We start from the raw sequence: 57,359 nt of genomic DNA on the forward strand, positions 1-57,359 counted from the left end.
GACGCGGCCGCCTGAGACGCGAACTTCCGATTCTCCCGATCGGCCTCCTCCTGCTGCTCCTTGGCCTTTCTCGCAGCCTGATCACGCGACGCGGCCGCCTGAGACGCGAACTTCCGATTCTCCCGATCGGCCTCCTCCTGCTGCTCCTTGGCCTTTCTCGCAGCCTGATCACGCGACGCGGCTGCTTGGGACGCGAACTTCCGATTCTCCCGATCGGCCTCCTCCTGCTGCTCCTTAAATTTCTTCCGACTTTCTTCTGCTTGCTGCTGTGCCTGTTTCTTCGTCTGCTCGGTCCGACGCTGATTCATCACCCGCTTCTCATCCTGCTGCTGCTTCACGGTGCCGCCACGCTCAGGCATCGGCACCGCTTTCGGCGCAGGCGCGGTCACCACCTTCTCCAGCTGTTTCACGGTCGGTGGCTTCACAAGAGGCGGCGGGCCTGGCGCCGCCTGGGCCGAGGCCGCGCCCAGGACACCGAAGAATGCCGTCAGAACACCGCCGGAAACCGAATAGAGGACTGCCCGTCGCAGATCGACCTTGGTGTCGTTCATGGGTCACCTCCGGCCCACGGATGCCGAGGACGAACCATCAGGGCTCGTCCTCGGGATCGCGCGGGTCTCGCTTGGCTTCGCTTGCGCTGATTCGAGCGAGACACTCACCCGGCCGGAGTCCTGTACCTGCTCCGGCTCCGGCGTGATCAGCTCGCCAAGAAACGGCTTGGGCAGGATGTGCGACTTCCCGGCGCCCGCCGGTGCCGCCGGCACCGCGGCCAAGGTGGGCGGCACCGGGCCCGTCGATTCGTCGTGGCCGAAGGCTGACGCCACCGCCACCCCGTCGCTCGCTGTCATCAGGCCTGCCACGCCGTTCTTCGAAGACCGTTTGAGATCCATGGCTTTCCGCCCTTGTATCCGCTGGCCGCGCCAGTCACGGCCAAACCAGAAGAGCACTATGCCGAGACCCGGTTCACTGGCGATTCATTTTCCAGCAAATCCCCTCGTACAGTTGAGAAAGCAGGCCGCACGGAACCGTGACCTGGAGCGACCAAGTGCAGTTCCACCTTGCACGCCCGTTCGAGCCGCGGCCGACGGTGCCGCCCTGAACCTGAAGCAGGGAACTGCTCGCCGCGCTGTTACTGGGTCTGCCCAGACTTCGGTCGACACCGGAGCCGGCTGTTTCTCAGGCCGCTGTTGCGGTGGTGTAGCTAGTCTCAAACTCGACTGGGTGAGCTTGCCAGCCGTCGTTGTCGGCGTTCGCGGTGGTATCTCGTCTCGATCTTCCTTCGCAGCAAGGAAAAGAACGATTCCATCGCGGCGTTGTCACCGCACGCACCGACCCGTCCCATCGACCCGGCCGGCCCGTGAGCACGCAGCAGACGCCGGTAGGCGACCGAGCGGAACCGGGCGCCGCGGTCGGAGTGGACGACGACACCGCGCGGGCTCCGGAGTGCGACCACGTTGCGCAGCGCGCTGACGGCGAGTGAGGCCCGCATGTGCGGGGCGATGGAGCATCCGACGATCTTGTTGGAGTAGCAGTCCTTGATCGCACACAGGTACAAGAGTTGGAGTCTTTGCCTGGACAGGGTTGGTGCTCGAGCGATTCGGTGACGGTTCTCCCAGACGTGTCGGAGAATCAGCCAGCGCTCTCGCCGATTTCGCCGTGCTCACCCACGCGACCACTTACGCCGCGACGAATACCGCTTTCTCGACGCCTGCGCCGACGGCAGGCTGGTCAACGTCCCGAAGGCCGGGCGTTACCCGCCGATGGCGCGTGGCCGGGAGTTCGTTCAGCCGGTGCTCGACGCGGCCCCGCGGCCTGTCGATCTCCGGCCCCCGGTAAATCAGGGGCGTCCGGCGGCACTTCCGGCTAAGGTGATCGGTATGTGTTCCGTCATCCACACTTGGCAAGCCATTCGCATCCGGTCGGCGTGCTGACCTGATGCCGCCCGTCGTCGGCGTCGAGGTCCACGTCCACTGTTCGCCAAAGGATGACAAGGATCTTGATCATGAGCGCACCTTCGCGCCCCATTTTCGTATTCGTTCACGGTGGTTCCAGTAACGCACGGGCCTGGGGCCCGCTGCAGAACGAACTGGCTCTGCTCGGGTACCGTTCGCACGCCGTCGACCTCCCCGGCCACGGCGACCTCGCGGACAGCCCCGCCGCCTACTACCGGCAACCGCAGGACCTCGCGGCACTGGCGGCCGCTCCCTCCCCGCTGCGCGGAGTCACGTTGCAGGACAACGTGCGGCATGTGGTGGACACCCTGCGGCGGCTCACCGGCCGAGGACCGATCGTCCTGGTCGGAAACAGCCTCGGCGGGCTGACGATCAGTGCCGTCGCCAACGCCGCGCCGGAACTGCTCGACCGCGTCGTCTACCTCTCCGCCCTCTGTCTCAGCGACCCGGCCATGCTCACCGAACCGTGGGACGTGGTCGACGACAACCTGCTGGACGCCCTCGCGGCGCGGATCACCGTGCCGGAGGTGGACGAACCCGGTGTGGCCCGGCTGAATTGGCGCAGTGCCCACGGCGACACGGCATTGTTCGCCGAGTTGAAGACCGCCATCATGGCCGACTCCACCGACCACCAGTTCCGGCTGTTGCTCGACTCCCTGGATCCGGACGAGAACTACGCGGTGCTCGAGCCGGGCGCGCTGGTTCAGGCAGACGGATGGGGGCGTGTTCCTCATACCTACGTCCGTCTCACCGCGGATCGCAGCATCACCCCGGCGGTCCAGGACCACATGATCCGCAAGGCCGACGGGTTGACTCCGCACAACCCCTTCGAGGTGCACACCCTGGACTCGTCGCACGTCGGCTACTTCAGCCGGCCGCGGGTCTTCGCCGAACTGCTGACCGGTCTCGTCTGAGACAGCGCCCCCGCCGCCGGCTTCGGCGGCGGGGGCGCTCTCGGGGTACTCACCAACCCGGTTTTCCATCGCCTACGAACGTTCAAGGGGCCCGGCAGTACAGCGACTGCCGGGCCTCTCGATGTCGCTAGTGTGGGATATCGAGTTGATCCTCAGTGCGGCAGCCAGCAAGAAGTGGTCTCATAAACGCGTTGAAATGGCGATGGGACAGCTCGTCTTTCCAGCTGTGATGGGTCAGACGCAAGGGCGTAAGATCGCCCAGGTCCAGCGGCGACGTCGGCTTCCAGAACACGCCGTACTTGCCTTGCTCTCCGAATGGCCGCGCGCGATGTCGTCCGGTTCAGCGAGTCGGCCGAGCGGCCGCACCCCGGTCAGCGCGTCGCGCGTCGCGCGTCGCCGCGTCCTGCCAGCGATGCGCGTTACGCGGCACCATGACGAACCCGGGCCGCACGCCGTTGCACCGGAGTCCGTGCGGTCCGAGTTCCACGGCGGCCGCGCGGCCAAGAGCCTCCAAGGCGGCCTTGGCCATTGCGTACGGCGCCTGCCCGCCCCAGGTCAAGGCCAAGCTAACGCCCGCCGCACGTCGCCACGTCCACGCGGACGCGCCACATAGATCAGCCGGGCACTATTTCGATCGAAATCGCGGCGCGCACCCTCTTCTCGAGTTCGTCCAGCTCGCCGGGGGTGGCCGCGTCGATGAAGAAGCTGACCGTGCGGTCGTCGGAGCTGGCCAAAGGCATCAGTTCGGTACCCCGCGGCTGGTGCACCAAGACCGCGCGCAGGGTGGGCGCGTCCTCGGGAGTGCCGGGCAGGATGTCCGGCCACACCCCGCTGGACCCGATCCAGACCGGGTACACGTCCGGCCACTCGACGGTGACGTCGGCCAGGATTCCGGTCTCGTGTTCGAGGTAGACCTGCCGCGTGTAACGGACCGGTCGTGGGTACGACGCTCGTTCGCCGAGGGCGATGCGGATGATCTCCGGTTCCAGCGGTGCGCCGGTGGCCAGGTGGTAGAGCACCAGGAGCCCGTCGCCGGGAGTACGGCCTGCGATCTCCATCAGCCTGGGCACGCCGTCCTGACCGACCCGCCATTCGGAATGCGCGATGCCGTCGGCGAATGCCAGAGCGGCGAGCAGCGCGCGGTTCGCGTCGAGCAGGCTGTCGCGAACGCTGTCGTCGGCGGTCGGCACACTGTGCGCGAGTTCGACGAAGGTGCGGGCGTGCGAGTCGGTGGTTTCCTTGCCGGTGACCGAGGCGAAAATGATCTCGCCTTCCTGCACAAGGCTTTCGACCGAGTACTCCGGGCCGTCGATCTTCTGCTCGATCAGGACGACCTCGTGGCCGGGATAGTCGGGGAGACGACGGCGCAGCTCGGCCTCGTCGTGCACGGTCTCCACGCCGGAGCTGGACGAGCGGCCCGCGGGTTTGACCACCGCCGGATAGGTGACGCCGGACAGGTCCGCGGTTTCCCGGTCTCCCGCGGGAATCGTCAGCGACCGCGGGCTCAGATCCGGGGCGTACCAGCGCTGCAGGAACTTACTACGGCAGGCGCGGCTCGCGCGCAGACCGGGCGACGGGACGCCGAGTGCGTCGCAGAGCAGGCCGGTCGGCTCGGCCAGGTAGTCGCCGACGGCGTAGGCGCCCACGATGTCGTACCTGTCCCGCCAGGCGGTGGCTTGCGCGATCGCCCCGGCGAGAAACGCGCCCTGCACGGTGAAATCACCCGAGACATAGCCGATCTCGGTGATCTGCGACGCCGGGTTGCCCGGGTCGCCGATCGCCTCGGCCGCCTGGTCACGATAGGACTCGGCGGTGATCACCAGGACACACAGGCCGCGCCGGGTCAGCTCGCCGAGGTAAAGCGGATTTCTCCTGATCACCGGGAAAGAGCCGGTGAGAATGACGGCTCCGGGCTTGTCTGTCCGCTGGGTCATGCTGCCTCCTCGCTGGTCGGCGGATCGGTTCAAAGGTCGGTACCGGTGACACGGATCGGCAGGCCCCACGCCGCGAGGCGGTCGAGCCAACGCGCGGCGGCCGCCGGGTCGGTCGCGCCCTGGACCAGGCCGGCGGGCAGGGCGCCGTCGAGCAGTTCGCCGATGCCGAGCGCGAGTGGAACGGACACACAGCGGGCCATCGCGCTGGCCCCGGGGTCCCCGGTGAGGTCCAGCGAGTACCGGCCCGACCAAGTACGTCCGTCCACGCGCCGGGCGGACATCTCGACGGCCAGCACCACGCGGTCCCGGTCCTGGGCGCGGGTCGGATGGCGGGCGGCGAGTTCGGCCGCGAGTTCGGTGATCCGGTCGGAGTCGCCTCGGCGCAGTTCGGCGAACACGTCCGCCCAGGCGTCGAGCCAGCCGTCCAGGCGCAGGGTGCCGCGTACGAAGGTGTCCAGCTGCCAGGCTTCCGGCACCCCGTACTGGCGGATGTAGGGCAGGCTGTCCCGGTTCGGATAGACCTCGAACCGTTCGCCGTTGAGGTCCAGCGGCCGCGCCACCTCCCACGGGCGATCGGCGACGTGCTTTTCGCCCGCCTCGACGTAGTGCGCCGGCGTGAGCAGCGCGGTGAGGACTCCCCGCGGGGCCCAGCTGAACCGGTAGCGGAACTCGTTCGGTTCGGCGGGAACCCCGCCGCAGTAGGAGGTGAACTCCGCCGTGACGCCAGTGTCCGGGCCCAGCGCCCGCGCCGCCCGTTCGACCAGGACGTCAGCGAAGAGGTGATCGATGCCCGGGTCCAGCCCGATTTCGGTGAGCACGGTGAGCCCCGCCGCGGCCGCCTTGTCCGCGCCGTCTCGGATCGCGTCCGAGGCGTAGCTGCTGCATGCGAAGTGCGCGCCCTTGTCGAGGCAGATCCGCAGCAGTCCCGGATGTTCGGTACCCGGCAGCATCGAGACGACGATGTCGCCCGCGTCGACCTCCGCGGCGAGCGCCTCGGGCGTGAACGCCCGTGGTTCACCTGTCGCGCCGAGCCGCTTCAGGCAGTCTTCGGCCTTGGTTTCGGTGCGGCCCCAGAGAATGACACGGGTTTGCCCGGCCACGGCCGTGAGGCCGGGACCGGTGGACAGTCCGGTGCCGACCCAGTGCACGGCCGGGGTGTCAGACATGATCTTCCTTCCGGTTGAGGTGGTGGTCCGCGCAGGCGGCGGCGAACGCGGCGAAAGCGCGCCGCCAGACGCCCGAATCGATGAGGTCCGACAGATACGGCGCGAGGTCCGCGGCGAAGTCCACAGTGGACTCGACTGGGAGCAGCGACGGCAGATTGTCGATCGCGATCACGTCCAGATCGCCCGCCTGGCGTACCGGATCCCGCCAGGTGGTGGTCTCGTCGTAGATCGGCAGCGCGTGGCACGGCGACCCGACATCGCAGGTGACGTCGGCGACCACGGTCAGCCGCCGGGGACGGCGTAGCGTGTCCCTGGTCAGGAACGGGGTGATCGGACCGGTGGCGAGGACGGCGTTGACCAGGATGTCGTGGTCGAGCAGGGCAGTCACGTCGAGGTCCCGCGTCTCTTCGAGATCCCACCGGGTCACTTCGGCGCCCGCCGCGGTGAGCGCGTCGGCCGCCCCGCGACCGCAGCGGCCGAGCGCGCCGATCACCAACGCGCGCAGGGGTTTTCGCTCCGCCAGAAGTGCTTCGTCCAGGCTCTCGCGGGCCATGGGTGCGAGTGGTTCGGAGAGCCGGCCGCGGTGGCGAAGCACGGCGAGCGCGGCGCCGACGTAGCCCGCCCAGTAGCCGAAGGCGGCGACGCGACGGCCTTCCTCATCGACGAGGCTCTCCAGATCCAGGAGCGCTCCTCCGCCTTCGGTGAAGCGGCGCAGCAGTGCCCGCGAGCCGGGCTGGTTCTTGTAGGCGTGCCCGAAGTAGATGTGCCGGTGTCTCAGGATGGCGGGATGCTCGGGCAGTTCCTTCAGCCCCAGTACGAACACCTCGTCCGAGGTATCGGACCAGCTGTCGGCCGGGACGAGCTCGCAGCCCGCGGCGACGTAGTCCTCGTCGCGGAATACCCTTCGCGACGAGGATTCCACACTGAGGGCGACGCCCGCGCGGATCACGTCGCGTGCCGAATCCGGGGACAACGGCGCGCGGCGCTCGGTCGGCCGGAACTCCTCGCGCATCAGCAAGCGCACTTCGCTCACAGCAGCAGCTCCGCGCTCTCGTGGTCGGTGGGCTCCGCCGTCGCGACCTCGCGAAGCAGCGGTTGTTCCAGAAAGAACGCGAACGAGGCATAACCGCGCCAGACCCGGTGCCACTCTTCCGCCACTGCCGCGGCACCACTGGTCCGCCGCACCCGGTCCAGATAGGCGACGATGATGTCGGCGGCCTGTTTGGCATGGCCGGCGGAGAAGTTGTCGATGGTCAAGTGCGCCTGCTCGTAGCAGTCGTCGAAACCGTGGTGACGCAGCTTCTGGATCTCGTGCAGTCGCATCTCCCCGGAGCCGAACATCTCGATCGCCAGGTTGTAGCCGAGGATCTCGTTGTAGAACCGGTCCGGGAACAGGCACATCGACAGCTGCTGCAACGCGAAACCGTACATGGCGTCGGGCAGTTCGTCCTGCTCGGTGAACTCCTCGGTCCGGATATGCGGCAGGTCCCGGCCCTGGCTGACCATCGCGCGGCGGGTCAGGGTGAGATGGTTCTTGCGCGGGTCACCATTGCCCATTTCATCGGCGTGAATCCGGAACAGCATCCCGTCGCTTTCCCGTTCCCGGCGGCCCAGCCTGCCGACACGGTGCAACCAGGCGCCGTCGATCAGGTAGGTCAGCTGGTAGGTGCTCTGTTCGAACAGCACTTCGTCGGCGTCCGGGACTTCGTCCAGCGGCTGGTACGGGTCGACCAGCTTCTCCCAGTAGATTTTCTCCGCCCGCGCGTAGAGCGCGTCGGCGTCGTACTCGAAGAAGCTGGCGTCGGTGTAGCGGCCACCCGCGCCGTGTTCGAACAGCACCTGCGCGTCGGTGAAACACCGCTCCGCCCGTTCGGCGGCCATGTGCAGGGTCGCGGCGTGGTTCTCGATGTTCACCAGCCGGTAGAACAGTTCGCGATCGTCGGACGGCGGCGAATCGTCGAACACGACGTCGTCCGGCCGGGCGTCGCGGATCGCGGCGGACCGGCGAGCCGCGAGATCGTCGCCGACGGTGTTCGGCCGCACGGTGATCGTGGGCTTGTCCCCCTTGTGCACGGTGGCGATCCAGTCGGCGAGTACCTTGGCCTCGCGTTCGTCGAAGATGCCGAACATCGCTCCCCCGAAACGGGTCGCGGCCAGAAACAGGCAGTCACCGTCCGGTTGTTCGGCCAGGTACGGGGATTCCCGGAATTCGGCGAGGAATTCGGCGAGCGCGGCGGGTCCGGCACCGGCTGCGGCGCGGCCGAATCCGGCGAACGTCTCCACCAGTGTCCGATCGCCCAGCGTGACCCGGCCGTGCTGTCTGCCTGCCAGCGGCGCGTGCCGGGAGATCACTTCGGCGACCTTCGATTCCAAGGTCTGGGTGCGCCGGAATTCGAGCAGTTCGGTGAGCAGGCCTAGGTGTTCCCTTTCCAGCGACAGCGTCAGTTCGACCGCGGCCAGCACCCGCTCACGGTCTTCCGGGCTCGCCTGGCCGGCGTACTCGGCGAGCAGTGCGTCGAGGTCGCCCGGCGGGATCGGCGGCGGTGTGCCCAGCAGCCGGTCGTCGAGCCCGAGCCGGTGGAACGCGTGGTGGACACCGACGACCTCGGGCAGGAAGTTGGCGGGCAGCACCGCGAGCGCCAGCGGGAAACACGCGAGCAGGATCGTCGCGGGCCGGGCCTCGGCACGGTCGAGGAAGTCGGCGGCGGCGACGTCGGGCAACGCCGCCCCGGCGTCTTCCAGTGCCCGAGCCCGGCGATGCCGCACGGATTCGAGCGGGTCACCGCCTCCGGCGAGGACGACGTGGTGGGCGAACAGGCGGTTCACCACGATGGCGGGCTGGGTGGCGGGCTGCGACACCGCGTCGAGCCAGCAGCCGTCGAGCAGGGCGATCACTCCGCGCTGACGAAGCAGGTCGGCGCGGACCTCCTGGTCGGCCGCGGCGATGGACGCGCGCACCGGAGCGAAATCGGCACGGGCCTGTTCGACCAGCTCACCGACGGCGGCGGGCAGGTCGTCCACGGCCCGCCCCCGGGGTCGCGCGAGGAAAGCGTGCAGGACCCGGCGAGCGAGCAACAGGGTCGCCTCGGACTCGCGGTCCTGCAACAGGGTGCGGAAGATCTCACGCGGGCCGGCGGCGATCACCGCGTCGACGACCTCGCCGGTGCCTGGCGTGAAGTGGAACGGCCTCGGTGGCAAGGAGGTCGTGGTGTCGTCGGGGACGAGGGTCGGCTCAACGGCCATCGGCCGCTCCTTCCGGTTTGCGGACCAGAACCCCGATGCGGGAGCCGGGAACGCTCGCTGCCAGCAGGTAGTGCCCGCCGGGACGGGCTCGGCCCGCGGCCTCGCGATCGGCGAGGTTGATCAGCGGGTCGGCGGCGAAACAATGACCGATCCGGGTGATGTTCGTGGTGTCCAGCTGGCCAGGGGCGAAACCGGCTTGCCGTTCCTTCATCACCAGCAGCGGCAGGTAGATGTTGGCGTGCAGCAAGGCATCCAGTTCCCTGGTGTCGATCCCGCGGGGGCCGAGAAGCTGCTCGTTGACCTGTTTGGCGAGGTCGGAGCTGATCTCGGACGACCAGTCCAGCGAAGCGGTCTCTTGAGCGGACGCGCAGCCGAGGACTTCGTAGCCGCCTTCCTCGGCGCCGACCAGGCACGCGGCGGCGCCGTCGCTGAACAGCGCGTACCCGGTGATCCGGGCGTCCTCGTCGAACACCCGATCCGCCGTGACGACGAGAATCCGCCGGAACCGCCCGCTGCCGACCAGCGCGGTGGCGATGTCCAAACCGGACAGCAGGTTGACGCAACGGCCCAGATTCGTGCCGTAGACGGGAATGTCGCCGAGACCGAGGCGGGTCAGCATTCCCCGGATGAACGTGCCGTGTCCCTCCGGTGGCCCCGGCAGGCAGGTCGAACAGAACACCAGGGCGTCGACCTCGTCCGGATCGCTCCCGCCGGCAAGCAGCGCTTTCGTGCCCGCGTCGACGGCGAGGTCGTCGAGTCCGCGCTCGGTGCGGAACACGCTGCCCCAGCCCCACAGTCCGGGTTCGAAGGCCAGCCCGTAGCGCTCGGCCTTGGCTTCCAGCCCTGGCAGGTCCGCGTGGTCGACCTCCTGCTCGCCGAGCACGTAACACGGATCGCTGAGGTATACACCGGTGGTCATCAGATGACCTCCACGTGGGTGGCGGCCTCGGCGTGCGCGCGCAGCAGGGAGACGACGGGTCCCGGATCGGGGTCGAAGTAGAAGTGCCCGCCGGTGACACGGAAATGCTCCGGAGGTTCGACGCATTCCTTGGCCCAAGGCGCGACCTGGACGTCGCCGACGTGCGGGTCCTCCGTGCCGACGATGACCGACACCCCGATCTCCAGCGGTGGTGTCCGCCGGTATCGGTACCCCACGGCCAGGTCGAAGTCCGCCTTGAGGCCGGGCAGCAGCAGGTTCAGCACGTCCTTGTCCGCGACGACCTCGGGCGGGAACTGCCCGAAGTACACCAGTGCGTCGGCGAAATCGGCGCCGTCGAGGTCGGCGATCCGGCGCACCCGCTCCGAGGGCAGCAGCGAGGGCGCGGAGACCCCGGACGCGGTCAGGTGGCCGACCGCGGGCAGGTCGCGCAGTCTGCGGGCGACCTCGAAGGCCAGCAGCCCGCCGAAGCTGTGGCCGAACAACTGCGCCGGCCGCGGATCCGCGCCGACCTCGTCGGCGATCGCGGCGGCGAGGTCGTCGGCGAGGTCGTCGAACACGGGCAGTGGTTCGTGCGCCCGGTGCGCTTTGCCCGGCGGGCAGACCGCGACGACGTCGATGTGGTCGTCGAGACGCTCCTGCCATTCCAGGTAGACGCGCGGATCGCCGCCCGCGTACGGGAAGCAGAAGACTCTGGCGGGGCGATCACCGCCGCGGGTGAGGAAGCAGTCGGGCACCGGGACGTCTCCTCTCAGAGCGTGAAGGTTTCGGTGGACGAATGGGCCGGGTCGCCGGGGCGAACGTGCAGTTCCCCCCGATCCGGCCGGAGCACGACCGTGGCGACGGTCCTCTCGCGGCGGATGTCGCCGTTCCCGGCGACACGCACGGGGGCACGGGACAGCAGCGCGAAATGGTCCTCTGTGGACGCCTGTTCCGGCAGCCGTTCGATCCCCGCCTGACAGGCTTTGAGCCGCTGGAGCGAGAAATTGCGCGCGAACACGGTCAGTTCGTCGCGGGGGGCGAGGTCCGGATGCAGGAAGTGGTTCGTGTGCACGGATTCCGGCCCCTCGGTCGACCGCAGGTCGTCATCGGCGATCTCCACCCAGGCGGTGGTGGTGAGATCGCACAGGGTCACCGAACGCGAGCTGGCCAGCCGCAGGCCTCGTAGGGTCTCCACGGCCTCGGCGACGCTGTCACAGGTGTCGAGCAGATGCCGGATCGCCAGATACGGCGACGGCCCGTGGCGCCATTTCCCGGCCAGCACCAGATTCAGCCCGACGGCGAGGCCGGCGCCGTTGACCCCCAGATAGCCGAGCAGACCGCCGAAACTGAGCACGAGCGACCGTCGCGGCCCGGATCGGACGTCCAGGACGGCGAGGTGGTCGTCGAGATCGCCGTTGAGGTCGACGGTCTGCGCCAGCACGGGGTCGGAGCCGGTCCGCGCGTAGGTGGTGCAGTCGCCCATCGTCGGCAGTTTCTGGTAGCCGAGCACTTCGCGGCGCATCTGCAGCAGCACCGCCTCCTCGTGGGCGATGCCCGCCCCTTCGGCCAGGCCGCGGATCTCCGTGCCCAGGTCCGGGAGCTGTTCGTCGATCGCGCGGGTGTACTCGGCGAGGTCCGGGCGTAGCGCGTCGAGACTCAGCGGGTCCGGCGACAGCGCGTTGAGCCGGGCGAGACGGTCGCCGAGGAAATGGCGCAATCCCGTCGCCAGCGCCTCACCGTGCGCCCGGCCGCGGGTGAACGCGTCACCGTGGGCACGGACGAAGGGGACGGTCACGAGCCGCTCTCCTTGCCTTTCTTCCCCGCGAGCAGGGTGGCCGCCACGTCGGGCCATTCGGCGCGCAGGACGCTGTAGTAGACGGCGTCCCGGCGGCGGCCACCCGGCATCGGGTTGAAGCTGCGCAAGACGCCCTCCTCCACCGCGCCGATGTTGCGAAGCCCCTGCCGTGCCTGCTTGTTCAGCACGTCGGTCTTGAATTCGACCCGCTCGGCGTCCAGGACGTCGAAGGCTTCACGCAGCATCAGGTACTTGGCCCAGTGGTTGACGCCCTTGCCCTGGAACTTCGTGCCCAGCCAGGACCAGCCGATCTCCAGCCGTCCCGCGTCCTGGTTGATACTGCAGAAGCTCATGCTTCCCGCGATCAACCCGGTTTCCCGGTCGGTGATCACGTATACGACCCGGTCGCCGTTGGCCTGGTCGGCGACGGCGGCGTCGAAGAACGCGTCGAACTGCTCGTCGGTCTCGATGAGCTGCACGAAGTAGCGCCAGATCGCCGGGTCGAGTGCGAGTGTGCGCAGCGGCTCGCGGTCGGTTTCGGCTATCGGCCGGAGCACCACGTGGTCATCGGCCAGTTCGGTGCGGGCGAGATCGGCCCAGCGCTGCCCGGTCATTTCGTCACCGCCCCGGCGAGCGCGTCGGTGACGTCGCGCAGGGTGCGCATGGCCGCCACATCCGGCTCGGTGAACGTCTCCAGGCCGACTCCGGTGTCGTCGCAGGCGGACATCAGGAACATCACCTTCTGCATCGAGGTCAGACCGTAGCCGTCGGCGAGATCGCGGTCCGGGTCGAGTTCGGCGGGTTCGACAGGCTTGCTCAGCACCCGGGACAGGTTGTCCCGCACCGCGTCGTCGATGGTGGACGGTTCAGCAGACATGGACGCTCCCCTGGTCATCGTGGATCTCGTCGTGGTAGCGGTCGGCGATCCGCGACCGCAGCGGTTTGAACTGTGAGCTGAGCAGCCCATTGCCGGCACTGAACGGTTCGGCGGCGACGACCACCTTGCGGATCTGCTCGTCGGTTCCGAAAGCCGCGTTGGTGCGGGCGAGTTGTTCGGCGATCGCCGCCTCGTCGGCGGGCAGCGACGCCGGGGACACCACCGCCACCAGATACGTCTGGGAGGGGCAGAACAGCACGCATTCGGCGATGGCGGGACTGGTGCGCATATGGTCCTCCACCGGGCGCACCACCACCTTCCGCCCGTTCTCGAGCACGATCACGTCGTCGGCCCGCCCCTTGATGTAGAGATAGCCGTCGTCGTCCAGCTCTCCCAGGTCGCCGGTGCGAACCAGACCCGGTTCGGGGAACACCCGCTCCGACGCGCCGGGCGGCGCGAACTCGTAACGGTCGCACACCGGAGGCCGGCTGCGCACGCTCACGACGCCGTCCCCGTCGATCAGGACCTCTTTGTGCGGCAACACCTTTCCGACGCTACCGGGGCGATGCGCGCCGGGGTGGTTCTTCGCCACGACGCAGGTCTCGTTGAGCCCGTAGCCCTCGTAGATGGGCAATCCGGCGTCGGTGAAGAAGCGAAGGACGTCCTCGGCGGCCGGGGCGGAGCCGGTCCACAGGTAGCGGATCCGGTCGCCGAACACCCGGCGGGCGCCCTGGGCCAGTGCCTCCGACGGCGGGGTCTCCGGGCCGGCCCTGGCGACCTGCTGCTCGATGTAGGCCTTGGCGGTGGCGAAGAATCCCGGCACCCCCATCACCACGGTGGGCTTGACCCGACGCAGCGTCGGAAACGCGGCCTCGTAGGTGCTCAAGGTGACGTCGTGACCGTAGCGCAGGGCCGAATAGATCCAGTAACGCTGCTGCAGGACCGCCAACGGCAAGAAGACGAACAGGTTGTCGTCGGCGCCGTGCCGGAAGATCTCCTGCACGGCGGCGATCCCGGCGTCGATGCTGCCCGCCGACGCTGTCATGCCCTTGGGCTCGCCGGTGCTGCCCGACGTGAGCTTGAGGGTCGTGAAGTCATCCGGCCGGTAGCGCACCGGCTCGGGTGGGACGGCGTCCTGGTCGGTGGCCAGCGCGCGGACGTCGGCGAGCGGCTGGACCCGGTCGCCCTCCCCGTCGGCGAAGAGCAGTGTCAGGCCGTATCGGACGGCCAGTGCCGGGTCCGCGTCGAATTTGGCCGGGTCGAAGCCGACGGTGACCGCGCCGACGCGCAGTGCCGCGAGGTCCAGCAGCACCCATTCCAGGCAGTTGGGCGCCAGGATCCCGATCCTGTCACCGCGGCGGAGACCGAGATCGACGAGGGCACGAGCGAGCCGGCCCGCCATCTCGTGCACCTCGGACAGGTCGAGCTGCTCGGTGCGGTCGAGCCGGGCGAGGTGCAGCCGGTGCCCGGGTTCGGGCGGTGTCGTGTTGATCTCGTTCAGCACCCGGACGGTGGTCCCCGGTTCGGTGGTGGTCATCGGCGGTCCCCCTTCGGTGGGGCGGCCGCGATCAACGCGGCCATGCGGCGCACGGTGTCCAGTTCGGGCAGCCGATCCAGCGTGAAGCCGACGCCGAACCGTTTCCGGACGCCCGCGAGGATCCGGGCCGCGGCCAGCGAGTCGCCGCCGAGGTCGTACAGGGTCGAGGTGACGGGCGGGGCGTCGACTTTGAGCACCTTCGCCCACAGCTGCGCGACCTCGTGCTCCAACTCGGTGTCCGGTGGCGCTTCGGCGACGGCGACCGCGTCGGGTTTGTGCTGCTGCAGCCGGGCGCGGTCGACCTTTCCGTTACGGGTCAGCGGAAACGCGTCGTGCCAGTACACCCCGGACGGCACCATGTAATGCGGGAGCACCGCACGCACCTGCTCGCCGATCTCGTGGGCGGTGGGCCGCTCGCCGCCGGCGGGCACGAGATGCGCGATTAGCCGGTCGCCCCGGCCGCCGGACTGGCGGGCCACCACGGCGCGGCGAACCGCGTCCAGTGCGAGAAGCCTGGTCTCGACCTCACCCGCCTCGATGCGGTAGCCGTTGACCTTGATCTGGAAGTCCGACCGGCCGAGGATCTCGATCTCCCCCGTGGGCAGCCACCGGCCCAGGTCCCCGGTGCGGTAGATCCGTTCGCCGCGGACCGGGTCTTCGAAGAACCGCTCCGCGGTCCGCTCCTCGTCGTTCCAGTAGCCGCGCGCCAGGCCGATGCCCGCCGCGCAGATCTCGCCGGTGACCCAGTCCGGCAGGTCGCGGCCCGCCGCGTCGAGCACGTAGGCCCGGTTGTTGGCGTTGGGCCTGCCGTAGGGGATCGTCTCCGAGCCGTCCTCGTCGGTGCCCACCGGATGCGAGATGTTCCAGATCGTCGTCTCGGTCGGCCCGCCCAGCGAGATCACGTCCAGTCCGGGGCGGATCGCCCGCAGCGCGGCCGGGAGCGCCGGGGGCAGCCGGTCGCCGCTCATCATCACCAGCCGCAACGTCCGCAGGGATTCGGCGCCGTCGGCCTCGGCCTGCTCGAGCAGCAGCCCGACGATGGCGGGGACCGAGTTCCACACGGTCACCCCCGCCTGGTCGCACAGCCGCAGCCAGTGCACCGGGTCGGCCGCCTGGTCGGCATCCGGCAGCACGACGGCCGCACCGGCCGAAAGCGCACCGAACACGTCGTAGACCGACAGGTCGAACGAGAACAAGCTGATGCCGAAGAACCGGTCACCGGGACCGACGCCGAACCGGCTGTTGCAGTCGGCGACGACGTTGGCGACCGCGCCGTGGGTGACCATGACGCCCTTCGGCCTGCCGGTGGTGCCGGAGGTGTAAAGCACGTATGCCAGGTCGCCCGGATCGGCGTCGGGCAACGGGCTCACCGGCTCGACTGTCTCCGCGGGGCGCGTCAGGTCGAGGTCGAGAACCTCGCGCTCGTCGTCGCCGTAGCCGGAGTTGGTCAGGACGAACCGGGTTCCGCCGTCGGCCAGCATGAGCGCACGCCGCTCGGCGGGCAGTCCGGCGTCGACCGGCAGATACGCGCCTCCGGCGAGAACGACGGCGAGGATGCCCGCGACCTGCTCGGGGCCGCGGGTCATCACCAGCCCGACCGGCTCGTCGCGGCGCACTCCGCGATCACGCAGCCAGCGCGCCGCGCGCTGGACGTGCGCGTGCAGGTCGCGATAGTTGATCTCGGCCGTGCCGGTGATCACCGCCGGAGCGTCCGGAGTGGACTGAACCTGTGCCAGGAAGCGCTGGGGCAGAACCGGGTCCGGGATCTCGGTCGCGGTGTCGTTGACCTCGGTCCGGCGGCCGCGCTGGTCGTCCGGGCGCAGGTCGAAGGTCCGCCTCGACCAGGCGTCCGGGTCCCGTAGTTCGCCGAGCAGCCGCTGGTATCCACCGACCAGCGCGTCGACGAGTCCTTCGGGGAACAGCTCGTCGACACTGTCGAACTGGACCACGACCCCGCCGTGCTGCTCGTAGGGTGACACGTCCAGCCACACCTGCGGGGTCTGGCTCTCGGTGTACACCTCCGGCCCGAACAGCTCCATCGCCGACCCGTCGGCGCCTTCGTAGCCGATGGCGCTGTTGAAGGTGTAGGGCATCCGGGCGTCCGCGCCGTCCCGGCGGGCCAGCTCGCGCAGCACCTCGATGCCGGAGAAGTGCCGGTTGTCCAGCGACTCGCGCAGCGATGCCTGGATGGCGCGGGCCCGGTCGGCGAACCCGCCGCCTGCCTCCGGCTCGACCTGTACCAGCATGGTCTCGCCGAAGTTGCCCAGCGCGGTGTGGATCCGGGGATGGATCGGCGGCCGGTTGGCCACCGTGGCGTTGAGGGTGAACCGCTCGCCCGCGCCCCAGCAGGCCAGTACTTCGGCATAGACCGCCAGCAGCAGCCCCGACGGTGTCAGCCCGTGCCGGGCGCCCAGCTCTTTCAACGTGGTCCACTGTGGACGATCGAGCCGAGCGAAGCGAGCGGTGAACCGGGCCTCCGCGATCGCCGCCGGGCCGGTGCGCAACGGCAGATCCGGACACGGCGCCAGGTCGTCCAGGCGGGCCAGCCAGTACTCCTTCGACCGTCCGGCCGGGGCCTTGGTCCGGGCACGTTCCCGCGCTGCGACGAAGTCGGCGAACCTCGCTTCCTCCCCCGCGTCCGCCGTCGCACCCGTATACGCGGCGTGCCACTGCTGGAAGAACAGGAAGACGCTGATCGCGTCGAGGACGAGACCGTCGTGGTCGACGTGCAGCAGCATCTCCTCGTCGGAGAGCAGGGTGACCGCGACGGCGAGCAGCGGCGCTTCGTCGGCCGGGAGGCTACGGTGACCGCGGTCGGCGCGCACCGACTCCCGGTGGGCGTGCTGCTCCTCGGCGGATTTGCCGCGCAGGTCGTACCGGACGATCGGGACGTGCGCGGAGCGCTGCTCGATCTGGAATCCGTCCTCGGTGAACCGGGTGCGCAGGATTCCGTGCCGGGCCACCACCGTGTTCAGCGCGCTTTCCAACCCGTCGATGTCCCAGCTGCCGGAGATCTCGTGGTAGATGTGGCTGGCGGAGCCGATCTCCACCTGCCGGTCCCGGCCGATCAGATAGCCGCGTTGCAACGCGGTCAGCGGCGTGCCGGGCGGAGTGTCCAGATATTCGACCAGTTCGGCTTTGTGCGCCTTGACTTTCGCGATCAGTTCGGCGTCCATCCGCTCGCGCGGCCCCTGCAGTTTCAGGTCCGAACCCGAGAGGCTGACGCTGAGTCCTCGCGAGCGGAGTTCGCGAACCACCTGAGCCGCGGTCTCTCGTTCGATCGTGGTCATCGGCTCACCTCCGCGTGTTTGCGCACCACGTCCTCGGGCAGCTCCTTGACCAGGGTGTCGGCGAGCCTGGCGACGTCACCGCCGTTGAGCAGCGTCTCCAGCGAGACGTCGGCGTCCAGCTGGTCGGTCAGCTGGTACTGCAGCGCGACGGCTTGAATCGACTGCATTCCCAGCTCCGCCAGGGAGAGATGCGCCACGGGCTCGTCGGCGGGCAGCCTCAGCACCTCGCGAACCACGTCGGACAGCCAGGGCAGCAGGGGCGACTCGGCGGCGCTTTCCTGCTTCGCCCCGAAGAACGTGCGGCCGGCGAGGGTCACGGTGGTTCCCGCGGGGACCAGTTCCACCGTCCGTGGCCAGCTCCGTTCGGCGGGCAGCCCCAGTGCCTCGGCGAGGGCACCCGCGAACCGGGGCACCACCGGGGTGCCGCAGGTGGCCAGCAACCGGGCCGCCGCCACCTCGAGCGCGAGGGCGGTGCGCGCCTCGTCGGCCCAGTCACCGAGATGCGCGGCGGCCGACTCCCCGGCCGCGAACACGCGGGTGTCTTCGACCAGGCCGAGAAGGTGGGCAGCGGCGGAGTTCAGGGAAAAGCCGTCGGCGCCCAGTGCACGGGTCAGCGCGGTGAGCCGCTCGGTGAGCCTGGCCAAAAAGGCGGTGTGTTCCGGGGTCCAGATACCGGCGTCGGGCACCTTGCCGCCGTGGTCGCGGGCGAGACGCTCGCCCAGACCGGCGAGCCAGCCCTGCCATTGGCCTTCGAGCGTTTCGCGGGTGAAGACGTCGAACTCGTCCGGATCGAAGTTGGTCCGCCTGCCCTCCGGGCGGGTCAGCGCCAGATAGAGCCGGTACGCGTCCGCGGTCTCGGGACCGAGCACGTCGCGCCCCCACACCGCGTGACGGCGGCTGGTGGAGAACTTGCTCTGCTGGAGCAGGTAAAACTCGTTGACGTGGTAGTCGATGTCGGGCTCCCAACCCGGATACGCCGCCCGGTAGAGCGCCGGGTAGGCGATCGGGTGGAAGAAGGTCCCGTCGGCCCCGAGGAAATGCACGATCTTCCAGTCCTGGTCCGGATCGGCGGCTTTCCAGTCATGGCCGATGCGCGCACCCAGCGCGCCGATGCCGTGCAGGAAGCTGTAGGCCAGGTCGACCCACGACCAGATGACCTGTCCGTCCACATCGGACTCGTCAGGGGCCAGTCCCCAGTCGGAGGGATGGGTCAGCGGGAACTCGACGGGACCGTCCGACAGCACCCGGGCGGCCAGTTCCTTGACCGAGGCGGGTACCCGGCCCCGGCGATGGTGGTCACGGACATAGTCGGCGAGTTCGTGCAGGGACAGCTGATAGCGGCGCACGGTGCCACGGCGGGGCGGGGCACCGGACTCGACCGACACCGGGTTTCCGAGATCGGCCACCGAGTTGGGCTCGCGGCAGCCTTCACAGATGTTGCCGCCGGTGGTCTGCCCGCAGGACGGGCAGCTGCCGGTGACACCGGATTCGAAGAGATACTTGCCCGATTCCGGGTCGAACAGCGCGTCGGCCTCGGTCAGCCGGACCGGAGCTGAGCCTGCCAGCGCGCCGAAGAAGGCGCGCAGCCCGTCCGGGTAGGTGTCGTCGACGCTGGTCGCGGTGAACTGATGGACTTCGATGTCCATCGCGGCAAAGGTTTCGCGGATCCGCTCGCTGTAGTGGGCCGCGGTGTCCAGCGCGCTCCGGCCTTCCTTCGCCGCGGCCGCCTCGACGTAGTTCTGGTAGTCGTCGGTACCACAAAGGTGCCAGGCCTGGACGCCGTTCATCCGCTGGAACCGGGTGTAGGCGTCGGCGGCGAAGAACGGCCCCGCGAGGTGTCCCAGATGCAGATCCCCGTTCGGGGTCGGGGCGGAGGAGAACACGAAGACCGGACGCTCACCGAACCGGCGGCGCACCGATTCCCCGGCGGCGGCCGTCGCACGGGTGAGGTCGCGCCAGAAGAACGACACCAGTACCAGGTCGGTCTCTCCGTTGTTGGTGACGTAGTGGGTTTCGAACGGGTCGAACCGGACGACCGTCCCGGCCTCGATCCGGTAGCCGGCACCGTCGACGACCAGGTCGCCGCTTCCGGCGACGAGGACCCATATCTCGGTCTCGTCATGCTGGTGGGTCAGCGACCGCACGCCGGGTGCCACCCGGCCCCAGGACGCCCCCACGCCCAGGTCGTCGTCCGCGCCCGGATCCAAGGCCGCGACATCGATGCCGAACGCCCGGGTCAGTCCTTCGCCGGTGAACGTACTGATCTCCACGATCAACTTCCTCCCATTTCGAGCAGGTCGGCCGCGCGGGCGGCGATGGCGGGCCCGAGCCGGTAGCCCGACCCGTTCGCCGCGCCCGCGAAGACGACCCGGCCATCGCCGAGCACACGCACCGCGGGCTCGCCGGTACCGCTGTAGGCGTCGCAGAAGACTCGTCCGGAGATTCGGTCGGCGGCCATCGCGGGGACGTGACGCCGCAGGATCTCCCGTGCTTCGTCCAGGTTGTGTCCGGTCAGTCCCCTCGACGGGGCATCCGGATCGACGTCCCATTCCGGGCAGGTGTAGCTGAAGAGCCAGTGCCCGCGTTCGGGCAACGGCAACAGGAAAGCGTCTTCGCGCTCGAAGATCACGGCCGCGTCGTGCGGGGCAGGCCGTCCGCCGACGTGCAGTGCGACGACCTTCTTCACCCTCGCCCTCAACGGAGCCACCATCGCCCGCCACGCGGGGGCGGCCAGCCACGGCCCCGGAGCGAGCACCACTTTGCCCGCGGTCAGGTCCTCCCCGGTTCCCAGCCGCAGGGCAACACCATCCCGGTGCTCGGTCACCGCTTCCACCCGCACCGCCTCACGTACCTCGGCATCCGTGCGCAGATCGGCGGTCAAGGCGCGGGTCATCTGAGCCACGTCGGCGTAATGGCCGCCTTGGACCGACCAGGCGACCGAACCCGGCGGCAAAAGCACTCCATCCGGCAGGTCATCGGTGGCGGTGAGATCGGCTTCGGGCAGATAGTCCGTGCGCAGTTTCGGCTCGTCGGCGGAAGTGCCCACGACTCGCATGGCCACCGGGTGAAGAGGTAACCCGGGACGGTCCTGGAGCAACCCGCGGTAGTGCTCCTGGCTGAAGCGGGCCATTTCGCGCACCGCCGCGGTGGCGCCTCGCGGGACGTGCAACCCGGCCGACCGCAGTGAGGCTCCGCCGCCGACCAGCTCGCGGTCGAGCAGCAGCACCGACGCCTCCGGCGCGCGCCGGATGATTTCGCGAGCGGTCAGGCAGCCGATGATGCCCCCGCCCAGCACGGCGATGTCGACTCGACCCCGGACGCCCGCATCCCGGTCGCCGGCGGCTCGATGCGCGGTGCCGGCCGTCGCCGCGCTCACGTCCGGTCCAGCGCGTCGGTGGTGTGCTTGCCCGCCCAGTCGATGAAGGGCTCGAGCTGTTCGTTGGAGTGCACCCCGAGCAACCGGTCCACGATCCGCTGGCTGCGCCACGCGATCAGGCTCAGATTCGGGTCGGCGAGACCACGCTGTTCGCGGACTCCGTTCTGCAGGAACACCGAGCGGTCGCGGGGGCCGTCCCAGCGGATGGCGAAATCCTTGTCCACGATGTATTCCTCGCCCTCCCGGGCGAGTCTGTCCTCCAGCGGCGAAAGAAAGTCCGCCGTCGCGGGGCGATAGCCGGTGGCCCAGACCACGGAATCGGCCTCGACATGCTCGACCAGGCCCGGGTCGTCGTTGCTTTCGACGGTCAGATCCCATGCGTCGCGGTCCGCGGTGACGCCGGTGACAGTCCGGTTGGGCAGGAGGGAGAAAAGGTCATCGGCGCCATCGACGAACCGGCGGGCGTAGCAGCGCTGGTAGATCTCCCGCAGCGTGGACTCGGAGATCCCGTCGCTGGTCAGCACGTTCTGCGCGTTGAGCGCCACCCGGGCGGGACGGTCGAGGCCGAAGAAGTAGTCGGAATAGCTGGGAACGAAGTACTCGTTGGTGAACGGTGTGTCGTCGATCGGGAAGTAGTTGTGCCGACGGGAAACCCAGGTCACCCGGCGCGGTAGTTGGTCCACGGGGCGGGAAAGCAGGTCGAGGAAGACCTCGGCGCCGGATTGCCCGCCGCCGACCACCGAGATCCGTTTTCCCGCGAAATCCCGGCTGTGCGATACGAAATCGGCGACGTGGAACTGTGATCCGCCGAGTTTTCCGCGCGCTGGTTCGGGCACCCAGGGTTTCGTGCCGATCCCCACCACGACGTTGTCCGCCGTGGCCGTTCGTTTGGTGGTGCGGACGACGAACGACGAACCGTCGAAGTCGACCTCACGGACCTCTTCGCCGAAGCGGACGTTCTCGTTGGCCTTACTGGCCCACTCGAGGTAGTTACGGAACTCCTGCCGTGGCACGGCATCGAACTGGGCGTTGATGAAGTGGTAGATCCGGCCCTGTTCGTGCAGGTAGGACAGGAAGGAGAAGCGGCTGGTCGGATCGGACAGCGTGACCAGGTCCTTGAGCAGCGACACCTGCAGGGTCGCGCCCGGTATCTGCTGTCCGTCGTGCCAGCCGAACCGCTCTTCCCGGTCCACGAAGATGTTCGCGACCCCGTCCCGGTCGTGCAGCAAGGACGCCAAACTGAGGTTCGCGGGCCCCACTCCGACTCCGAGGCAGTGGTAGTGCGCCGTCTCCTGGTCCGGACGGCGCGGTGAAGGAGCAGTCACCTCGAGACTCTCCTCTCGCGGGCCGCATCCGGCCGTCGTGTTCCGCTGTTGTGGATCTTTCCGCGCATCGGGACCCCTTTCCGTACTGCCGTCACCTGTACTTTCGTGAACGGTCCTCAGTGCGTCGCGCCATCGAGGATTCGAGTGCTCTCTGGCGCGAGCGATCCGCACTCCAGTTCGAGGAAACGCTGAATTGACCCTGTTCGCTGAACCGGGTTGGCTGTCTTGGCCGCTCGGCGCACCCCAGGCCCCACCGTCGCGAACGAGCTGTCGCGGATAAGGACCACACCATGAACAACTGGCGTTCAAGCCGATTCCGCCGCCATCACTGACGTCAACAGCAACGCTAGCACGTAGATAACCCACAGCACACGACAAGTGGTGATTTTCTGGTGAACCACAACGGAAATCTCCGAATTTTGCCCGATTTTGTGCACCGTCCGCCATGTTCACGCCACCACATGGCCGATATGGACGCAGCCGTTCCGACCATTGTCCGTCCTTAATGGACACTTTCGCGAAATCGCCACTCGACGTTCGGCTTGCGCCGAACGCGTGAAAATACCTTTCCGGCTTGTCAGTTCTCCACGTCCTGCCAAGCTGGAGTCGTGAAAGATCCGGAGGAGATTATCGACAGTCTGACAGAAAACCGGTTGACGACGATCACGGGCGGCTCACCGTCCGCCAGGGCGGAAGCGATCGCCCAGGCCACCGGAGCCGCGGGTAGCGATTATTCCGGTGTCACAATGCTGACGGCCGGCCGTCTCCCGGATACGTTCGCGCAAGCCGCGGCAGCCGCACTAGGGGTTGTGGAGCGACCGGCCGAACCTCTCTTCGAGGCCCTGCGCGCACCGCTGCGCCACGGCCGTCCGCTGCTGGTCGTCCGAGGCTGCGGACACGACTGCGCGGACGTTCCCGAACTGCTCGCCGATCTGCTGGAGCATTGTCCGAACTTGACGATTTTGGCCGAATCGCCCGATCCGCTTCGCATCCACGCGGAACACGTCATTACCTTGTCCGGGCGTTGGAACCCTCGTGATGAAAAGAAAATCGCGCAATTGGCCACCTTCTCCACGCACTGCCGCACTTTCGACGCCAGAATGGCGGCGGCTCTGGCGGGGATCACGCCGGGCGAGGCCGAGGCCACGCTGTCCCGGCTCGCGGCGGACGGCCTGATCCAGCGGGACGAGGACGGCTGGCGCCTGTCGCCGGAGGTTCACGAGATCCTGCCCCGGCCGGGAACCGACGTGATGGAGCGGCGCGTCGGCTGGGCGGCGGAAGAATCCGCGGAGCTTCGAGCCGCCATCGAGACCGGCGGAGACTGGCGTCACCGGTTCGACCTGATCGCCGACGACCTGCGGGCCACCGTGCGCGCGGCGAGCCGACCGGATGCCCGCCACCACGACATCGCCCGCACGTTGGCCGAACTCCTTTACGCACGACAGCTGCTCGCCGAGGCGCGAAGCACCTTCGAGCTGGCCGCCGGGCTGGCACCCGACGACCGCACGGCGGCGCGTGACCTGCGCACCGCCGCCGACGTCGCCATGAGTGAACACCGGGGCGAGCCGGCGTTCACGCTGCTTCAGCGGGCCGCGCAACGCGCCACGGCGGGCGGCGACGGATCGGGGACGGCGATCGCCCTCGCCTACGCGGTCTGCGTCGGGAACCGGTTCCCGGCAACGTTCACCGACCTGGTTCCGCACGAACGGCTGGTCACGTTGCTGGCCGAGGCCGAACGTGCCGCACCGGACGGCGATCCGGTCGCCGAGGCCTATCTCGCGGCCGCGCGGGCGTGGAACGCCACCGGCGAGAAGACCACCCCAGATCCGGACCTGACCATGATCGCGCTGGACGCCGCGCGCGCCACCGACCAGCCGGTGCTGATCTCCGCGGCACTGGACGCGGTCGCCAGCGCGGACGGCGCCGCCGGCCGCTTCGCCCGCGCCCACCTTTCCTGTGGCGAGCGGCTTTCGCTTTTCGAGAAGCTCCCCCGCCACGAACCGAACATCGGTGTCGAGGTCATCGACACGCTGCACGTGGTGCCGCTGGTCGCGCTCGCCGCGGGCAGGCTGCCGGATGCGGTGCGCGCGGCCGAGACGTCCTGGGAGGACCCCTTCCGGGGCCTCTACATGCGGGCGAGCAAATTCGTCGTGCCGCTGTCCCTCAGCGGCCGGTTCGACGAGGCGCTGGAGTACGCGGAAACCACCTGGGACGCCTGGGAACGTCTAGGCCGTCCCGCAGCCCGCTGGATGGCCCCGGCGGCCTTGGCCGCGGGCATGGTGCACGGCCTCCGCGGGAACTCCTCGGGCTACGACACCTGGGCGGACCGGGCGCTGACCTTGTCGGAGCCCGGGGTGCACAGCGGGCTCAGGGAGAGTTTCGCGGCGTTCGTCCTCCCTCGCGTCGCTCTGCACCATGGTGACGTTCAGACCGCGGAATCCGTAGCGCTGGTACCGAAAAACGAGTGGTACGACAGCGCGCACCAGTTCTACGACGCCTACGCCTGGGCGGTCGCCGCCGAAACCGCGGTCGTGGCCGGTACTCCCGGGGCGGAGGCGCTGCTGGCCGCCGCCGAACCCGCCGCGAAGGAAAACCTTTGGGCGGCGGCGTGTCTGGCCCGCGCCCGTGGCAGGGCGCACGGCGACCACGCCGCGCTGAAGGAAGCGATCGCCGGATGGGAAACCATCGGCGCCCGCTTCGAACGAGCCTGCACCCTCTACCTGCTCCCGGAGCGGCAGGCCGAGGGCGTCGCGGAACTGGCCGCGTTGGACTGCCGGCCCCCCGCCCCGCCGTTATGATCGAAAACCGGGCCGTGGACGCGGCCGGACGCGGGCCGTCAGAGCGCGACGTGAAGCGGCGGCCCCCAGTGGGGACGAGGGGATCGAAGCCGATCGTGACCACCACACACCAGAAAACCGACCTGCGCGCGCTCGCCGCCGCAGGCGTCACGATCGTGCTGTGGGCTTCGGCCTTCGTGGTGATCCGGGACGCGGGCGAGCACATCTCCGCAGGCGCGCTCGCTCTGGGCAGGCTCCTGACCGGCGCGCTGGCACTGGGCGCGTTTCTCGTGGTGCGCAAGCAAGGGCTCCCACCGAAACCGGCCTGGCCGGGCATCCTCGTTTCGGGAGTGGCGTGGTTCGGCGTCTACATGGTCGCCTTGAACGCCGGTGAGCAGCGGATCGACGCGGGCACCGCCTCACTGGTGATCAACCTGGCACCGATCCTGATGGCGGCACTGGGCGGCTGGCTGCTCAAGGAAGGGTTCCCCCCGCAGCTGATGGTCGGTTTGGCACTGGGCTTCGCCGGCGCCGTCCTGGTGGGGTTCGCGTCGTCGGACGGCGGGAGCGCGAGCCTCCTCGGTGTGCTGCTGTGCGGCCTCGCCGCGGCGGGCAGCGCGACCGGCGTGGTCGCCCAAAAGCCCGCGCTACGGCACGCCACCGCCTTGCAGGTGACGGCGTACGGCAACGTGGTCGGGGCGGTGGTGTGCCTGCCGTTCGCCGGCTCGCTGGTGCGGGAGGTGTCGGTGGCACCGTCGAGCGCCGTTCTGGAGATCGTGTACCTCGGCCTGTTCCCCACCGCGCTGGCGTTCTCCACGTGGGCGTACGCGCTGTCCCGGACGACGGCCGGGAAACTGGGCGCCACGACATACCTGGTGCCGGTGCTGGTGGTTCTCTTGAGCTGGGTGGCACTCGACGAGGTCCCCGCCGCGCTGTCGTTCGCCGGGGGCGCGCTCTGCCTGATCGGCGTGGCGGTGTCCCGCCGACGATCCCGAAAAACCGTGGAGGACTCTTGACCGTCGAAGAACTCTCCCTGACCGGCTTCGAACGGGTCGTCGTCGACCGGGACTCGGCCGGCGCGGCACGCTCGATCGTCGCGGTGCACGACACGCGCCTCGGCCCGGCGCTCGGCGGCGTGCGCGTCCGCCCCTATGCCAGCGAGGACGACGCCGTCTCCGAATGCCTCGCCCTCGCCCGCGCCATGACAGTCAAAGCCGCCGCGGCCGGGCTGGACTTGGGCGGCGGCTGGAGCATCATCCCCGCGGACGCCTCCGAAAAGACGCCGGAACGGCTATTGGCTCACGGACGGGCGATCGCCACGTTCGGGGGACGGTTCATCCCGGTGAATGACATAGGCACCGATCAAGGCGACCTGCGAACGATCGGCGAAGTGACCTCTCCCGTGTGCGCGCAGGGCGATCCTTCGCCGTGGACCGCGCTGGGCGTAGCGGCCGGGATCAAGGCTTGCGCTCGTTTCTCCGGCCATGCCGACCTGAAAGGCCTGCGGATCGGCGTGCAGGGCGCGGGCAATGTGGGAAGCGCACTGGTCCGATTACTCGTCCAAGACGGCGCGCGAGTCCTGGTAAGCGATGTGGTCGAGGAGCGCGCCACCGCACTCGCCGCGGAGACCGGCGCGACGGTGGCCGATGCCGACACGTTGCCGACCAGAGAGCTGGACGTCTTCGCGCCCTGTGCGCTGGGCGAGGTGATCACCCCGGACACGGTGGCGAACCTGCGGTGCCGGATCGTCGCGGGCGGAGCCAACAATGTGCTGGCGTCCCCAGAGCTGGCTCGCGAACTGGGCGAACGGGGCATTGTCTACGCGCCGGACTTCTGCGTGAACTCGGGCGGCGTGATCTTCCTGCAGGCGCAGATTCTGAATCACACCGAAGAAACGGCACGCAAGCAAGTCATCAAGGTCGGGGAGGTCATCTCGGATCTGCTGGCACGCTCGAAAGACCGAGGTATCACGACCACTCAGGCGGCGAACGACCTCGCGCAAGCGCGACTCGACGCGGTTTGATCTCTCGTCACAGACCCAGCACCGCGGCCAGGCCCCCGACGGACCGGCCGGACAGCGCACTGGATTGAGCGAAGCCCTCTGTCCGCGCCGACTCGGTCCGCACCGAATCGCGAACGGCCGCCCGTCGCCGACCAAGGACAGTGGAAGGGACCGGATCCACACGGCACCATCCGAAACCGCGGGTGTTCCAGGGATGACGATGAGACGCTTTACCACCGCGACCGACCCTTGCCGTCGCCGGCTTGGTTGTAGGCGTCCATTGTTCCCTGCTGTGGCACCGGACAGCCTTTCAGGCGTCGCGTTCTGACTGCAGAATTCCCCGCTGATACGCGGCGGCGACCGCGGAGGCCCGGTCAGGGACCTCGAGTTTGGCGTAGATGTGCAGGAGGTGCGTTTTGACGGTGGCCTCGCTGATGTGCAGCTCGGCCGCGGCCTCCCGGTTGATCTTGCCGCGGGCGATCAGGGCGAGGACTTCGCGTTCCCGTGCGCTCAGTTTGGCTTCGGTCATCGGCTTTCGCGGCCGGACTCGGTTGAGGAGCAGCGCGACCACCGACGGGGAGAGCACGCTTTCGTTGCGAGCCGCGGCACGCACCGCGCGGAACAGCTCCTCGCGTGGCACGTCCTTGAGCAGATAGCCGATCGCCCCGGCCTCGACGGCGGGCAACACGTCGGAGTCGGTGTCGTGCGTGGTCAGCACCAGTACCCGGGTGGCCGGAACGCGTTCCCTGAGCAGCCGGATCAACGCGGCGCCGCTCGGGGCGGGCATACGCAGGTCGGTCAGCACCACGTCCGGGCTGGTGGCGGCCACCACGGTCAGTGCCTCGGTGCCACTCGCGGCCTCGCCGACGATCTCGAGGTCCGGCTGCGTGCCGAGCATGCCCCGCAAGCCGTCCCGCACCACCGGGTGGTCGTCGACGATCACCAGCCGCACGGACGTCATCGGGCCACCTCGATCATCGGGACGCTGACGCTGACCGCCGTCCCCGCCCTCGGTGCCGACTCGATGTCCACCGTGCCGGACAGCAGCCGTACCCGCTCACGCAGGGCGATGAGCCCGAATCCGGCGGATGAAACCTGGGTGTCGAAGCCGGTGCCGTCGTCGCGGACGTCCAGAATGATCACGTCTTCCATGTAGGACAGGGTGATGTCGACCCTGCTTGCCTGTGCGTGCCTGCCGACGTTCGAGAGGGTTTCCTGCGCCGCCCGCAGGATCATCACCTCGATCTCCGAATGTATCGGTCGCGGTGTACCGGTCAGGACGAAAGTCGCGGGGACGCCGTACTGCTCCCGCCATGTCGCGACCGCGGCGGCCACCGCGTCACCGAGCCTGGCGTCGTGCAGGGGGCCCGGCCGCAGTGCCTCGATCGAACGGCGAACCTCCACCAGGCTCGAGCGGGCCAGCCGCCGGGCGGTGCCGATCCGGCCGCGCAGCGGCCCCTCGGCCGACGCCAGTTCCTCGGCGACCTCCAACTGGGTGACGATCCCGGTCAATCCCTGAGCGACGGTGTCGTGGATTTCCCTGGCGATCCGGGCGCGTTCCTCCGCGGTACCGGTGTCTTTGGCCCGCGCCAGCAGTTGCGCGTGCAATTCGGCGTTCTCGGCCGCCATGGCGACGAGCCTGCCGTTGGCCTCCCGGCGCCGGATCGCCTCCCGTTCCATCCCCCGGATCGCCCAGCCGATCAACGCGGCCAGCGGTGTCACCATCGCGAGATCGAGCAACGTCCGCCAGAGTTCGGTACCCGACAGCACCAGCCACGGGATGTTCGCGAGCACTACCCCGGCATAGGCGAGCCAGCCGGGCAGGGCGACGAACGCGAGCACGTAACACATCGGGACGAACAACTGGAAGCTGTCGCCGCGGAGCACGAGAACCACGGTGCCTGCCAGCAACCCGGCGAAGTACACGGTCATCGCCAAGGTCTGACGTTCCCACCACCGCGGATGCGCGACGATGAACCAGCCGTGCCACCCGCTCAGCCCCGCGACGATGGCCAGGGTGACCAGCCGGTCCGGCGAGGTGGTCGTATCGAAGACCAGGGAAAGGATGGTCGCGAGCCCGAGCAGTCCGTACGGAGCGAGCGCCCACGCCCGGTTCCATCGCCGTTCCAGCCGTTCCTCCATCGACGTCACCCGGCCCATCTTGTCAGCGGGAGTTCCGATAGGTCAGCCGCCGGAGCAGAACCTCCGCCGGTCCGCGCTTGCCCACCCGCCGCAGCCCGTCGGCGAGCAGCACCGACACCAGCCAGGTGCCCAAGGCCAGCAAGGCGACTCCGGCCGATCCCAACGTGCCGCCGAGGCCCAAGGTGTAGGGCATCAGCAGCGCGACGAAAACCACCGACTGGAACAGATAGCAGCTGAGCGAGCGCTGCCCGCACGCGGTTATCGCCAGTACCACCGGGCCACGCCGGTCCCGGATCCGCAAGGCGAGCAAGCCGATCAGCGCCGCATAGCCGAGACCGCCCGCCACTCCGGTCACCGAATGCGCGGCCGAGAAGACCCACATGACCAGACCGGATTCCGGGGCCCGGAATCCGCCGACCGCGAGACCCATCGGCAAGCCTCCGGCCACCGCCACGATGAGTCCGCCGATCGCGGTGCGGGCCAGCAGCCTACGGTGCCGTTCCGGCTCGGTGAGCACCCCGCGCCGCGCCGCCCAGACACCGACCAGGACGGCGCTGCCGACGCCGAGCAGTCCCAGCGGTGTCATCGCCCATTCCACCGGATGCAGGGCGAGGGCGGTGGCCGGGTCGCTGACCGCGAAAGACCAGAAGAAGGAGCGTTGTCCGCTGCCCGGCGGGGTCACGTAGGCGATGCCCTGGATCAAGGCGACCACCACCAGCCAGCCCGTGGCGATGGTGAGCAACGTCCGGTCCTTGACCCGCAGCATCGCCAGCAGCGCGAACCCCAGTACCCCGTACAGGCCGAGCACGTCACCGGGAAACAGCAGTACCGCGTGGACGAACCCGAACACGATCAGCCAGCGGAACCGTCGCCGCAGCACCCGGTCGATCGCGTGGTCCGGGATGCCCGTGGCCTGCTGTCGCCGCACCATTTGCACGACGCCATAAGCGAACAACGCGGCGAACATCGGGTAGCCGCGTACCTCCACGAAAACCACGTTGAGCATGCTGACCACCCGGTCGAGCAGGTCGTGCTCGACGATGTGCTGTCGCGCGCCGTACGGGCGGTCATAGAGGTAGAGCACCGAGTTCGCCAGCGCGACCAACGCGAGCATCAACCCACGAGCGAGATCCGGCGCGAACGCCCGCTCGCGAAGGGCGACTGGGCCGGCACCTGCTTCACTTGACGACATGCGCACCAGCGTGCTGGCCAGGCCCATCGCCGAACATCGACGGAACGACTGAAGTCCGGATCAACCGCGAGCCCGGCGGATCAACCGATCGATTGATGCGCTCACGGGCAACGGTTCTAGGCGTTCACCCACGTCGGACTGCACGACGTCGCGACGGTGATCGTCGCCGCAGGCAGCCGCTCCGAGCCGCCCTGCCTCTGCGGTACTTGAGCAGATTGCGCCGTCGTCAAGGCCCCGGATGTGTCCGTGGAACGGATTGGCCCTTGCTCATGCGCAGGATCAAGGCGACCGCGTCCTCCGAGGCGACTGCCGGAGTCAGGACCTCCTGGAGGAGCAGGCCACGGATCGCGGCGATGGTGACGGAGGCCGTGGTCAGCGCTTCCTTGCTGTCGAAGCCTTCGCGTTCCGCGAGCGAGGCCAGCATCTTGGTCAGGTCGTCGAGCGAGTCGATGAACTCACGAAAGTCCTCTGGCCTGTACGCCGCCAGTCCTACGACGTGAAAGAAGCCGCGGACACGGGACAGCTGCTCCGGGCGGGTGTAGGTCCGCCAGATCGCCATGACGAGGTCGTCGAAGGTGCCCTGCCGGGCGACCTCGAAAAGCGCCTCGTTGTCCCGGGATCGCTGTGCCTCGAGCATGGCCGCCAAGACACCCGGAAGCGACCCGAAGTGGTATCGCAGGAGGGCGTGGCTGGTCTCGGTCCTGGCGGCGACCTCGCGCAGCGACACCTCCGGTGCGGGAAGGCCCTCGTCGAAGGCGTCGAGAAGCCGAGCCAGGAGCCGCTCGCGTGCGTCGCCCTTGCGTTCCGTGCTTGACAGGATCACTCCCACAGTTTATCCATTGGAAAAGAAGGCTGACCGCGCCGTGCCGCCTCGCACATGTTCGCAGTCGGCTCGCAACGGTGGAGGGAACGACTCGTGGGAAGTTTTCAGATAGTCGGCGCGGCGGTCGTCGACGGGTCGGGTCGCGACCCCGTCGACCTGGACGTCACCATCGAGGACGGGCGTATCGCCCGGCTCGGTGCATCCGGTGCATCCGGTGCACACGGCGAACGCCTCGATGCCGGGGGATTGACGATGACGCCCGGCCTGATCGACGCTCACGTTCACCTGGGCTTGTCGAGTTTGATCCAGCCGCAGTTCTCGTTCCGGATCAGTGCCGCCGAGATCGCGGCGGACATCTTCGCCACGGCGGGCGCGACACTCGATGCCGGCTTCACGACCGTCCGGGACACCGGCGGGATCGACGGCGGCGTCGTCACCACGATCGCCAAGGGCAAGGTCCGGGGACCACGCGTCCTGTCGTGCGGACCTGTTCAGTGCCAGACCGGTGGGCACGGCTACTACGGAGCCGCCTGGGAACCCACCGAGTTGTGGAGCAGCCATCACGTTCCGGGTCTGTGCGCCCTGTCCATGATGTCGGGCAACGCGGACGAGCTGCGAGCCAATGTGCGCGAGGCCTTCCGCCGCGGGGCTTCCTTCCTGAAGCTCTGTGTGACCGGCGGAGTGGTCGGCGCTCACGACCGGCTGACCGACACCCAGTTCACCGTGGAAGAGATCGCCGTCGCTGTTCAAGAAGCCGCGGCGCGAGGCACCTATGTGACGGTTCACGCCCACAACAGCGAAGGTATTCGGAACGCGGTCGAGGCCGGGGCGCGCTGCGTCGAGCACGGCACGGACCTCGACGAGGCCACGGCCACCCTGATGGCCACTCGCGAGGTCGCCCTGGTGCCCACGTTCGCTGTCGTCGAGCAGCTGCTGCATGACACGGCCGGAGCCGGCCTCGACGAGTCGGCCCGCGATCGGGTGATCGGTGTTCGTGAGCGGATGACCGAGGCGCTTGCGGTCGCCAAGGAGGCCGGAGTGCGGATCGGGCTGGGTTCCGATCTCATCGGTCCGGCTCAGGGCCGTCGAGGCGAAGAGCTCATGTTGCGCGCAGAGCTGGAGACGCCGATGGAAGCTCTCGTGGCGGCCACGAAGACCAACGCCGAGATCCTCGGCCTGTCCGGTCAGGTGGGAGCCATCGCTCCCGGCTCGCAAGCGGACCTCGTGCTCTGGAACGGCGACCCGCTCGAAAATCCGAAACTCTTCGCCGACCCCGCCAACGCCGTACTCGTCGTCCAAGCCGGACGTGTTGTGAAGGACCTCCGATGAGCACCATGTGGCACGGCTGCCTCGCCGACACCGACTACTTCGAGATGCGCTCCGGCGGTGGGCACGACTACGGCGTCTGGGTCACCACGCCACCGGGCTACGACCCCGCCACGGCGCAAGCGCCTGCCGTCTATGTGCTCGACGGCAACTGGGCCGTGGGCCTGACGGCTCCGCTCATCGTCACCCAGCTGGATCCCATGCAGCGGATCCAGCCCTACATCCAGGTCAGCGTCGGCTACGCGGGCGAAGAGGCACAGCATTGGGATCGGCTGCGCAACAGAGACCTCGTGCCGCCTGGCGAGCCCATCGCCAAGGAACTCGTCGATGCCGTGGAACTGGGCTTTCAAGCGGGTGCGAGGACACGCGAAGAATCCGACGCCTACCTCGCCGAATTGCGCGACACCCACGCCGACGCGTTCCTGAGCTTCCTCACCGCGGAACTGCATCCGCGGATCGAACGCGACTACGGCACAGCCACGAGCGGCCACGGCCTTTTCGGCTACTCCTACGGCGGACTTTTCAGTCTCTACACCTGGCTCACCGGCTGCACGCTCTTCGAGAGCATCGGAGCGGGCAGTCCCGGCGTCGCCAGTGAAGACAGTCAGGTCTTCGCCCAGCTCCAAGAGATGGGTGACAGCCGGCATGCCACCAAGCTTCACGTGACCCTCAACGACCGAGAGCTTCTCGGAGACCTGGCCATTTACCAGAGCCTCACGAAGAACACGGCCACCCTCCTTCACCGCCTCACCTCACACGGCGGAGCCGTCACCAGCGCGATCCTGCGCGAAACGCACTTGACCGGCCTGCAGGCCTCGTTCCTCAGCTACCTCAGGACCTGCCGTGCCCGGTAAGCGCGATCACCGGGTGTGCTTCAGGAGAGAGAGCGACGTATGAGTACCGACGTGGTCGTGATCGGGGCAGGGGTGATCGGTTCGTCGATCGCCCTCGAGCTTGCGCGGGCGGGGCACCGGGTGGTCGTGCTCGATCGGGCCCCAGGGGCCGGACAGGGGTCGACCTCGGCATCGACTGCGATCGTTCGCTTCAACTTCTCCACCACCGCCGGGGTGGCGACGGCGTGGGAGGCGCATTTCGGCTGGCTCGACTGGGCCGGCCACCTCGGGCACGAGGTCGGCGACCTCGCGATGTTCCGCAAGAGTGGGCTGGTCATGCTGGACGTCGAGGGGGCTCCGCGTACGTCGTGGCTTCCGTTGTTCGATGAGATCGGTGTTCCCTACGAAGAATGGGACAGCGCGACCTTGACCGAGCGCGTTCCCGGTATCGACGCCGGCCGCTATTGGCCGCCGAAGCGGCTCGACGACGAGGAATTCTGGGAAGACGCGAAACACTCGCTCGGTGGCGTGTACACCCCGGACGCCGGTTACCTCTCGGACCCGAGCCTCGCCGCCGTGAACCTCGCCGCCGCGGCCTCGGCGTGCGGGGCGGAGTTCCGCTTTCGCAGCACGGTGACGGCGGTGGAGAAGGCCGGCGGGCGCGTGACGTCGGTGCGGCTGTCGGACGGCACCCGGATTCCCTGTGCCGTCGTGGTCAACGCGGCCGGTCCGTGGTCGGGCGCGGTGAACCGGTTGGCGGGCGTGGGTTCCGACTTCACGGTCGGTGTGCGCCCGATGAGGCAGGAAGTAGCGCACGTGCCGGTCCCGGAGGGCTATGGAGGGCCGGTGGTGGCGGACATGGATCTGGGCACCTATTTCCGCGGTGAAACAGGAGGGGACCTGCTCGTCGGCGGAACGGAACCGGAGTGTGATCCGATGCGGTGGATCGACGACCCGGACGCCGTCGACATCCACCCGACGGCCGCGGTCTTCGAGGCTCAGGTGACGCGGGCCGCGCGGCGGTTGCCCGACCTGGCGGTGCCCAACCGGGCGCGCGGCGTGGTGGGGGTTTACGACGTCGCCGACGATTGGACTCCGATCTACGACCGCACCGAACTCGAGGGCTTCTACCTCGCGATCGGAACGAGCGGCAACCAGTTCAAGAACGCGCCGGTCGTGGGGCAGCTGATGACGGAGCTGATCAACCAGGTGGAGAACGGCGTCGACCACGACGCGTCGCCCGTCCGGTTCCGGGCCCCGCGCACCGGCCTGGAGATCGACCTGGGTGCGTTCTCTCGTAAGCGCAGCCGAAACACCGCGAACTCGGGCACGGTGATGGGCTGAGCGGGAACTCCGACGAGGCGTTGCCTTCGCCGACGCGGGCTGGGAGGTCCCGCTGGTGAAGTCCCGGACGGAAGCCGAACAGTCCCAACGCACCTTCGACGGGCTCGGCCTCCCCGGACCGTCAAGGGACTCGGCGCGGTCCTGGTGCACACGGACCTTCGCCGAACTCGAACTGATCACCGAGCCGACCTCACCACGGCACGGAGAAGTTGTTGCGGACGGTTCCGTGCACCGATGTGCCGAACATGGTGGCGTCCTCGGCGTGGCTGGCCGTGCCGCTCATCGCCAGGGTGGCGGCGGCGATGGTGGTGGCTGCCGGTGACACTGCTCGTGCTCACCGGCATCGCGGCCGCCTTCCCGCCGTGGCCGACCCTCCGACCGGCCGCCCGTCAGCGAACCCGCGCCTGATCCGCGGCCTCGGCCGACATCGTTGCTTGCAGGTTGTCGAGGATCGTGCCGGCGATGTCGGCGAACTGGTCGAGTTCTTCGGGGGTGAGGCGGTCGATGACCAGGCGCCGAACTTCCTGGGCGTGACCGGGCGCGGCTTCCTTGAGGGCGGCCAGGCCTTTCGCCGTGATCACCGCGTCCATGCCGCGGGAGCCGCACCGTTCCCGGGCGACCAGGTCTCGATTGCCCATCCGGGTGAGCTGATGGTGCAGGCGGCTCTTCTCCCAGCCTGCCACCCGGCTGAGCTCGTAAGCGCGCATCCGCCCTTCCGGCGCCTCAGACAGCAGCGCGAGCACCGTGTAGTCGGCGTTGGACAGGCCGCTGCTCGCCTGGAGCTGCTGCTCGATGCGGGTCCGCAGCAACTCCAACGTCCGGAAGGACACCCGCCAGGCGCGCAGCTCGCGTTCGGTCAACCCCTGTCGTTCCATAAAGTCACCCTACCTCATGAGTTGATAAATCAACTCAAATAGGTAAATTGAGGTGACACGTCTACTCGAATGGGTAGGCATCGCACGGGGAAGGCACACCATGGGCAGACGAACCGGGCGGCGCGACTTTTTGAAGACCACCACGGCGGCCGCGGTTGCCGCTGCCGGAACGGGCCTGTTCACGGCCGGCGATGATGCCGAGGCGCGCACCGGTGACCAGCCCCCGAAGGACAGCGGGCAGCGGGGACGCCGTTACGTCATCCGTGGCGGCGCGGTGATGTCCATGGACCAGAACGTCGGCAACTTCGAGGTGGCCGACGTCCTGGTCGAAGGGAGGAAGATCGTCGAGATCCGGCCCGGCATCCGCGCCGCCGGCGCCGGCGTGATCGACGCGCGGGGGCGCGTCGTCCTGCCGGGCTTCGTCGACACGCACCACCATCTGTTCGAGACGGCGGAGCGTGCGTTTCTCGCCAATGGCCTGCTCCTCGACGACCGCTCGGGCTCGCCGAGCGCGTACCCGAGCTACGCCGAGCACATCCTGGAGGGGTTCGCGCGCGCCTACCGGCCGGGTGACGTCCACATCAACTCGCTGTTCGCAGGGCTTTCGCAGCTCGACGCCGGTGTCACGACGGTGCTGGACGTCTCGCAAATCCATCATTCTCCCGAGCACACCGATGCGGCGATCCAGGCGCTCGTCGACACCGGGCGGCGTTCGGCGTTCGGCTTCTTCGAGGGCGACGGCCGTGCGGAAGCCCGGTACCCGGAGGACGCCTACCGCATCAGCAACCAGTGGTTCTCCTCCGACGACCAGTTGGTGAGCATGGTCATGGGCGGTGAGCTCCACCTCGGCCGGGAGCTGTACACCCGCGCATGGGGGATCGCCCGCGAGCTGGGAGTGAAGATCGCCGCGCACTCGGTCGGGTCGTTCGGGATGCGGCCCGTCTTCGACGCTGTCGCCCAGGGCTCCGGCGGGGTCGAGGTGGGACCGGACAACCTGTTCATCCACATGACCGGCATGTCCGACCCGACCTGGCGGCGGATCCGGGACGCCGGCGCGCAGGTCTCACTGGCCTTTCCGATCGAGATGACCATGCGGCACGGCACCCCGCCCATCCTCAAGATGCAGGAACTGGGCATGGAACCTTCGCTGAGCTCCGACGTCGAGACGACGATGGCCGCGGACCCGTTCACGCAGATGCGCTCCGCCATGACCATGCAGCGCATGGTCGTCAATCAGATGATCTTGGACCAAGGCGGCCTCGTACCGCCGAACAACTGGCCGACGCCGGCCCCGGGCACGCCCGAACTGCTGACCGTCCGCGATGTGCTGCGCTTCGCGACCATCAATGGCGCCAAGCACCTCGGACTCGACGGCAAGACCGGCTCGCTCACGCCCGGCAAGGAGGCCGACATCGTCCTGCTCGACGCCACCGCACTCAACGTGGCCCCGCTCAACAGCGTGCCGGGCGCGGTCGTCTCACTGATGGACCGCACCAACGTCGAGACGGTGATCGTCGCCGGCAAGGTGCGCAAGTGGAAAGGGCGACTGCTCGACGCGAACCTGGACCGGCTGCGCCGGGACCTCGAAACATCGCGCGATCACCTCTTCGCAGCGATGGGCCTACCGCGGGATTTGTTCGCCTGGAGCTGATCCGGGGCGCCTCCGGTTTCGGGGGAAGGGATTGCCAGATCCTCTCTCGACTCCCATAATCGAAAATCTCGATTACCACTTCTCGTCATCGGAGGCAGGCACGGTGTTCGGCACCCACCCTCTCGGACCCGGCCGCGAGGAACTCTCGCTGCGGTCAGGCGATTCCCGGATTCCCGGCGCGGCGTCCGGACTCGGTCTGTCCACGGCGCGGATGACCCCCCGATGACCGGCGAGGACCGCGGCACGGTCATCGATCTGGTGCGGCGCAACGCCGCGCGGCATCCGGACGTCGTCGCGCTCATCGACGGGGACCGGCGGCTGACCTGGGCGGAGTACGAACGGCACGCGTCCGCGGTGGCGCTCGCGCTGCTGGACCTCGGGGTCGGCCACGGGGACGTGGTCGGGCTGCACATGGTCAACCGGGCCGAGCACGCGGTGTGCGACATCGGCGCGCTGCTCGCGGGCGCCATCCCGACGTCGTACTACAACACCCTCTCGCCCGAGCAACTCGCTTACGTGGCACGGGATTCTGCCTGCACGGTATGCGTCGTCGACGCCGCGCGGCTGGATATGTGGCTGGCGATCCGCGACCGGCTGCCGAACCTGCGCACGATCCTCGTGGTCGACGGCGACGGCAACGAGCCCGATGTGCTGTCCTTCGAGGCCGTGACCGAGCGAGCTTCGTCCACAGTGGACGAACGAATCGCCGAGGTCGGCGCGGCCGCCGCCCTCGTCCGGCCGGACGACCCGGTGACCATCGTGTACACCTCGGGCACCACGGGCCACCCCAAGGGCACGATCATCACCCACGACGGTGTGCGCGCCGTGCTCGACGGAGTGCTCACCCGGACGGTCGAAGACCTGGGCGCCGTCCCGGAACCGGGGCACGCGCAGGTGTCATACCTGCCGCTGGCGCACATGGCCGAGCGGATCATCACGCACTACACGAGCTGCGCCCTCGCGTCCACGGTGACCTACGTACGGGACATGCGGGACCTGACGAAGGTGCTGCCGTCGATCCGGCCGCACATCTTCCTCGCGGTGCCGAGGGTGTGGGAGAAATTCCTCGGCGCGGTCACCGAACGGGCGGTCGCCGAGTCCAGCACCGTGCGGCGCGCGCTGATCCGCCGCGCGGTGGTGCTCGCCAAGCAGGTCGGCCGGGCACGGTTCGACGGGAAGCGACTCGGCCCCACGACCCGCGTGCAGCACGCGGTGCTGGAGGCGTTGGTGTACCGCGAGCTTCGCGCCGCACTCGGCCTGGACCGCGTGCTGCTGGCGATCAGCGGCGCGGCCCCGATCTCGACGGACGTTCTGGCGTTCTTCCGCGGCCTGGACGTCACGATCGTCGAAGGCTACGGAATGACCGAGACCTCCGCCGTGCTCACACTCAATTCGATGGTCTCGCCGAGACTGGGCACCGTCGGCCGCGCGCTGCCCGGGGTGGAGTTACGGATCGCCGACGACGGCGAGGTCCTGGCCCGCGGCCGGGTGATCGTCCCCGGCTACCTCAACCGCCCCGACGCGAACGCCGAAACCTTCGTCGACGGCTGGCTGCACACCGGCGACCTCGGCCGCATCGACCCCGACGGACACCTGAGCATCGTCGGCCGCAAGAAGGAGATCATCATCAACGCGGCGGGCAAGAACATCTCCCCCGCCAACGTGGAACAAGCCATCTCGGGCGCATCCGAACTGATCGGCACGGTCTACGTGCACGGCGACGAGAAGCCGTACCTCGTCGCGCTGATCACCCTGGACCCGACCGGATGGCGGCAATGGTGCGCCAACCGCGGTATCACCGCCGCCACACCCGCCCAGGCAGCGGCGCACGAGGCCGTGCGCGCCGAAGTCGAGCGGGCGGTGGACGCGGGCAACGCCCGGCTGTCCCGCGTCGAGCAGGTCAAACGCTGGACCCTGCTCGACCAGCCCTGGGACGGCACCACCGGTGAACTGACCCCCACGCTCAAGCTCAAGCGCGCCGTCATCCGCGACAAACACGCCGACGCGCTCACGCTCCTCCACCGCCCCGCTGGGAAAGAGCCGAGATGACTCGCCGCCCCGCCGCGTGAACAGTGGGTCACCACGGTGACGGGCTACAGCGTCAGCCGGCTTCACACCCCTTCCGGCTTCGGGATCGGAACACACGGGAAACGTCCGGTGTCGACCGTGGTCTGCTTGGTCGGCCCACAGAGCTGGAGGCCGTCGGTGTTCGTACCGTCCTCCAAGCTGAATCCGACCACGCCGATCGCGGTCTCACCCCGGTCGAGGTTCTTGCCCATCAGGGAGTCCGCCGACCAACTGGCGTCGCGCCAAGTCTTGTCCGCGACCTTGGTCTTGAGGTCACTGGCGGGATATGCCTCGATGAAGCAGTACTGGGGGACTTCTTTCGGCTGATACGGGTCGCACATTTTCCCGGCCGTGTTGTGGTAGCGGAGCTGCAGGTACTTGATCTTGGCTCGCTGCACGCCACGATCGGCAAGCTCTCCGGTCACCGCCACATATACCGCGACGTAGTGCTTTCCCGCCTTCGCCGACACACCGGCCAGTTCGGGTGTCCAGACCACGTCGACGGCCTTCACCTGGATCGCCAGGTCCAGACCCGGTTCCGTGGTGACGAGGGCCTGGCCGGGGAAGTCGGCGAACTGCGTGTATTTCGGGCCGGACTGGGCCGTGTCCGAGCTTTCGAACGGTGAATCGCCGGTGGTCGCCGCCGGGCCGGTGCTGCCACCGCCGGAACACGCGGTGACCAGCAGAGCAAGACCCGCGGCGAGCACGGGCAAGAACCGAGTTGACATGTGACGCGCCTCCGTCAGAGTGATGTGACACTGTAGCATCGAGTGTCACTCTGACGCGCGCGAGAGCGTCGTGGTTCCGCTGAATGCGTCGAGGCTGAGGACGCCGAAGCGGCGATCTCGAGGTGCTGCGTCAGGAGAGCTGCGCAGAGGTCGCCCAAAGGTTCGCCGGGAACTGGCGAACTAGTCGAGGCCCCGGTTGCCGGCGGGGCGTTTACCACGCGTTCTCGGTGATGACCACGGTGTGGGTGTCGTCGTCCGCCAGGTCCTGCGGTGCTGGCCTGTCGGTGTTCGACGGAGCCGTGCTGGGTTCGGGGCTCTCCGCGGCATCGAGGAATGCTTCGAGACGGCCGGCCATGGCATGGATGTCGAAGTGTGCCAGTCGTTCGATGCCCGCGCGCAGGACGTCCGCGTAGGCGGGAATTTCTCCGGCCGCGCGCAACCCGATGTTCCCGGCGGCCAGGTCCCGTGCGAGTTCACCGACGACCGGATTCTCGCTGTCCTTCAGGTGCTGGAAGAGCATGCGGCGCCGCTGGCTCTCCTCGCGAAGCTCCGCGCCGATCGGGGTGTTCTCGAGCCGAGCGAGGAGATCGCGGTATCGATTCGTGATCGGCTCGGAGGTGTCACCGGTCATTGATCGTCCGTTCCGTGGTCATCGGGGCAGGGACCTGGGGCCACTCGGATCAAGGCGGGGCATGTTTTCGGGAACGAGCACGATACCGAGCCCGCCGGTTGCCGCGTTGAGGATCTCCATGTACTTGAACCCCAGGTCGACGACTTTAGAAGCCGTGTACACGATCTCGGCGATCTTGACGATTTCGTACATCAGGGTGGCTTCGGCGATGACTACTGCCGCAGGAGCGCCCACAATGGTCCCGGCTGATGCTCCAGCGGCCTGAAGGCCGATCATGAACGCGAGCGCGGCGTCGATCAGGTCGCACATCAGCGTACCCAGCAGTTCGCCCACCTCGTGGGCGCCGTCCGCGGCCTGCTTGTACTGATCGGACAGTTCCTGGAAGGGGGCTTGCGCGGATTTCAGGGACTTCGCGAGCTCGAAGAGGTAGGTCTGCGCGCTGTCGGCCGCGTTGCCCGCCCAGAATCCATCGAGTTGCTGCGCGGACCATTGGACGTTCGTGGCCATGTCGCCGCATGCAAGGCTGATGCTGGTGAATACATCCGCGCAGGCGCGAAGTCCGGCCCAGTCGCCACTTACTACTTTGATGACCGCCTCGAAGGGGTCGAAGGCTCTGTCCAGCACGCCGATCTGTGCCGCTATAGCGGTGACACTCCACACGAGATCCCGGTATAGGGCGGTCGGGCTGATCGCGTCCAGCAGTTCCGGCGTATAGGGATACTCCGAATTGTAGTCCTTCGGCTTCTTAAGACGATCGACCGGTTCGCACAGGTCAGCGAACGGAGCTGACGCGGATTGTAGATCATCGAGGCCTTTTCGTGACGCCGAGGGAGTACTGCGCGGATACATGCCGTCCAGTTTTTCGGCGGCACCTTCCTCGTATCTGTCATAGGCCTTCGCCGCGTCCCTGAATACCTCCTCACCTGGCGCCGCGATCCGTTCCGACAGCGTGTTAAGGAAAGCGGCAAGAAGGCTAGTGACTTCCTGGTGACCGTCAAGGACGGCATTCAACAGTCCCTCACTAGCCGTCAAATTCAGTTCCGGCATGGCGAATTTTCGCACCTGCCTCGCGTCCTCGGCGAGGCGTCCTTGCTGCGCGCCGATCGCGTAGACCGACGCGATATCGACCTTGAACCCTGCCATTCTTCCCCCGTTCAGCCGCACTCTCAGGCCGGCCCGGTCAGCTGGGACGCCCGATCATTCAAGACCTCTCCGCCACTCGCTCCACGCGAGATCCCCAGATCATCGAGTGTGACACGCTATGGCCATCTTGTCACAGCATGTGTCGTCTTGTCCTGGCCTTCGCGACCTGCAACGCCTTGAGCACGGCGGCGTAGCCATACGGCCTCGGTGGTGTCCGACCCTGCCGGGAGGTCGCCGGGTTCACCTGGCGCGGGGACCGAGTTCGCACCCGCCCATCTAGGGTGACCGCATGTCGCTGGTGGGAAGGGACGTCGAGCTGGCGCGGATTCGACGCCTGCTGGCAAACGCGCGCGACACGCGCAGCGGTGTGCTGGCGCTGCGGGGCGCGGCGGGCATCGGGAAATCGGTCCTTCTCGACCACGCCGTGTCGATCGCCGAAGCCGAGGGCATGCGCGTGGTCCGCGGGGCGGGGGTCGAGTCCGACTCCGAGCTGGCGTATGGCGGTCTGCACCAACTCCTGTTCCCACGCTTGGCTCGGTTGGACGCCTTGCCCGTTCCCCAGGCCACGGCACTGCGGTGCGCTTTCGGCCTGGCCGAGGGAGACGAAGCCAATCGGTTCCTGATCTCCGCCGGCACCCTGTCGTTGCTCGCCGATCTGGCCGAGGACGTCCCCCTGCTGTGCGTGGTCGATGACCTGCAATGGCTCGACCAGGGTTCCGTGGAGGCGCTGTTGTTCGCGGCCCGCCGCTTCGTGGCCGACCCGATCGCGATGCTGTTCGCGGTGCGCGAGACGTCGGTGCCGTTCGAAATCGCAGGCGTCGAGGTCGTGGATCTGTCCGGCCTCGCCGCGCCCGATGCCGGCCGGCTGCTGGACGACCACGCGCCGGAACTCAGCGAACCGGTGCGGACCAGGGTCCTCGCGGAATCCGGCGGCAATCCACTGGCGATCATCGAACTCGGGTCGTCGCGGCTCGCGGCGCGCGATGTCGACGAGGCCGACCCGGCCGAGCAGGTCGGCCCGCTACCGGTGACCCGCCGCGTGCAGGAGGCGTTCCGCCGCCAGATCGTCGAGCTTCCCGAACCCACCCAACGCGCGCTTCTGGCGGCGGCGGCGGACACGGCGGCGCCGCTCGCGACGATCCTGCACGTGATCGAAGCCCTCGGTGGCGCCCCCGGCGACCTGGCGCCCGCCGAACGCGACCGGCTGCTCCGGATCGACGGCCGGATCACGTTCCGTCACCCGCTGGTACGGGCGGCCGCCTACCAGGACGCGCCGCTGCACCGGCGGATCGAGGTACATCGCGCGTACGCCGACGCGCTGGGTGCGGAGGCCGACGCGGACCGCCGGGCGTGGCACCTCGCCGCCGCCGCCACCACCCCCGACGAGGCGGTGGCCGCCGAACTCGAAGGCGCGGCGGAGCGGGCCTGGCACCGAGGCGGCGCGATGGCGGTGTCCGCGGCCTACGACCGCGCCGGTCGGCTCAGCGCCGACCGGGAACTGAAGGCCCGGCGTATCGCCCGGGCCAGCCAGGCCGCGTTCGACGCAGGCAAGGCCGACCGCGCCGCCCGGCTGGCGGCCGAAGCGCTCTCGCTCACCACCGACCCCGGCGTCCGGGCCGACGCCATCTACACGCGTGGCGCCGTGGAGTACGAACGCACCTCCCCGCGAGCCGACGCGGAGCTGACGATCGAGGCCGCCGCGTTGGTGCGCGACACCGATCCGGAGCGCGCCGCGCTCACGTTCTTCGAGGCCGCGCACGCCGCCCGGCACGGAGCGGCACACGATCTGCTGCGGCGTGCGGCGGAGCTGATGCGCGGGTTCACCCCGCCGGAGCACTGGGCACCGATCGTCGCCGCCCTTCTCGGGTGGGCGGAGCTCTTCGCCGGACGCCCGGAGCTGGCCGTCGGCCCGATGCGCGATCTCTACACCGCCACACGCGGCGGCGGGAACGATCTGATGCATCGCATCACGGCCGGCTTCGGCGGACTCATGATCGCGGACGACGACGCCGTCATCGCCGGAACCGAGGACATGCTGGCCCGGGTGCGGGCTACCGGGGCGTTGGGGTGGGTCCCGTACACCTTGAACGTGCTCGCCGTGGCGCGGCTGTTCCGCGGTGAGTTCGCGGACGCCCGCGCGTGTGTGGCGGAAGGCGCGTCCATGAGCGCCGAACTCGGGAACACGACCGAGCGCCTGGCACACCGGTCGGTGGAGGTGTGGTTGCACGCCGTGTCGGGTGACGAGCCACGCTGCCGAGCTCTCGCCGAGGAGGTGCTCCCGCGAGCCCGGGCCCGGCACCGGGTCAATGCCGAGATCGCGGACTGGGGTCTCGGCATGCTCGACCTTTCCGCCCGGCGGTTCGGGGAGGCGTTCGACCGGCTCGAAAAAGTGTCCCAGGGACCTGCGAGCCGCGACGTCCTGGTCCGGGCGGTGCCGGATCTGGTGGAGGCTGCCGCGCGCAGCGGCAAGCCGGATCGCGCCCACGGACCACTGACAGCGTTCCGGCACTGGGCCGAGCACGTCGACCGCCCGGTCGCCACCGGGCTCGTACTGCGCTGCCGGGCCTTGCTGGCCGATGACGGCGACGCCGACGCGCTGTACGCCGAGGCGCTGCGGCTCCAGGAGCGGCACGGCGGTCCCTATGAGCATGCCCGTACCCAGCTGGTCTACGGCGAGTGGCTGCGCCGCCAGCGCCGCCGTACCGAGGCCCGCGCCCATCTCGCGGCGGCGGTGTCCGCGTTCGAGGGCCTCGGCGCGAAGCTCTGGGCCGAGCGTGCGCGCGGCGAGCTGTCCGCCTTCGGCGAGCGGGGCGACGAGCCTCGGCGCAGCGGCCCGCTCACCCTGTTGACGCCGCAGGAGTTGCAGGTCGTACGGCTGGCCGCCACCGGTCACACGAACAAGGAGATCGCCGCACAGCTCTTCCTCAGCCCACGCACCGTCGGCCACCACCTCTACAAGGCATACCCGAAGCTCGGCGTCACCGGGCGCGCCGAGCTGGCCAACCTCGTCTAGCGGCCGACGATCGTTATGTCCCTCCGTTGGCGATGCTTGCGAATCTCGTTGCAGGTCAGCGCGGCCGGCAGCACTAATCTTGTCGCATGGACGTGTCACTGCCGCAAGCGCTGGCCTGGCGTCTGGAACGGCACTTTCTCGTCGCGGGGGCGAGGTCGGTCACTGAGGTGGTTCGCCGGCTTGGGGCCGTTCCCGCGTGGTCGGGCGACCCCGGCCTGGCCACCGGGCGGCGGTTGGCCCGGCCGTCGTCCGATGCGCTCGCGGACGCGCTGGGCGACGGCGACCTGATCAAGACCTACGCCTTCCGCGGCGCCACGCATCTGCTCGCCGCCGATGATGCCGGTGTCCATCTGGCGGTTCGCTGTGCGAACCGCCAATGGGAACTGCCGAGTTGGCAGGCCCACTACGACCTGAGTCCGCAGGACTGGCCGGCCCTTCGAGAGGTGGTGCGCGGCGTTGTCGCGCACGGACCTGTTCGCCACTCCGAACTGGTCGAGAAGGTCGCGAGCTACCCTCGATTCCGGCATCTGCGGGCCGCACTTTCTCATCCCGGCCACACGCTGCTCAAGCCGCTGGCATGGCAAGGGGACCTGTGCTTCGGCCCAGTCCAGGATGGACAGCTCACCTTCCAGTCGCCGGCGTCCAGTCCCCGATGGACCGGCCTTCCCGACCTCCCTGAGGCCGGAAGGCGAGCAGTCCTCGCCTATCTGGCCGCTTATGGGCCGGCGACCCGGGACAACTTGCGCTACTGGCTGGTCGCAGGTCTCAGTGCCGGTCGCCGTCGGCTGGACGGTTGGCTCAGTGACCTCCTCCAGGACCATGTCGCCGAGATCCAGGTCGACGGCAGCCCCATGCTGCACCTGCGCGAGCACCTCACCTCCCTGACCGCGGCCGCCCCGAAGCCGGAAGGAGTGATCCTGTTGCCGGGATATGATCAGTGGGTGCTCGGATCGGGCACCGCTGACCACCGCATCGTCCCCGCCGCGCGCCGCCCGGCCGTGACCCGAGGTGCGAACTTGGCATTGCGAGCCGGACAAGTCGCGGCCACCTGGAACATCGACCGAGGGGTACTGGCCGTGTCCTGGTTCGCCGAGGCGGAACGCCCGTCCCGCGCGGAGTTCGAGGATGAGGTCGAGCGTCTCTCCGGTCTTCTCGGCCGTGACCTCACGATGACGATCGCGGTGTCGTGAGGCCCATCGTCAGATCCGCCCCGCTCCCAACCGCGCGGGCACGGCGGCCGCGTGGCCGACGCCGGTCGCCGGTTTCCCGGACATCAGTCACGATGACTGATTCGTCAGCGGTGAGCCCCGCCTAGCGTTTCGGGCATCCAGGCAGCGGCCGCCGGCCGTACGACGAGGAGACGACCATGACGAAGTATTTCCTGAGCCTTCCGCACGACTCCGCCGAGGAGCTGACGATGGAGGGCATGGACCCCGCGGAGCTGCAGGAGATGATGGCCGAGGTCGGCGCGTTCAACACCGCCGTTCAGGAGGCGGGCGCGTTCGTGACCGCCGGCGGTCTGCAACCGCCGTCGAGCGCGACCACGGTGGACTACTCCGGTGACAGCCCCGTGCTCACCCCAGGCCCGTTCGTCGAGGCCGACGAGTACCTCGGCGGCTTCTGGATCATCGAGGCCGAAAACGACGACGTCGCGATCGAATGGGCCAAGCAGGCCTCGCGTGCGCTGCGGAGCAGGGTCGAGGTCCGCGCACTGCAGGAAGCACCGCAGGGCTGATCGGCAGCTCTTCGCGGCCTTATGTGTTGGCGCGGATTCAGAGTATGCACCCGCGCCAACACACCGGCTTTCGGCTTCACCACACGAAACACCGCCCGCCTCGAACTCGCCGGGGGTTTCCGGGTCAGCGGAAGGCCCCAGCATTTTCGGTGGCCCATTGAGAGAAGGTACGTGCCGGACGGCCGGTGACCTCCTCGACGGTCGGCAGGACCGTGTGCACCTCGGGAGGCGGGTTCGTGCCGAATCCGATGAGGGATTCGATGACCTCGTCCGGCTGCCCCGCCGCACGGAGCTGATCGCGCATTTGGTCTTCGGTGAGCTCGATCAACCGGAGATCCCGGCCGATCGCCGCGCCGATCGTGCGGACGGTGTCGGTCACGGTCAGCGCCTCGGGGCCGGTCAAGGGATATCTTTCACCCGCATGTCCGTCCTGGAGCAGCGCGGCCACCACCACGGCGGCGATGTCGGCTTCATGGACCTTGGCGCTCGGCTGGTCCGGGAAGCCTTCCCGGACCACCCCCTCGGTGCGGATGGACTCCGCCCAGCCGAGCGCGTTCGCCATGAACTCCACCGGCTGCACATGGGTCCACTCGAAACCGCCGGCTTCCACAGCCCGCTCCACGGGGCCTTCTTCATACCCGGTCAGCACGGTCACTTTGGCCACACCGGCTTTCGCGGCGAGATCAACGATCTCCGGCGCGGTTTCCAGCGGCGCGTAACCCTCTCCCGCGAACGAGATGAGATGCAGGGCGGTCACGCCGGCCAATGCCGGAGCGACGGTCTCCGGCACGGCGAGGTCGCCCGCCAGCACCTCCACCCCGGCGGGCAAGTTCGCCGCCGCCGGGTTCCTGGTCAGTGCCCGTACCCGCCGGCCTGCCTGGACGAGCTGCCGGACCACCTGACGGCCGACGGTTCCGGTCGCACCGGTCACAAGGATCACGTGATCTCCCCAGAATTTCGCGTATTCCCGGAACCAGCCTATTGACGGCAAAGCAATGGCGGCAAACGTTTTGTTCGAACGGGTCTGCCGACCGCGCGGCATCGTCGGTGACGGCCTTGCCCCGGGCACTTCGGCCCATCGGGCGAGACCCACGTCACCCGACGATTCAGGGTGGTGTGGTGTGTTCGAGTGACAGTGCGTGGGCGCCTCCGCGGATATCTTGTGGCCGACCCCTCACCACATCCTCAGGGAGCGTCATGCTGACCGTCCGGCGTGTTCCCGCCGTTCTGGCCACCGCGGGTCTGGTCAAGGGTCGGCTCGAAGGGACCGCGCGGTGATCGGTGACAATCCGAGCGACGGCTTCGTCGAGGTGATCGCGCGTGAGGTGGCGGCCGACCCCGGTAATTCGGCACTGCGCGAGGATTTCGTCACGCTGCTGCTGGAGCACGATCCGGACCGCGCCGCCACCGAACTGACGGCTTTCGAGGCCCTCGGCGGTGATCCGGTGCGGATCCGGGTGCTGCGCGCCCGGCTGATGGCGGCGCGGTTGCGAGCCTCGAACCCGGTTCCGGCCGACGAGGACCGGCAGGACAGCGGCGCCACTGTTTCAGCGGCACTGTGGGACGCCGAACGCCCGGCGGTGACCCTGGCCGACGTCGCGGGTCTCGCCGAGGTCAAGCGGCACCTGGACACCGCGTTTCTCGCGCCGCTGCGCAATCCCGGGTTGGCGGCGGCGTTCGGGCAGAAGCCGGGCGGGTCACTGCTGATGTACGGCCCACCCGGTTGTGGCAAGACGTTCATCGCCAGGGCGATCGCCGGCGATCTCGGCGCGTCCTTCATCCACGTGACCCTCGCGGACCTGCTCGGCAAGTGGATCGGGGAGAGCGAAAAGGCGATCCAGAGCGTGTTCCGCCACGCCCGCGCGGCAGCGCCGTGTGTGATCTTCTTCGACGAGTTCGACGCGCTCGGCGGACAGCGTACCTCCGGTGGCGGCGGGTCTCACGCGATGCGGATGCTCGTCACTCAACTGCTGGAGGAGCTCGACGGCGTGGCCGGCGCGAACGACGGGGTCTACTTCCTGACCGCGACGAACCGGCCGTGGGACATCGACTCCGCGCTGCGCCGACCGGGGCGGATCGACAAGACGGTGCTGGTGTTGCCACCGGACGCGGTCGCCAGGGCGGCGATCGTCCAGAGCACGCTGGCGGGCAAACCGGCCGACGATGTCGATGTCGCGGCCGTCTCGGCGGCGACCGAGGGGTTCTCCGGCGCCGATCTCAGCCACTTGACGAAAACCGTGCTGCAGCAGGCGATGGTCGAGTCGATGAGCAGGGGCGAGCTGGTGCCGGTCACCACCGACGCGCTGCTGGCCGCGGCCGGCGGCATCACCCCGTCCACGGCCTCCTGGTTCGACCAGGTGGCGCCGGTACTGGAGTACGGCGTCGACGACGGAACCTTCGATCAACTCCGGGCTTACCGGGTCAAGCGAGGACTGCGATGAGTGACTTCGGGCGCAAGGCCTCCGATGACGACGACGCCTTGGAGCGGACCCTGGACCTGGCATGGGAGCTTTTCGCGGCACAGCCGACGCATCCCAAGGTCGCCGAGCTGGCGCTGCGGGTGCTCGCGGCCCAGCCGGAGCGAAGCAGCGTGTCGCTGTTGCTCGGCAATCACCGCGAGTTCTGTGGCGACGCGGACGAGGCGCGGCGCCTTTTCCTCCAGGTGGCCGGTCGCCGCGACCGCCAGTTCATCAACGCGGCTCGCGCTCTCCGCCATCTGGCTTCCGCCGAGCATGATCGTCCCGAGGCGCTGCGATGGGCACACACCGTGCTGGCCGAGGAACAGGAGGACTGGCGCGACTGGATGGAACTGGGGTCCGCCCTGGCACTCGGCGGGGAACACGAGGACGGGTGGCGCCGGCTCGACGAGTCGGTGGCCCTGTGCTCCCGGACGGCGCCGGGCGAGCTCCCCAAGGCACTCGGGAAACGCGCGGTGTATTTGCTGGAGAGCCTCGCCCCACCCGAACGGTTCATCCCCGCGGCGGAGGAGGCCATCCGGGCCGACGCGGCGAACTCCTCGGTCGCGCTGCTGCTCGGCTGGTCCTACCTGGTGCAATACCGGTTCGACGACGCGGAACGGCTCGGTCTGCGACTGCTGCGCGAGAATCCGACCGAAGACCTCGCGCAGAATCTGGTGGGGACGGCCCGGACGATGCTGCGGATCGTCGAGAACGCCCACGCCCAGGACATCACTTTGGACGACATCCGCCGCACCGGGGCGATCGAGGTGGGGTGGCGGCAACTCCGTGACCAGATGGTCGGCATCGACCTGGCTTCCGCGCTGGCGGCGTTGGACGACGTGCTGCCCGCCGGCCTGCGAGCCACCCTGCGACCGGGCATCTCGCTCGCCGACGAGCCCGAAGCCGACAAGATCGGCTCCATGGTCGCGGAGGACCTGCTCGCCTGGCACGACGGCCAGCCGCCCGGCTCCGGCGCCGCCTGGGGTTCGGCCGAGCCCTTCCGCCTGATGTCGGCGGCCGAGATCATCGCCATGAGCGCCGAGATCGAGGCCGACCCGGCAGCGCACCCCGACTGGCCCGAGAACGAGGTCTGGGAACAGGTGATGACCGACGACGCCGGGGCGTACCTGGCCGTCGTCGCGTTCGGGGCGCTGGTCCGGCGACGGCCCGGACAGCCCGACGAACCCGTCGCCACATCGATGGCCGACTGGATCTGGGATCGGGTGGCCGGCTTCGGGGGGCCGGACCCACGGCCGGCACCCCGGAAGACCGAGGAGCCCGGGGCAGGCCTGCCCCGGGTCCCCGGCACGTCCCTGGCCGGCGTCATCGCGACGATGTACGCCGCTCTGGGAGCGCCCGAGCACTCCGCGGCGTACGCGGAACTGCGGGGGCTCTTCCCCGGCTCGACCGTCCGGCAGAGTGTGCTGGACCCCGCCGAGCCGAGCGTCGACGGCGTCGACATCGCGTTGCTCGACGGCCGGGTCAAGAAGGTCACCGTCGATGTCACGCTCTGTCCGGGCGCCGACCGCGTGATCTCCGGGCTCGACCTCGGCGGGCATCGTCACTCGGTCGACGCCCACGTGCTGGCCTACGGTGCCGTTCCCCACAACAGCTGGGAGAATCGCGCCACCGGCGAAGTCACCGTCAACTACGACCTCGCCGAGCATCGGCTCGGCTTGCAGTGGGCGACCGGGAGACTCTCCCGGATCTTCGTGTCCGCCACCGAGGACTGAGCAGGGTGCGCTTGCGCCGCTTTGTCGCCTGAAGCCGGGTTTCCGTCGGAAGCCCTTGACCTCACACTCGTGCGCCCGACATCGACGAGTCATGCCAACCGACCAGCGGATCCTCTTAGCTCCACAGTGACTGCCGCGCCGACACCGTCGAAAACTTGTCGAATGTGCCCGTTCGCCAGACAAGCGAGCCCGGTTCATGATTGTTTGTACGCGCACGTGTCACAAGACAGAACTGGGGCTACACAAGTGAAGAAGAAGATCGCGGCGGCCGCCGCCGTCATGGGTGCGCTGGCGTCAACGATCGCGTTCGCGCAGCCTGCCAGTGCGGGCGTCGACCCGAGGTACTACTACGAGTCCAGCTGGTCGACAGAGGGCGACTGCAAGATCAACGGCCAACTCGGCAAACAGAACCGCCGGTGGTCGGACTACTTCTGCTCTGCGTCGACCTTCTCGTGGGACCTCTACATCAAGCGGTAGACGGACCGTCCTGGTCCTCCCGCGCGATCGCGTGGGAGGACCAGGACGAACGCTTGACAGGCAGGGGTCAACTCAAGAGGTCCAGGCCGTGCTGCCACCGTTGCCGCCGCTCCTCGCCATCTTGATCCCACCACGGGGTGCCACGCTCACCCAAAGCGACCTTGGCGGTGTGCACCCGCGCCCTGGCCTCCCGCTCGGCTTCGGAGTTCCCAGCACGGCGGGCCGCGCCGACATCCCGGCGAGCCCGCATCAGCAGACTGCGCAACCGGGCCGCCGCTTCCTCCGGGATCTCCGGATCGGTCGCTCGCCAGCGCCGGCCGTCGATCACGACGAAGTGCCCGTCGGGCGTGCGGTCCGGCTCAGCCATAAGCGTGCCCGGACAGCCGGATCCTGATCGGTCCCTCCCACTCCCCATCCGGGTCCAGTGACCGGTCATCCTGGGTCAGCCGCACCTCGCCCGCCCGCGCGAGCTCGCGGGCCAGTTCCCGAGCCTGTGGCAGCAACGGACGCCACTCGTCCGCCAGCGCCCTGGCCGCGTCGGAAGGACAGGTGCTGCTGCCTTCGCCTCGGGCGAAAGCCAAGGCGAGGATCGCGGCCCGCAAGCGATCGGGAAGCGGCCCGGCGCCCAGAGCGGTCCGGGAATGAGCCGCACCCGGTCCAGCACTCTCCCGAATCCGCTCCAGTTCTCGTCGTGGCCCTGGCCGATCGGTCATACCGTCAGGGTCGCACCACCTCGCCGCCTACGCGAATCCGCGACCGCGAGTCTGCCGGTCGCCGAATAGAGTGATCCGATCCGCTGGTTCGAGCACACCACGAACGCAGGCCCCGAACGGATGGTTGTGGTGACAGATTCAGGACGGCCGGTTTCGCCCCGGCTGACGGTCGTCGGCTCCGGTGACACTTCCGGTGGCTCCGACGGACGGTGGGCGGCCGTCACCGATGGGACGGCCCCGCTCACCGTCGGCGGGATGGCGGCGGGCGGATTCGGAGTCGAAGCCGCGAAGTCGTTCCTGGCGGGCGAGCCTGCCGGGCGATGGTGGTTCGTGCTGGCCTTCGCCGCCGGGCTCGCCCTGGTCGCCCTCGGCCTGTGGGCGAGGAGCCGTCTCCGCCGCCGAGTGCGGGTCGGCATCGTGGTCACCGCATCGGACGGCAGGCGCGGGCGGGCTCGCGCCCGGCACCTGGAGCAGCAGGCGGAGAGCTTCAGCCGGCGCACCTGCACGATCACGCTGAAGACCGGCATCGAGTTGCCCGGCGACGGCGCCCGGGACCGCGAACTGGTCGACGCCCTCGCCGACGAGACGTTGTCCGCCACCACGATGGCCGAACGCCTGACCCCCGATGCCGTGCGGATCAACCTGATCCCCATCATGCCGCTGCACGTCGCGTTCTGGTTCGGTGCCCGGCTGGGGTACACCCATGCCCGCGAGGTGGTGGTGCACGCCCTCCGGCAGGCGGACGGCGCACCGGCGTACTTCCCCGCGACGTCCTTGCGCGTGATCGACTCCGACGCCGAACCGCTGGACGTCGACCGGTTGGAGGCCGTCGACGACGGCGCTCCGGACAAGGTCGCTCTCGCGGTGGATCTGCAGGGCCGCGGTGACCAGTTCTTCGACCAGGTGATGGCGTCCTGCCGTCGCCACGGCTACGGCCACGTCCTGCGGCTCCGGACCGCGTCACCGCTGTTGACCGAGGACACCGCCACCTTCACCGGGGCGGTGGAGCAGATCTGCCGCGCCTGGCGGGAAGCGCCGCTGACCGCCGGCGCCCGAACCGGTGGGCACGCGATCTTCCTCAGCGGGCCGGTCGCGATCGCGGTCGCACTCGGTGCCCGGCTGGCCGCGCCGGAACACGGGCGGTGGACGGCGTTCACCTTCGACGCGACCAGCGACTCCTACGAGCCGTTTCCCCCGTCGGCTTGACCGTCAGGCCCACATTTTCTCGTTCGAGAGCAGCATCCTGAATCCTCCGTGCATGAACTCGATCCACTCTGGATAGGTCGTGTCGTTTACGAGATCCCAGGGCACGAAGGACTCACGCGAGCGTTCGGTTTCGGCGACAGCGCGAAGATAGGTTTTCACTCTCTTCCTCGTCGCGTTCAGGCTTCGGGAAGAGTAGTAATCGTTGGGGACCCCGTACGCCAGCATTTCCAGAGTCGCCGAGGACACGCCCAATGACGAGTCCATGGGGACCTTCTGCCCCGGAATGGACGAACGCCTGCCACTCACGCCTCGCTGCTTCATGCCGACGTGGTTCGCTTTCAGGTGCCGGACGAATCGCGTGAACATGCCGTCGGTGCGCATGTCCTTTTCCTTGACCTTCGCGATGTACTTCCTCGGATGACTGACCTGGAGTTCGCCGTGGCCGTCCCAGAAAATGACGCCCTGGTCCGCCGTGTTCACCGAAACGGGCGGCGTCTCCAGGAACCGTTGGCAAACCAGCAGATCGGCGTTGACGTGGCCAGGGAAGACCGGCGCCACCTTGAGCACCCGCTGGACCTTGCCCCACGCGACCATCGATGCCAGGCCCGGCGACATCGTCTCGAAGTCGTAGCTCAGCGCCCGGGCCACGGTTTCCTTGAACCACAGGAATTCCGGGGTGGGCGGCCGGCCTTTCACCCGTTTGCCGAACCGCGTACCGGGGGCCGGTTCGAAGCCGCCTCGCCACTCGGGCACGACCGGATGACAAAGTTCGACCACGATGTCGACGTCGCCGTACGGATCCACTTGAGTGCCCTTCACGAAGGACCCATGCGGGTAGACGTCGAAACCGCAGCCGGTCGGTGCCAGCAGCCCGTGGATCCGATCTCGCAAGAAGACGAAAGTGGCCATTCTGACATCGCCGACCGTCATGCCGTCGATGCTGGCACATCACCGGTCCACCCGGCAATGGCACCCGAAGCTCTTCAAAATCCTGTCACGCGGGGGGTTCTTCAGAGTTTCTCGACACTCCAAAAGGACGGTCAAGGCCGTGGAGTCGTGTCAAGCGGGGTGCTCAGCCGCGGGCGACCTCGCTGGCGGTGCTGAACTCGTATCCTTGCGCCCGCAGGCCGAGGACGACCGTGTTCAGGTGTTCCAAGGGCAGGAATGGGTGGAAGAAGAAGCTGGCCACGTTGTCGCGGACCACCTTCGACTTCGCGCCGTCGGCGAGCAGATCCGCGGGCAGCCGGGCCGGATGCTGGTTGAACGGTTCCGGCGCGACGTGGTCGAGGTTCTCGGGTATCACCACCGCGCCATAGACATCCCTTACGGGGTAAGGAAAGTACTGACCGTACTTGGTCTGGTAGGACACCGTCGAGGTGGAGCCGCAGGCACCGCGCGGGCAGTATCCCGCGAAATAGCTGCCCTGGTCGTAGCGCGCCGCGAAGTGGGAACTGACCTCCTTGTAGTCCACCGCGGAACCGCCGTAATGCGGGAACTCGAACACTTCCGGTTCGGGCAGCCCGACCCGGCGGAACTCGCCGAGGCCGGTGGCGATACGCCCGCGGAACCATTCCGCGGAGTCACCGGGAACCGGGCCGGTCTCCACGACGTGGTTGTTCTTGTCCACGATCGCCGTGTAGAACTCGTAATCCGCGGAGCTCGCCCCACCGTAGGGGTTCGCCAGCTCCTCGAATTGGTGGCTGTAACCGTGCATGATCATCGTCGCCCCGCGCCGGATCGCGTAGTGCAGCGCGTCCACCAGGGCCGGGCTGTCCACGAGCCGGGCGAAGGTCGGCCTGCCGCCGTTGGCCACACCGTGCGGGTCCGCGTAGTACGGGTAGACCGCGAGCGAGAACGGAATCCCTTGCCCGCCGAGCAGATCGGCGATCCGGCGGATCTGTCCCGGGTCGGTGCGCGGGCCGATGTCCTCGATCCGCACCAGCGCCCGGTGCCGTTCCACGGTTTTCGGAGCGAGCGTGCCGAGCAGGATGTCCGCGGCGGCGAGGTACCGGTCTCCCTCGTTGACGTAGGAGAACGGTGCCTCCGCGAGGTAGGTGAACGTCCCCGAGCGCACCGCCCACGGCAGGTGCTCGCCGCCCGCGACGCTGTCCGCGAGTACTTCGTTGACCGCCGGATTCTCCCGCCGTACCAACGGAACCGAGCCGATCTCGGGGTTACGCTCGAGTGACACGTTCTTGTAGCGGACCTCGGTCGGCGAGGTCAGTGTGCGGCCCACCGGCGTCCAGCCCCAGCGCGCGGTGATGCCAGGGTCGTGTTCCGCCAGGCGATGGATGTTCTCGCCCATCCAGATGACCGGCACCTTCGCGGTCGCCACGTCCGCGAGCAATACGGCCGGTAGCGCGGCTTCGCTGATCGAACCGACGTAGACCAGCGCCTGGTGACCACCGAGCTCGCCCGCCCGGTAGTCGGCCGCGGCGCGCATCGTCCAGCTGCCCGCCCGCGAAACCAGGTTCGCGGTCTGCATCGCGTGTGCCTCGGCCATCCCGGCTTCGTCCGCCCCGGCGGGCGGGTTCGGCGCGTCGCGCTCACCCGCGTCGTAGACCACCAGCGTCCGGTGAGCGCGGTTCCCGCCGGGACCGGGACTGCCGACCTCGCTGGTCGTCGCCAGCCGGTCGCCGAGGGAGACCGGAGCGGCCGCGGGCGAAGCGAGTATCGCGCTGGCCGGGCGCGTGTACACGACCAGCATCACCAATCCGGTCGCGACGACGACGGCCAGCGCCGCGAAGCGCAGTCCGGCGGGTGTACGCCGGCGCCGGTTCACCCTGCGGGTCATACCAGCACACCCCCCGACACCACACGCGAATCCGCGTCGAACTCCTCCACCGGTTCGGCGCTCAGGCCGAGCAGCCTGGCCAGCGCGCGCTCGGTGCGCGACGCGGCCCTTCCGTCGCCGAAAGGATTGCCGTTGGTCATCATGGCCGCCCGGGCCCGCCGGTCGGTCAGCAGTTCCGACGCCGTCCGCACGATCAGCTCGCGATCGGTGCCGACCAACCGGGCACAGCCCGCGTGCACCGCTTCCATCCGTTCGGTGACCTCGCGCAACACCAGCACCGGCACCCCGAAGGTGGGCGCTTCCTCCTGGATCCCGCCGGAGTCGGACAAGACCAGCGTGGCGGCCGCGAGCACACCGGCCAATTCCTCGTAACGCAGCGGCTCGGTGACCACCACGCGAGGCAGGCCGTCCAGTTCGTCGTCGACCAGCTCGCGGACGGCCGGGTTCGGATGCGCGGGCAGGACCACGTGTAAGTCCGTGTGCCGGGCGATCAGTTCCTTGACCGCGCGCAGCACCTGACGCAGCGGTTCGCCCCAGGACTCGCGGCGGTGCGCGGTGACCAGCACCAGCCGTTCACCGCGGGTGGCCGCCTCCACGGCCGCGGCGACCCGCTCGTCCTGGTAGGTCACGGCCCCGCGGTCGGCGATCGCGCGGATGGCGTCCACCGAAGTGTTGCCGGTGACCACGATCCGCTCGGCGGGAACCTGCTCGCGAAGCAGATTCCCGGCCGCGGCCGACGTCGGCGGCAGATGCAGAGACGCGGCTTGAGTGACCAGCCGCCGGTTCAGCTCCTCCGGAAAGGGCGCGGCCAGGTCGAACGAGCGCAGGCCCGCCTCCAGATGCACCACCGGCACCCGCCGCCAGAACGCGGCGAGCGTACCGGCCAGTGTGGTGGTGGTGTCCCCCTGCACCACCACCACCGCGGGCGGTTCACGATCGGCCAGCGCGTCCAGACCGGTCAGCAGCTGGCCGAGCAGTTCGGGCTGGCCGCCGTCGCGGCGGTGCAGCGGCAACGTGGTGTCCGCGCGGAAGCCGAACGTCTCCAGCGCCTGGCCCGCCATCGTCGGATGCTGTCCGGTGGCGACCAGGTAGGGCTCCATCCGGCCCGCCGCGGCGATCGCCTCGGCGACCGGCGCCAGTTTGATCGCCTCCGGCCGGGTCCCCATCACCAGCCACACCCGAGGCCGGGTCGCTCCGCTTTCCTGTCGATTCCCAACCATTACTCCCCCAAGGTCGAATATTATTTTCAGTGTTTCGCGCGCTTCGCATGATCATTCGCGCGGGGTGCTGTGACCGATGCGACGCAGAGTGGTTCTGTCCGGTTCCCGCCGACTTTCCTCACCCGATCGAGGGAACCGAAGCCGCAC

The 57,359-nt window shown here is 68.7% G+C and carries 48 protein-coding genes and 1 pseudogene; 16 read left to right on the plus strand and 33 right to left on the minus strand.

Features of this window, described 5'->3' with window-relative positions; all coding sequences use genetic code 11:
- From ACZ6DT_RS16060 to ACZ6DT_RS16070, 3 genes and pseudogenes are all read right to left on the minus strand, one after another.
- The coding region (locus ACZ6DT_RS16060) for a hypothetical protein (RefSeq protein ID WP_465594887.1) at positions 1-551 on the minus strand (551 nt) is incomplete at its 3' end.
- 3 nt (positions 552-554) lie between these two features.
- A complete protein-coding gene (locus tag ACZ6DT_RS16065; RefSeq protein ID WP_465594890.1) occupies positions 555-890 on the minus strand; it encodes a hypothetical protein in 336 nt (111 codons plus the stop codon).
- 286 nt (positions 891-1,176) lie between these two features.
- Positions 1,177-1,555, minus strand: a pseudogene (locus ACZ6DT_RS16070) (DDE-type integrase/transposase/recombinase); the annotation flags it as partial.
- A gap of 447 nt (positions 1,556-2,002) precedes the next feature.
- Here ACZ6DT_RS16070 and ACZ6DT_RS16075 point away from each other — a divergent pair.
- Positions 2,003-2,866, plus strand: coding sequence for an alpha/beta hydrolase (locus ACZ6DT_RS16075; protein WP_465594893.1), 864 nt, complete (start codon positions 2,003-2,005; stop codon positions 2,864-2,866).
- 340 nt (positions 2,867-3,206) lie between these two features.
- Here ACZ6DT_RS16075 and ACZ6DT_RS16080 read toward each other — a convergent pair whose 3' ends face one another.
- The 15 genes from ACZ6DT_RS16080 to ACZ6DT_RS16150 are packed head-to-tail and all read right to left on the minus strand — an operon-like array spanning position 3,207 to position 22,328.
- Complete coding sequence (locus tag ACZ6DT_RS16080) at positions 3,207-3,431, minus strand: SDR family oxidoreductase (protein ID WP_465594896.1); 225 nt, start codon at positions 3,429-3,431, stop codon at positions 3,207-3,209.
- A 49-nt stretch (positions 3,432-3,480) separates the two neighbouring features.
- Positions 3,481-4,800, minus strand: a complete 1,320-nt coding sequence (locus ACZ6DT_RS16085; RefSeq protein ID WP_465594899.1) for an ATP-grasp domain-containing protein — start codon at positions 4,798-4,800, stop codon at positions 3,481-3,483.
- A 29-nt stretch (positions 4,801-4,829) separates the two neighbouring features.
- The gene (locus ACZ6DT_RS16090; protein ID WP_465594902.1) at positions 4,830-5,966 is read right to left on the minus strand and encodes a saccharopine dehydrogenase C-terminal domain-containing protein; all 1,137 of its coding nucleotides are present in this window, start codon (positions 5,964-5,966) and stop codon (positions 4,830-4,832) included.
- Positions 5,959-6,999, minus strand: coding sequence for a saccharopine dehydrogenase (locus ACZ6DT_RS16095; RefSeq protein ID WP_465594905.1), 1,041 nt, complete (start codon positions 6,997-6,999; stop codon positions 5,959-5,961). Before ACZ6DT_RS16095 ends, ACZ6DT_RS16090 begins: the two co-directional genes overlap by 8 nt.
- Entirely contained in the window at positions 6,996-9,209 is a 2,214-nt protein-coding gene (locus tag ACZ6DT_RS16100) for an iron-containing redox enzyme family protein (protein ID WP_465594908.1), read from the minus strand. The genes ACZ6DT_RS16095 and ACZ6DT_RS16100 overlap by 4 nt, the downstream gene beginning before the upstream one ends.
- Positions 9,199-10,128 (minus strand): beta-ketoacyl-[acyl-carrier-protein] synthase family protein, encoded by a 930-nt coding sequence (locus ACZ6DT_RS16105; RefSeq protein WP_465594910.1) that lies wholly within the window; start codon positions 10,126-10,128, stop codon positions 9,199-9,201. The genes ACZ6DT_RS16100 and ACZ6DT_RS16105 overlap by 11 nt, the downstream gene beginning before the upstream one ends.
- Positions 10,128-10,883, minus strand: a complete 756-nt coding sequence (locus ACZ6DT_RS16110; RefSeq protein ID WP_465594913.1) for a thioesterase II family protein — start codon at positions 10,881-10,883, stop codon at positions 10,128-10,130. Before ACZ6DT_RS16110 ends, ACZ6DT_RS16105 begins: the two co-directional genes overlap by 1 nt.
- Before the next feature lie 14 nt (positions 10,884-10,897).
- Positions 10,898-11,923, minus strand: coding sequence for a C45 family autoproteolytic acyltransferase/hydolase (locus ACZ6DT_RS16115; RefSeq protein WP_465594916.1), 1,026 nt, complete (start codon positions 11,921-11,923; stop codon positions 10,898-10,900).
- A complete protein-coding gene (locus tag ACZ6DT_RS16120; protein ID WP_465594919.1) occupies positions 11,920-12,537 on the minus strand; it encodes a GNAT family N-acetyltransferase in 618 nt (205 codons plus the stop codon). Before ACZ6DT_RS16120 ends, ACZ6DT_RS16115 begins: the two co-directional genes overlap by 4 nt.
- The gene (locus tag ACZ6DT_RS16125) at positions 12,534-12,800 is read right to left on the minus strand and encodes an acyl carrier protein (protein WP_465594922.1); all 267 of its coding nucleotides are present in this window, start codon (positions 12,798-12,800) and stop codon (positions 12,534-12,536) included. The genes ACZ6DT_RS16120 and ACZ6DT_RS16125 overlap by 4 nt, the downstream gene beginning before the upstream one ends.
- Positions 12,790-14,337: an AMP-binding protein gene (locus tag ACZ6DT_RS16130; RefSeq protein WP_465594925.1), complete on the minus strand. Its 1,548-nt coding sequence runs from the start codon at positions 14,335-14,337 to the stop codon at positions 12,790-12,792. The genes ACZ6DT_RS16125 and ACZ6DT_RS16130 overlap by 11 nt, the downstream gene beginning before the upstream one ends.
- Positions 14,334-17,627 (minus strand): non-ribosomal peptide synthetase, encoded by a 3,294-nt coding sequence (locus tag ACZ6DT_RS16135; protein WP_465594928.1) that lies wholly within the window; start codon positions 17,625-17,627, stop codon positions 14,334-14,336. Before ACZ6DT_RS16135 ends, ACZ6DT_RS16130 begins: the two co-directional genes overlap by 4 nt.
- Positions 17,624-19,897, minus strand: coding sequence for a class I tRNA ligase family protein (locus ACZ6DT_RS16140; protein WP_465594931.1), 2,274 nt, complete (start codon positions 19,895-19,897; stop codon positions 17,624-17,626). The genes ACZ6DT_RS16135 and ACZ6DT_RS16140 overlap by 4 nt, the downstream gene beginning before the upstream one ends.
- Positions 19,898-19,899: 2 nt before the next feature.
- The gene (locus tag ACZ6DT_RS16145; RefSeq protein WP_465594934.1) at positions 19,900-21,003 is read right to left on the minus strand and encodes an NAD(P)/FAD-dependent oxidoreductase; all 1,104 of its coding nucleotides are present in this window, start codon (positions 21,001-21,003) and stop codon (positions 19,900-19,902) included.
- Positions 21,000-22,328, minus strand: a complete 1,329-nt coding sequence (locus ACZ6DT_RS16150; protein ID WP_465594937.1) for a lysine N(6)-hydroxylase/L-ornithine N(5)-oxygenase family protein — start codon at positions 22,326-22,328, stop codon at positions 21,000-21,002. Before ACZ6DT_RS16150 ends, ACZ6DT_RS16145 begins: the two co-directional genes overlap by 4 nt.
- A 653-nt stretch (positions 22,329-22,981) precedes the next feature.
- Here ACZ6DT_RS16150 and ACZ6DT_RS16155 point away from each other — a divergent pair.
- The 3 genes from ACZ6DT_RS16155 (at position 22,982) to ACZ6DT_RS16165 (ending at position 27,128) form a co-directional block, all read left to right on the plus strand.
- Positions 22,982-25,126: a hypothetical protein gene (locus ACZ6DT_RS16155; RefSeq protein WP_465594940.1), complete on the plus strand. Its 2,145-nt coding sequence runs from the start codon at positions 22,982-22,984 to the stop codon at positions 25,124-25,126.
- A 95-nt stretch (positions 25,127-25,221) separates the two neighbouring features.
- Positions 25,222-26,121: a DMT family transporter gene (locus tag ACZ6DT_RS16160; RefSeq protein ID WP_465594943.1), complete on the plus strand. Its 900-nt coding sequence runs from the start codon at positions 25,222-25,224 to the stop codon at positions 26,119-26,121.
- Complete coding sequence (locus ACZ6DT_RS16165; protein ID WP_465594946.1) at positions 26,118-27,128, plus strand: Glu/Leu/Phe/Val dehydrogenase family protein; 1,011 nt, start codon at positions 26,118-26,120, stop codon at positions 27,126-27,128. Before ACZ6DT_RS16160 ends, ACZ6DT_RS16165 begins: the two co-directional genes overlap by 4 nt.
- A gap of 289 nt (positions 27,129-27,417) precedes the next feature.
- Here the strand turns inward: ACZ6DT_RS16165 and ACZ6DT_RS16170 are convergent, their stop codons facing one another.
- The 4 genes from ACZ6DT_RS16170 to ACZ6DT_RS16185 all read right to left on the minus strand — a co-directional run bounded on the left by ACZ6DT_RS16170 (position 27,418) and on the right by ACZ6DT_RS16185 (position 31,264).
- Positions 27,418-28,068, minus strand: coding sequence for a response regulator (locus ACZ6DT_RS16170; protein WP_465594949.1), 651 nt, complete (start codon positions 28,066-28,068; stop codon positions 27,418-27,420).
- Positions 28,065-29,249 carry a sensor histidine kinase gene (locus tag ACZ6DT_RS16175; protein ID WP_465595683.1) on the minus strand — a complete coding sequence of 395 codons (1,185 nt, stop codon included), beginning with the start codon at positions 29,247-29,249 and terminating at the stop codon, positions 28,065-28,067. The genes ACZ6DT_RS16170 and ACZ6DT_RS16175 overlap by 4 nt, the downstream gene beginning before the upstream one ends.
- A 22-nt stretch (positions 29,250-29,271) precedes the next feature.
- Positions 29,272-30,441 carry a DUF418 domain-containing protein gene (locus tag ACZ6DT_RS16180; RefSeq protein ID WP_465594952.1) on the minus strand — a complete coding sequence of 390 codons (1,170 nt, stop codon included), beginning with the start codon at positions 30,439-30,441 and terminating at the stop codon, positions 29,272-29,274.
- A 226-nt stretch (positions 30,442-30,667) separates the two neighbouring features.
- Positions 30,668-31,264: a TetR/AcrR family transcriptional regulator gene (locus tag ACZ6DT_RS16185; RefSeq protein ID WP_465594955.1), complete on the minus strand. Its 597-nt coding sequence runs from the start codon at positions 31,262-31,264 to the stop codon at positions 30,668-30,670.
- A 93-nt stretch (positions 31,265-31,357) separates the two neighbouring features.
- On the opposite strand from ACZ6DT_RS16185, the gene ACZ6DT_RS16190 reads away from it, so the two are divergent.
- From ACZ6DT_RS16190 to ACZ6DT_RS16200, 3 genes are read left to right on the plus strand one after another with little or no spacing between them, the layout of a single operon-like run.
- Positions 31,358-32,593: a metal-dependent hydrolase family protein gene (locus tag ACZ6DT_RS16190; protein ID WP_465594958.1), complete on the plus strand. Its 1,236-nt coding sequence runs from the start codon at positions 31,358-31,360 to the stop codon at positions 32,591-32,593.
- Positions 32,590-33,444, plus strand: coding sequence for an alpha/beta hydrolase (locus ACZ6DT_RS16195; protein ID WP_465594961.1), 855 nt, complete (start codon positions 32,590-32,592; stop codon positions 33,442-33,444). The genes ACZ6DT_RS16190 and ACZ6DT_RS16195 overlap by 4 nt, the downstream gene beginning before the upstream one ends.
- Before the next feature lie 39 nt (positions 33,445-33,483).
- Positions 33,484-34,767, plus strand: coding sequence for an NAD(P)/FAD-dependent oxidoreductase (locus tag ACZ6DT_RS16200; protein ID WP_465594964.1), 1,284 nt, complete (start codon positions 33,484-33,486; stop codon positions 34,765-34,767).
- Positions 34,768-34,957: 190 nt separating this feature from the next.
- On the opposite strand, the gene ACZ6DT_RS16205 is transcribed toward ACZ6DT_RS16200, so the two are convergent.
- A complete protein-coding gene (locus ACZ6DT_RS16205; RefSeq protein ID WP_465594967.1) occupies positions 34,958-35,092 on the minus strand; it encodes a hypothetical protein in 135 nt (44 codons plus the stop codon).
- Positions 35,093-35,156: 64 nt separating this feature from the next.
- Complete coding sequence (locus ACZ6DT_RS16210) at positions 35,157-35,642, minus strand: MarR family winged helix-turn-helix transcriptional regulator (protein WP_465594970.1); 486 nt, start codon at positions 35,640-35,642, stop codon at positions 35,157-35,159.
- Between the two features lie 100 nt (positions 35,643-35,742).
- Here ACZ6DT_RS16210 and ACZ6DT_RS16215 point away from each other — a divergent pair, with 100 nt between their 5' ends.
- Positions 35,743-37,293, plus strand: a complete 1,551-nt coding sequence (locus tag ACZ6DT_RS16215; protein ID WP_465594973.1) for an amidohydrolase family protein — start codon at positions 35,743-35,745, stop codon at positions 37,291-37,293.
- Positions 37,294-37,515: 222 nt separating this feature from the next.
- Positions 37,516-39,342, plus strand: a complete 1,827-nt coding sequence (locus ACZ6DT_RS16220; RefSeq protein WP_465594976.1) for an AMP-dependent synthetase/ligase — start codon at positions 37,516-37,518, stop codon at positions 39,340-39,342.
- Between the two features lie 62 nt (positions 39,343-39,404).
- On the opposite strand, the gene ACZ6DT_RS16225 is transcribed toward ACZ6DT_RS16220, so the two are convergent.
- The 3 genes from ACZ6DT_RS16225 to ACZ6DT_RS16235 form a co-directional block, all read right to left on the minus strand.
- On the minus strand, positions 39,405-40,088 hold the full coding sequence (locus ACZ6DT_RS16225; protein WP_465594979.1) for a hypothetical protein: 684 nt from the start codon (positions 40,086-40,088) through the stop codon (positions 39,405-39,407).
- 211 nt (positions 40,089-40,299) lie between these two features.
- Positions 40,300-40,719 (minus strand): TFIIS N-terminal domain-containing protein, encoded by a 420-nt coding sequence (locus ACZ6DT_RS16230; protein WP_465594982.1) that lies wholly within the window; start codon positions 40,717-40,719, stop codon positions 40,300-40,302.
- Positions 40,720-40,737: 18 nt separating this feature from the next.
- Positions 40,738-41,862, minus strand: a complete 1,125-nt coding sequence (locus ACZ6DT_RS16235) for a hypothetical protein (RefSeq protein ID WP_465594985.1) — start codon at positions 41,860-41,862, stop codon at positions 40,738-40,740.
- 289 nt (positions 41,863-42,151) lie between these two features.
- Between ACZ6DT_RS16235 and ACZ6DT_RS16240 the strand changes: the two genes are divergently transcribed.
- The 3 genes from ACZ6DT_RS16240 to ACZ6DT_RS16250 all read left to right on the plus strand — a co-directional run bounded on the left by ACZ6DT_RS16240 (position 42,152) and on the right by ACZ6DT_RS16250 (position 46,610).
- Complete coding sequence (locus ACZ6DT_RS16240) at positions 42,152-44,875, plus strand: ATP-binding protein (RefSeq protein ID WP_465594988.1); 2,724 nt, start codon at positions 42,152-42,154, stop codon at positions 44,873-44,875.
- 86 nt (positions 44,876-44,961) lie between these two features.
- Complete coding sequence (locus ACZ6DT_RS16245; protein WP_465594991.1) at positions 44,962-46,065, plus strand: DNA glycosylase AlkZ-like family protein; 1,104 nt, start codon at positions 44,962-44,964, stop codon at positions 46,063-46,065.
- A 176-nt stretch (positions 46,066-46,241) separates the two neighbouring features.
- Positions 46,242-46,610 (plus strand): YciI family protein, encoded by a 369-nt coding sequence (locus tag ACZ6DT_RS16250; protein WP_465594994.1) that lies wholly within the window; start codon positions 46,242-46,244, stop codon positions 46,608-46,610.
- 124 nt (positions 46,611-46,734) lie between these two features.
- Here ACZ6DT_RS16250 and ACZ6DT_RS16255 read toward each other — a convergent pair whose 3' ends face one another.
- Positions 46,735-47,550 (minus strand): NAD(P)H-binding protein, encoded by an 816-nt coding sequence (locus ACZ6DT_RS16255; RefSeq protein ID WP_465594997.1) that lies wholly within the window; start codon positions 47,548-47,550, stop codon positions 46,735-46,737.
- 334 nt (positions 47,551-47,884) lie between these two features.
- Between ACZ6DT_RS16255 and ACZ6DT_RS16260 the strand changes: the two genes are divergently transcribed.
- The 3 genes from ACZ6DT_RS16260 to ACZ6DT_RS16270 all read left to right on the plus strand — a co-directional run bounded on the left by ACZ6DT_RS16260 (position 47,885) and on the right by ACZ6DT_RS16270 (position 51,279).
- Complete coding sequence (locus tag ACZ6DT_RS16260; RefSeq protein ID WP_465595000.1) at positions 47,885-49,051, plus strand: ATP-binding protein; 1,167 nt, start codon at positions 47,885-47,887, stop codon at positions 49,049-49,051.
- A complete protein-coding gene (locus ACZ6DT_RS16265; RefSeq protein ID WP_465595003.1) occupies positions 49,048-50,802 on the plus strand; it encodes a tetratricopeptide repeat protein in 1,755 nt (584 codons plus the stop codon). The genes ACZ6DT_RS16260 and ACZ6DT_RS16265 overlap by 4 nt, the downstream gene beginning before the upstream one ends.
- Positions 50,803-51,048: 246 nt before the next feature.
- Entirely contained in the window at positions 51,049-51,279 is a 231-nt protein-coding gene (locus tag ACZ6DT_RS16270) for a hypothetical protein (RefSeq protein ID WP_465595006.1), read from the plus strand.
- A 67-nt stretch (positions 51,280-51,346) separates the two neighbouring features.
- Here the strand turns inward: ACZ6DT_RS16270 and ACZ6DT_RS16275 are convergent, their stop codons facing one another.
- Positions 51,347-51,646 carry a hypothetical protein gene (locus ACZ6DT_RS16275; protein WP_465595009.1) on the minus strand — a complete coding sequence of 100 codons (300 nt, stop codon included), beginning with the start codon at positions 51,644-51,646 and terminating at the stop codon, positions 51,347-51,349.
- Positions 51,639-51,992, minus strand: coding sequence for a DUF3253 domain-containing protein (locus ACZ6DT_RS16280; protein WP_465595012.1), 354 nt, complete (start codon positions 51,990-51,992; stop codon positions 51,639-51,641). Before ACZ6DT_RS16280 ends, ACZ6DT_RS16275 begins: the two co-directional genes overlap by 8 nt.
- Positions 51,993-52,121: 129 nt before the next feature.
- Here ACZ6DT_RS16280 and ACZ6DT_RS16285 point away from each other — a divergent pair, with 129 nt between their 5' ends.
- Positions 52,122-53,198, plus strand: a complete 1,077-nt coding sequence (locus ACZ6DT_RS16285) for an SAVED domain-containing protein (protein WP_465595015.1) — start codon at positions 52,122-52,124, stop codon at positions 53,196-53,198.
- Between the two features lie 3 nt (positions 53,199-53,201).
- On the opposite strand, the gene ACZ6DT_RS16290 is transcribed toward ACZ6DT_RS16285, so the two are convergent.
- From ACZ6DT_RS16290 to wecB, 3 genes are all read right to left on the minus strand, one after another.
- The gene (locus tag ACZ6DT_RS16290) at positions 53,202-54,128 is read right to left on the minus strand and encodes a hypothetical protein (RefSeq protein WP_465595018.1); all 927 of its coding nucleotides are present in this window, start codon (positions 54,126-54,128) and stop codon (positions 53,202-53,204) included.
- Between the two features lie 142 nt (positions 54,129-54,270).
- Positions 54,271-55,992, minus strand: coding sequence for a DUF2334 domain-containing protein (locus ACZ6DT_RS16295; protein WP_465595021.1), 1,722 nt, complete (start codon positions 55,990-55,992; stop codon positions 54,271-54,273).
- A complete protein-coding gene (gene wecB / locus ACZ6DT_RS16300) occupies positions 55,989-57,158 on the minus strand; it encodes a non-hydrolyzing UDP-N-acetylglucosamine 2-epimerase (protein ID WP_465595024.1) in 1,170 nt (389 codons plus the stop codon). The genes ACZ6DT_RS16295 and wecB overlap by 4 nt, the downstream gene beginning before the upstream one ends.
- Between the last annotated feature and the right edge of the window lie 201 nt (positions 57,159-57,359).

It is taken from the genome of Amycolatopsis sp. NPDC041971 (genome assembly GCF_055588925.1).

Excerpts from the sequence above, each read along its gene's own strand:
- ACZ6DT_RS16065 (WP_465594890.1), bottom strand. The coding sequence starts at position 890 with ATGGATCTCAAACGGTCTTCGAAGAACGGCGTGGCAGGCCTGATGACA.
- ACZ6DT_RS16075 (WP_465594893.1), top strand. The coding sequence starts at position 2,003 with ATGAGCGCACCTTCGCGCCCCATTTTCGTATTCGTTCACGGTGGTTCC.
- ACZ6DT_RS16085 (WP_465594899.1), bottom strand. The coding sequence starts at position 4,800 with ATGACCCAGCGGACAGACAAGCCCGGAGCCGTCATTCTCACCGGCTCT.
- ACZ6DT_RS16090 (WP_465594902.1), bottom strand. The coding sequence starts at position 5,966 with ATGTCTGACACCCCGGCCGTGCACTGGGTCGGCACCGGACTGTCCACC.
- ACZ6DT_RS16100 (WP_465594908.1), bottom strand. The coding sequence starts at position 9,209 with ATGGCCGTTGAGCCGACCCTCGTCCCCGACGACACCACGACCTCCTTG.
- ACZ6DT_RS16105 (WP_465594910.1), bottom strand. The coding sequence starts at position 10,128 with ATGACCACCGGTGTATACCTCAGCGATCCGTGTTACGTGCTCGGCGAG.
- ACZ6DT_RS16120 (WP_465594919.1), bottom strand. The coding sequence starts at position 12,537 with ATGACCGGGCAGCGCTGGGCCGATCTCGCCCGCACCGAACTGGCCGAT.
- ACZ6DT_RS16125 (WP_465594922.1), bottom strand. The coding sequence starts at position 12,800 with ATGTCTGCTGAACCGTCCACCATCGACGACGCGGTGCGGGACAACCTG.
- ACZ6DT_RS16130 (WP_465594925.1), bottom strand. The coding sequence starts at position 14,337 with ATGACCACCACCGAACCGGGGACCACCGTCCGGGTGCTGAACGAGATC.
- ACZ6DT_RS16135 (WP_465594928.1), bottom strand. The coding sequence starts at position 17,627 with ATGACCACGATCGAACGAGAGACCGCGGCTCAGGTGGTTCGCGAACTC.
- ACZ6DT_RS16170 (WP_465594949.1), bottom strand. The coding sequence starts at position 28,068 with ATGACGTCCGTGCGGCTGGTGATCGTCGACGACCACCCGGTGGTGCGG.
- ACZ6DT_RS16175 (WP_465595683.1), bottom strand. The coding sequence starts at position 29,249 with ATGGAGGAACGGCTGGAACGGCGATGGAACCGGGCGTGGGCGCTCGCT.
- ACZ6DT_RS16180 (WP_465594952.1), bottom strand. The coding sequence starts at position 30,441 with ATGTCGTCAAGTGAAGCAGGTGCCGGCCCAGTCGCCCTTCGCGAGCGG.
- ACZ6DT_RS16195 (WP_465594961.1), top strand. The coding sequence starts at position 32,590 with ATGAGCACCATGTGGCACGGCTGCCTCGCCGACACCGACTACTTCGAG.
- ACZ6DT_RS16200 (WP_465594964.1), top strand. The coding sequence starts at position 33,484 with ATGAGTACCGACGTGGTCGTGATCGGGGCAGGGGTGATCGGTTCGTCG.
- ACZ6DT_RS16210 (WP_465594970.1), bottom strand. The coding sequence starts at position 35,642 with ATGGAACGACAGGGGTTGACCGAACGCGAGCTGCGCGCCTGGCGGGTG.
- ACZ6DT_RS16215 (WP_465594973.1), top strand. The coding sequence starts at position 35,743 with ATGGGCAGACGAACCGGGCGGCGCGACTTTTTGAAGACCACCACGGCG.
- ACZ6DT_RS16220 (WP_465594976.1), top strand. The coding sequence starts at position 37,516 with ATGACCGGCGAGGACCGCGGCACGGTCATCGATCTGGTGCGGCGCAAC.
- ACZ6DT_RS16225 (WP_465594979.1), bottom strand. The coding sequence starts at position 40,088 with ATGTCAACTCGGTTCTTGCCCGTGCTCGCCGCGGGTCTTGCTCTGCTG.
- ACZ6DT_RS16230 (WP_465594982.1), bottom strand. The coding sequence starts at position 40,719 with ATGACCGGTGACACCTCCGAGCCGATCACGAATCGATACCGCGATCTC.
- ACZ6DT_RS16235 (WP_465594985.1), bottom strand. The coding sequence starts at position 41,862 with ATGGCAGGGTTCAAGGTCGATATCGCGTCGGTCTACGCGATCGGCGCG.
- ACZ6DT_RS16240 (WP_465594988.1), top strand. The coding sequence starts at position 42,152 with ATGTCGCTGGTGGGAAGGGACGTCGAGCTGGCGCGGATTCGACGCCTG.
- ACZ6DT_RS16245 (WP_465594991.1), top strand. The coding sequence starts at position 44,962 with ATGGACGTGTCACTGCCGCAAGCGCTGGCCTGGCGTCTGGAACGGCAC.
- ACZ6DT_RS16250 (WP_465594994.1), top strand. The coding sequence starts at position 46,242 with ATGACGAAGTATTTCCTGAGCCTTCCGCACGACTCCGCCGAGGAGCTG.
- ACZ6DT_RS16265 (WP_465595003.1), top strand. The coding sequence starts at position 49,048 with ATGAGTGACTTCGGGCGCAAGGCCTCCGATGACGACGACGCCTTGGAG.
- ACZ6DT_RS16275 (WP_465595009.1), bottom strand. The coding sequence starts at position 51,646 with ATGGCTGAGCCGGACCGCACGCCCGACGGGCACTTCGTCGTGATCGAC.
- ACZ6DT_RS16280 (WP_465595012.1), bottom strand. The coding sequence starts at position 51,992 with ATGACCGATCGGCCAGGGCCACGACGAGAACTGGAGCGGATTCGGGAG.
- ACZ6DT_RS16290 (WP_465595018.1), bottom strand. The coding sequence starts at position 54,128 with ATGACGGTCGGCGATGTCAGAATGGCCACTTTCGTCTTCTTGCGAGAT.
- ACZ6DT_RS16295 (WP_465595021.1), bottom strand. The coding sequence starts at position 55,992 with ATGACCCGCAGGGTGAACCGGCGCCGGCGTACACCCGCCGGACTGCGC.
- wecB (WP_465595024.1), bottom strand. The coding sequence starts at position 57,158 with ATGGGGACCCGGCCGGAGGCGATCAAACTGGCGCCGGTCGCCGAGGCG.